This is a genomic window from Yeosuana aromativorans, from assembly GCF_014646655.1.
Taxonomy (GTDB): Bacteria; Bacteroidota; Bacteroidia; order Flavobacteriales; family Flavobacteriaceae; genus Yeosuana; species Yeosuana aromativorans.
Genome location: NZ_BMNR01000004.1, coordinates 403700 through 461370 on the forward strand (window position 1 = coordinate 403700; position 57671 = coordinate 461370).

At 34.6% G+C, this 57671-nt stretch carries 45 protein-coding genes (2 of these 45 running past the window's edge); 15 read left to right on the forward strand and 30 right to left on the reverse strand.

Annotated elements, in window-relative coordinates:
* The 4 genes from IEW94_RS11090 to IEW94_RS11105 all read right to left on the reverse strand — a co-directional run.
* Positions 1–1395, reverse strand: partial view of a CHASE3 domain-containing protein gene (locus IEW94_RS11090; protein WP_188652957.1) — the 5' portion only. The gene continues 390 nt to the left of window position 1, outside the view; the window shows 1395 of its 1785 coding nt (coding positions 1–1395); it begins with the start codon at positions 1393–1395; its stop codon lies off the left edge, out of view.
* On the reverse strand, positions 1395–1841 hold the full coding sequence (locus tag IEW94_RS11095; protein WP_188652959.1) for a response regulator: 447 nt from the start codon (positions 1839–1841) through the stop codon (positions 1395–1397). The genes IEW94_RS11090 and IEW94_RS11095 overlap by 1 nt, the downstream gene beginning before the upstream one ends.
* A 15-nt stretch (positions 1842–1856) precedes the next feature.
* A complete protein-coding gene (locus IEW94_RS11100; RefSeq protein ID WP_188652960.1) occupies positions 1857–2423 on the reverse strand; it encodes a helix-turn-helix domain-containing protein in 567 nt (188 codons plus the stop codon).
* A gap of 235 nt (positions 2424–2658) precedes the next feature.
* Positions 2659–2865, reverse strand: coding sequence for an LPXTG cell wall anchor domain-containing protein (locus IEW94_RS11105; protein WP_188652962.1), 207 nt, complete (start codon positions 2863–2865; stop codon positions 2659–2661).
* A 196-nt stretch (positions 2866–3061) separates the two neighbouring features.
* Between IEW94_RS11105 and ubiE the strand changes: the two genes are divergently transcribed.
* Positions 3062–3790, forward strand: a complete 729-nt coding sequence (gene ubiE, locus IEW94_RS11110) for a bifunctional demethylmenaquinone methyltransferase/2-methoxy-6-polyprenyl-1,4-benzoquinol methylase UbiE (RefSeq protein WP_188652964.1) — start codon at positions 3062–3064, stop codon at positions 3788–3790.
* Between the two features lies 1 nt (position 3791).
* On the forward strand, positions 3792–4520 hold the full coding sequence (gene porT, locus IEW94_RS11115; protein ID WP_188652966.1) for a type IX secretion/gliding motility protein PorT/SprT: 729 nt from the start codon (positions 3792–3794) through the stop codon (positions 4518–4520).
* A 2-nt stretch (positions 4521–4522) separates the two neighbouring features.
* Here porT and IEW94_RS11120 read toward each other — a convergent pair whose 3' ends face one another.
* On the reverse strand, positions 4523–5242 hold the full coding sequence (locus IEW94_RS11120) for a TrmH family RNA methyltransferase (protein WP_188652968.1): 720 nt from the start codon (positions 5240–5242) through the stop codon (positions 4523–4525).
* A 284-nt stretch (positions 5243–5526) separates the two neighbouring features.
* On the opposite strand from IEW94_RS11120, the gene tamL reads away from it, so the two are divergent.
* From tamL to IEW94_RS11145, 5 genes are all read left to right on the forward strand, one after another.
* Positions 5527–8052 (forward strand): translocation and assembly module lipoprotein TamL, encoded by a 2526-nt coding sequence (gene tamL, locus IEW94_RS11125; RefSeq protein WP_308423694.1) that lies wholly within the window; start codon positions 5527–5529, stop codon positions 8050–8052.
* 132 nt (positions 8053–8184) lie between these two features.
* The gene (gene fbaA, locus IEW94_RS11130; protein WP_188652970.1) at positions 8185–9252 is read left to right on the forward strand and encodes a class II fructose-bisphosphate aldolase; all 1068 of its coding nucleotides are present in this window, start codon (positions 8185–8187) and stop codon (positions 9250–9252) included.
* Between the two features lie 177 nt (positions 9253–9429).
* Positions 9430–10287, forward strand: a complete 858-nt coding sequence (gene accD / locus IEW94_RS11135; protein WP_188652972.1) for an acetyl-CoA carboxylase, carboxyltransferase subunit beta — start codon at positions 9430–9432, stop codon at positions 10285–10287.
* A 127-nt stretch (positions 10288–10414) separates the two neighbouring features.
* Positions 10415–10684: a 30S ribosomal protein S15 gene (rpsO, locus tag IEW94_RS11140; protein ID WP_188652974.1), complete on the forward strand. Its 270-nt coding sequence runs from the start codon at positions 10415–10417 to the stop codon at positions 10682–10684.
* A 157-nt stretch (positions 10685–10841) separates the two neighbouring features.
* Positions 10842–13106, forward strand: a complete 2265-nt coding sequence (locus tag IEW94_RS11145; protein ID WP_188652976.1) for a polyribonucleotide nucleotidyltransferase — start codon at positions 10842–10844, stop codon at positions 13104–13106.
* 84 nt (positions 13107–13190) lie between these two features.
* On the opposite strand, the gene IEW94_RS11150 is transcribed toward IEW94_RS11145, so the two are convergent.
* Positions 13191–15455, reverse strand: coding sequence for a CBM35 domain-containing protein (locus tag IEW94_RS11150; protein ID WP_188652978.1), 2265 nt, complete (start codon positions 15453–15455; stop codon positions 13191–13193).
* A gap of 236 nt (positions 15456–15691) precedes the next feature.
* Between IEW94_RS11150 and IEW94_RS11155 the strand changes: the two genes are divergently transcribed.
* The 5 genes from IEW94_RS11155 to IEW94_RS11175 all read left to right on the forward strand — a co-directional run bounded on the left by IEW94_RS11155 (position 15692) and on the right by IEW94_RS11175 (position 18954).
* Entirely contained in the window at positions 15692–16066 is a 375-nt protein-coding gene (locus tag IEW94_RS11155) for a hypothetical protein (RefSeq protein ID WP_188652981.1), read from the forward strand.
* An 81-nt stretch (positions 16067–16147) separates the two neighbouring features.
* On the forward strand, positions 16148–17011 hold the full coding sequence (locus IEW94_RS11160; protein ID WP_027137161.1) for a sigma-70 family RNA polymerase sigma factor: 864 nt from the start codon (positions 16148–16150) through the stop codon (positions 17009–17011).
* Between the two features lie 322 nt (positions 17012–17333).
* Positions 17334–17738 carry a BLUF domain-containing protein gene (locus IEW94_RS11165; RefSeq protein WP_188652983.1) on the forward strand — a complete coding sequence of 135 codons (405 nt, stop codon included), beginning with the start codon at positions 17334–17336 and terminating at the stop codon, positions 17736–17738.
* Positions 17739–17791: 53 nt separating this feature from the next.
* Positions 17792–18454, forward strand: a complete 663-nt coding sequence (gene rpe, locus IEW94_RS11170; protein WP_188652985.1) for a ribulose-phosphate 3-epimerase — start codon at positions 17792–17794, stop codon at positions 18452–18454.
* 290 nt (positions 18455–18744) lie between these two features.
* Positions 18745–18954, forward strand: coding sequence for a hypothetical protein (locus tag IEW94_RS11175; RefSeq protein ID WP_188652987.1), 210 nt, complete (start codon positions 18745–18747; stop codon positions 18952–18954).
* Positions 18955–18972: 18 nt separating this feature from the next.
* Here IEW94_RS11175 and IEW94_RS11180 read toward each other — a convergent pair whose 3' ends face one another.
* The 15 genes from IEW94_RS11180 to IEW94_RS11250 all read right to left on the reverse strand — a co-directional run bounded on the left by IEW94_RS11180 (position 18973) and on the right by IEW94_RS11250 (position 44481).
* Complete coding sequence (locus IEW94_RS11180; protein ID WP_229669507.1) at positions 18973–19824, reverse strand: zinc-dependent peptidase; 852 nt, start codon at positions 19822–19824, stop codon at positions 18973–18975.
* Positions 19825–20273: 449 nt separating this feature from the next.
* Positions 20274–21770, reverse strand: a complete 1497-nt coding sequence (locus tag IEW94_RS11185) for a T9SS type A sorting domain-containing protein (RefSeq protein WP_188652989.1) — start codon at positions 21768–21770, stop codon at positions 20274–20276.
* A 16-nt stretch (positions 21771–21786) separates the two neighbouring features.
* Positions 21787–22110: a DUF4890 domain-containing protein gene (locus IEW94_RS11190; protein ID WP_188652990.1), complete on the reverse strand. Its 324-nt coding sequence runs from the start codon at positions 22108–22110 to the stop codon at positions 21787–21789.
* A 194-nt stretch (positions 22111–22304) separates the two neighbouring features.
* Entirely contained in the window at positions 22305–23153 is an 849-nt protein-coding gene (locus IEW94_RS11195) for an alpha/beta hydrolase (RefSeq protein ID WP_188652992.1), read from the reverse strand.
* 34 nt (positions 23154–23187) lie between these two features.
* The gene (locus IEW94_RS11200; RefSeq protein WP_188652994.1) at positions 23188–24522 is read right to left on the reverse strand and encodes a sulfatase family protein; all 1335 of its coding nucleotides are present in this window, start codon (positions 24520–24522) and stop codon (positions 23188–23190) included.
* A 31-nt stretch (positions 24523–24553) separates the two neighbouring features.
* Complete coding sequence (locus tag IEW94_RS11205; RefSeq protein WP_188652996.1) at positions 24554–26383, reverse strand: sulfatase family protein; 1830 nt, start codon at positions 26381–26383, stop codon at positions 24554–24556.
* A 17-nt stretch (positions 26384–26400) separates the two neighbouring features.
* Positions 26401–27993 (reverse strand): RagB/SusD family nutrient uptake outer membrane protein, encoded by a 1593-nt coding sequence (locus IEW94_RS11210; RefSeq protein WP_188652998.1) that lies wholly within the window; start codon positions 27991–27993, stop codon positions 26401–26403.
* 11 nt (positions 27994–28004) lie between these two features.
* Complete coding sequence (locus IEW94_RS11215) at positions 28005–31220, reverse strand: SusC/RagA family TonB-linked outer membrane protein (protein ID WP_188653000.1); 3216 nt, start codon at positions 31218–31220, stop codon at positions 28005–28007.
* A 13-nt stretch (positions 31221–31233) separates the two neighbouring features.
* Entirely contained in the window at positions 31234–33699 is a 2466-nt protein-coding gene (locus IEW94_RS11220) for a T9SS type A sorting domain-containing protein (protein ID WP_188653002.1), read from the reverse strand.
* Complete coding sequence (locus IEW94_RS11225) at positions 33696–34940, reverse strand: hypothetical protein (protein WP_188653004.1); 1245 nt, start codon at positions 34938–34940, stop codon at positions 33696–33698. The genes IEW94_RS11220 and IEW94_RS11225 overlap by 4 nt, the downstream gene beginning before the upstream one ends.
* Positions 34941–34944: 4 nt before the next feature.
* Entirely contained in the window at positions 34945–36240 is a 1296-nt protein-coding gene (locus IEW94_RS11230; protein WP_188653006.1) for a hypothetical protein, read from the reverse strand.
* Positions 36241–36413: 173 nt separating this feature from the next.
* Positions 36414–40238: an ATP-binding protein gene (locus IEW94_RS11235; RefSeq protein ID WP_188653008.1), complete on the reverse strand. Its 3825-nt coding sequence runs from the start codon at positions 40236–40238 to the stop codon at positions 36414–36416.
* A gap of 74 nt (positions 40239–40312) precedes the next feature.
* Positions 40313–41800 (reverse strand): sulfatase family protein, encoded by a 1488-nt coding sequence (locus IEW94_RS11240; RefSeq protein ID WP_188653010.1) that lies wholly within the window; start codon positions 41798–41800, stop codon positions 40313–40315.
* A 13-nt stretch (positions 41801–41813) separates the two neighbouring features.
* On the reverse strand, positions 41814–43445 hold the full coding sequence (locus IEW94_RS11245) for a sodium:solute symporter (RefSeq protein WP_188653012.1): 1632 nt from the start codon (positions 43443–43445) through the stop codon (positions 41814–41816).
* Positions 43446–43467: 22 nt separating this feature from the next.
* Positions 43468–44481 carry a glycoside hydrolase family 130 protein gene (locus IEW94_RS11250; protein WP_188653014.1) on the reverse strand — a complete coding sequence of 338 codons (1014 nt, stop codon included), beginning with the start codon at positions 44479–44481 and terminating at the stop codon, positions 43468–43470.
* A gap of 270 nt (positions 44482–44751) precedes the next feature.
* Between IEW94_RS11250 and IEW94_RS11255 the strand changes: the two genes are divergently transcribed.
* Together IEW94_RS11255 and IEW94_RS11260 are read left to right on the forward strand one after the other, a co-directional pair.
* A complete protein-coding gene (locus IEW94_RS11255) occupies positions 44752–46326 on the forward strand; it encodes a sulfatase family protein (RefSeq protein ID WP_188653016.1) in 1575 nt (524 codons plus the stop codon).
* A gap of 381 nt (positions 46327–46707) precedes the next feature.
* On the forward strand, positions 46708–48051 hold the full coding sequence (locus tag IEW94_RS11260; RefSeq protein ID WP_188653018.1) for an OmpP1/FadL family transporter: 1344 nt from the start codon (positions 46708–46710) through the stop codon (positions 48049–48051).
* An 83-nt stretch (positions 48052–48134) separates the two neighbouring features.
* On the opposite strand, the gene IEW94_RS11265 is transcribed toward IEW94_RS11260, so the two are convergent.
* The 8 genes from IEW94_RS11265 to IEW94_RS11300 form a co-directional block, all read right to left on the reverse strand.
* Positions 48135–48785, reverse strand: a complete 651-nt coding sequence (locus tag IEW94_RS11265; protein WP_188653020.1) for a Crp/Fnr family transcriptional regulator — start codon at positions 48783–48785, stop codon at positions 48135–48137.
* Positions 48786–48861: 76 nt separating this feature from the next.
* On the reverse strand, positions 48862–49473 hold the full coding sequence (locus IEW94_RS11270) for a rhodanese-like domain-containing protein (RefSeq protein WP_188653022.1): 612 nt from the start codon (positions 49471–49473) through the stop codon (positions 48862–48864).
* Between the two features lie 116 nt (positions 49474–49589).
* Positions 49590–50201 carry a rhodanese-like domain-containing protein gene (locus IEW94_RS11275; RefSeq protein WP_188653024.1) on the reverse strand — a complete coding sequence of 204 codons (612 nt, stop codon included), beginning with the start codon at positions 50199–50201 and terminating at the stop codon, positions 49590–49592.
* A gap of 63 nt (positions 50202–50264) precedes the next feature.
* On the reverse strand, positions 50265–50855 hold the full coding sequence (locus IEW94_RS11280; RefSeq protein ID WP_188653026.1) for a YeeE/YedE thiosulfate transporter family protein: 591 nt from the start codon (positions 50853–50855) through the stop codon (positions 50265–50267).
* Positions 50856–50876: 21 nt separating this feature from the next.
* Positions 50877–51407 (reverse strand): YeeE/YedE thiosulfate transporter family protein, encoded by a 531-nt coding sequence (locus IEW94_RS11285; RefSeq protein ID WP_188653028.1) that lies wholly within the window; start codon positions 51405–51407, stop codon positions 50877–50879.
* A gap of 11 nt (positions 51408–51418) precedes the next feature.
* Positions 51419–52378 carry an NrfD/PsrC family molybdoenzyme membrane anchor subunit gene (nrfD, locus tag IEW94_RS11290; protein ID WP_188653030.1) on the reverse strand — a complete coding sequence of 320 codons (960 nt, stop codon included), beginning with the start codon at positions 52376–52378 and terminating at the stop codon, positions 51419–51421.
* A 13-nt stretch (positions 52379–52391) separates the two neighbouring features.
* Positions 52392–52925, reverse strand: coding sequence for a 4Fe-4S dicluster domain-containing protein (locus tag IEW94_RS11295; RefSeq protein WP_188653032.1), 534 nt, complete (start codon positions 52923–52925; stop codon positions 52392–52394).
* On the reverse strand, positions 52922–55165 hold the full coding sequence (locus IEW94_RS11300; RefSeq protein ID WP_188653034.1) for a molybdopterin-containing oxidoreductase family protein: 2244 nt from the start codon (positions 55163–55165) through the stop codon (positions 52922–52924). The genes IEW94_RS11295 and IEW94_RS11300 overlap by 4 nt, the downstream gene beginning before the upstream one ends.
* 183 nt (positions 55166–55348) lie before the next feature.
* On the opposite strand from IEW94_RS11300, the gene IEW94_RS11305 reads away from it, so the two are divergent.
* The gene (locus IEW94_RS11305) at positions 55349–57238 is read left to right on the forward strand and encodes a hypothetical protein (protein ID WP_188653036.1); all 1890 of its coding nucleotides are present in this window, start codon (positions 55349–55351) and stop codon (positions 57236–57238) included.
* Between the two features lies 1 nt (position 57239).
* Here IEW94_RS11305 and moaA read toward each other — a convergent pair whose 3' ends face one another.
* Positions 57240–57671, reverse strand: the 3' end of a protein-coding gene (moaA, locus tag IEW94_RS11310) for a GTP 3',8-cyclase MoaA (protein ID WP_188653038.1). It continues 576 nt past the right edge of the window; 432 of the gene's 1008 nt are visible here — the last part of the coding sequence; the start codon falls outside the window, past its right edge; its stop codon occupies positions 57240–57242.

Below are 57671 nucleotides of genomic sequence, written 5' to 3' on the forward strand. Positions count from 1 at the left end.
TGTATCACTTGTGATTTGTGCTTTTTTTTCTAAAATAATTTCAACGATATCCTGTTTGGCATTTTCAAAAAGCTCATTTAAATCTGCGCTCACAAATTCCTTGTCAGGCTTATTGGTTCTTGAAAACTGAAGCAGATCATCTATCAATAAACGCATTCTTGCAGAGGCTGACTTAATCCGGTCTAAATATTGGTGACCAGGATCAGAAAATTTATCAGACTCCTTTTCCTCAAGCCTAGAGATAAAGGTCTGTATTTTCCGCAACGGTTCCTGCAAATCATGGCTGGCTGCATAATTAAAAGCCGAAAGTTCTTTGTTATTGCGCTCTAGTTCTAAATTTCGCTCTTCAAGCTCTAAAAAACTTTCAATCTCATCTGTTATGTCACTGGTGTTACCTAACAGTCGTTTTTGCCCATCTGCACTGTAAAATGATTTTGCATAGGCCTTCAAATGTTTAATTGAGCCGTTTTTTTGAACAATTCTATAGTTTACAAATGGCAACTCTTCGGCATCTATCATGTTATCTAAATCTTCAGCCAATTTATCAACATCTTCGGGATGAACAAATTTTAAAAAATTATCAAAGTTGGCCTCAAAAGATTGAGGCTCTTCTCCCAAAAGTCGATACAGATTATCAGAATAGATAAATTTATTAGAGTCTATATGCCAAACCCAATTACCGTGTTTTCCAATAATTTCGGACTGGTTTGTGGATTCTTCAAAGATTAATAACTGGTCGTTTTTCGCTTTTATTTTTTTTAAATCATTACTGATCTTATTGTATGCCATAATTATTAAAACAAGCGTAGCCAGCAAAACCAAATAAAAAAATAATGGTGTAAACCGCAAATCACTTTGATACTCATTTTGCTTCTCGTTAAGCAGTTTGTTTTCTAAATCAAACATAGCATTAGATTGTCTCCTAATGCTATCCATTATTATTTTCTCTTCAAAAAACAGTGTTTTAAATGTTTCTGTATTGGTTGTATTATCTGTAACAAAGGCATTTGTTTTAGAGAAGTTATTATAAAGACTATCTGTTAATTTATTTAAAACCGTTAAATTTTTCTGTTGATTAGAATTTAATCCTACAAGATCTTCTAGTTTTAGAAACGCCCTATTAACTTTTTCCTTAGCATTTAAATAGGTATTGACATAAAATCTGTCTTTTGTTACAATATAATTTCTGTGGGCACTTTCCGCATCCCGTAAATAGGAAACGATGTGTTCTAATTCAAGATTGACATTATAGGTTTTAACAACTATTTCCTCAGAATTGGTTAAGTTAGAAATATGCCTGTATGTAAAACCCCCTATTAAAAGAATAACAAACAAACTCAATAAAAGAACAACTCTTAAAAAGGATGTTGATTTAAACAAATTGTTCCTTTTCATTAGAGGCTCAATAAAAAGTTATCTTTATTTAAACCGTTGGTATGGTATTGCCAATTTATGGACACAACTTCTGAAAGCAGTTTTTTAAGTTTTTTAAAGTCTCCTGGTTTTTTTATGTAGATATTAGCCCCCAGCACAAAGGTTTTTTCTATATCTTCTTCGGAAGCAGAGGTAGAATAAATGGCAATGGCTATTTCAGACATTTTATGGCTGGCTTTAATTTCTTTTAAACATTCTATTCCTGTCTTTTTTGGCATATTTAAATCCAGAAAAAGCACATTGGGCATGCGTGACTGATCATCATTCAAATAATCCATAAGCTCTTCTCCATCTTTAAATGTGTTGACTTTTGTATTGATTTTTAATTCATCAAAGGCATCCGTAAAAAAAAGGATGTCGTCTTCATCATCATCAGCAAGGATTATATGGATGTAGTCGGTTTGCATAAACTATTTATATAACTAGTTGGCTTTTTGTTGGGCAATGTCTCTTCTTTTAAGGATAATCCGTTGAAAAGCAGAAGGCGTGATACCCGTTGTATTTTTAAACTGTGTGCTTAAATGTGCAACACTGGAATAATTAAGTTTAAAGGCAATTTCGGTTAAATTTAATTCTGAATTTAAAAGTAGTTGTTTTGAGTATTCTATTTTTTGGATAATCATAAAGTTTTCTATTGACGAATACGTGATTTCTGAAAACAAATTGGAAAGATACCCGTAACTGTGACCCAGTTTTTCAGATAAATACACTGAACTTTTTACGTTCACAATGATGTCTTCATTAAAAACCATGTCTATAATGGTGTCTTTAATTTTTTGGACCAAAATGCCTTTTTGGCTTTCCACTATCTCAATACCATAGTCGTTTAAAGAATCATTTAGTGCAAGGTATTCCTCTGGTTTTATTTTTTTTAAAAGCTCAACCTCACCAAAGCCTATAATTTTATATTCCAGGTTCAGCCCATTAAACTTAGACTCCAATATTTTTTTACTGACAGTATTAAAATCAAATTTCAGGAATAGTTTCATGTACAATGGGGCTGCTTTTGTAAATAAGCTAACAAGTAAAGGTAGTGAAGGGTTTTGTATAAATGGTTCTTGAGTTGATATATTTTAAAATTAAAAAACTGCCTAAAGATGAATAACTAAACATAAACTTTTAACTAACCAACCAAAGTTTGTTATAAGCCTTGAAATTATCTAAGGCAGTATCCAAATTATTTAAAAAAATATGAAAGGAAAGTATTTAACTAAAATCTGAATTTTAAGATTTTCTACTACCCAATAAACCAATAAGTAGCGCCAGCAAACCCAATCCAATAGTAATGTAAGAGTTATTGTTGCTATCTTTTGCTTTAACATCCAACGAACCAATACTTAATATGGTTTCTGGTACAACTAAGGTGTAAATACCATAGCCTAATAAAGCCACACCTACAATTAGCAAAATTGATTTAATTGTCTTGTTCATGTTTTCTAAATTTAATAGTTAGCCATTAATATACAAAGAAAGAAAATCATTTTAGGGTAATTATTATACAATTCCCAATGATTGTTATAGGATTCTAATAAAACACAAACATTAAACACAGTGAGAGGTCAAATAAAAGAAAAGACAATATACAGTGTTTAAAAAAAATATGTAGGTTTGTCAAAAAAATAGAAATTTGTCAAAGATAACACCTTATAAAAACAGCGATTTAGGCAAAAAAGAACAGGTTACCAAAATGTTCGATACCATTTCAGGAGACTATGACGGACTGAACCGAGTCATCTCCTTTGGAATAGATGTGAAATGGCGAAAAAAGGTAGTCAACCTTGTTGAAAAAACAAATCCTGAAACCATTTTGGATATTGCCACCGGCACAGGTGACTTGGCCATTGCCTTGGCAAAAACAAATGCCAAAAAGATTGTTGGCTTTGACATTAGCCCTGGCATGCTAGAGGTTGGAAAACAAAAAGTTCTTAAAAAAAATCTTCAAAATACGGTTGATATGGTCTTGGGCGATTCTGAAGACATGCCTTTTGAAGATAACACCTTTGATGCCATTACCGTTGCTTTTGGGGTACGCAATTTTGAGACATTGGAAAAAGGGCTTTCAGAAATTTTAAGGGTTTTAAAACCCAATGGAATTTTTGTTATTTTAGAAACCTCAGTCCCAACTAAAACACCTTACAAACAAGGCTATAAAGTGTACACAAAATATCTATTGCCGCTCATTGGAAAGCTATTTTCAAAAGACAGAAGTGCTTACAGGTATTTAAGTGAATCGGCCTCTGTTTTTCCTTATGGTGAAACCCTAAACAATATTTTACGTGAAATCGGGTTTATTAGTGTTAAAGATTTTCCGCAAACATTTGGAGTTGCCACAATCTACACATCAACTAAAAAATAATATGAGGCAGGCGTTTTTTTTACTATCCTTTTTAATAGTGTTCCAAACTAGCCAAGCGCAACTTTTTACCAAAGAAAAAGTAACGTATGATGCCAATCAAGGCCGGGGTTCAACAGACCACAACTTATTGCGCTGGGGCTACTTTCTTGGTTTTGGTAATTACGATTTTAATTTTGATTACAATCAAGACAAAAAGGACATTTTAGTAAAACGCAGTGTTGGTTTTAATGTGGGTTTAATTGGGAATTTACGCATCAATGACTATATTGATTTACGTTTTGAACCCGGATTACATATAACATCACGCGAATTACATTACAGCCCCGATTATTTTGTTGGTGGCTCGTATAATGACAATGATTTAATCCGCGAAGTAAAATCGACCTATGTGCACTTTCCGTTATTGGTTAAATTCTCCACTAAAAGAATCAATAATTTCAAACCCTTTGTTGTTGGTGGTTTTTCTACGGCCATAAACCTATCCAGCAATGAACATAATCCTGATGACAATAGCAACGGCCAATTTAGAACCAAAAGCCATCCATTGTTCTATGAACTTGGTTTTGGTATTGATTTCTATTTATATAACTTTAAATTCACGCCGACTATCCGTGGGGTTTTTGGAATGAATGATGAGCTTGTCAGGGATAAAAATCCCAACAGTCCTTGGACAAGCAATATCAATAGCATGAAAACAAGAGCGGTGTTTATTAATTTTACCTTTCAGTAAACTTAACGCCGCTTAAACTCACTCAATACAATGGCAGCAGCAGTAGCCACGTTCAAGCTTTCTGTTGTCTGTAAATCACCAAATCTGGGAATTGAAAGTTTTTCAGTTACAATACTTTCAATATTTTTAGAAATGCCATTGGCTTCATTTCCTAAAACAACAACTCCTGTTTCTGATAACTCCTTATTGAAGATATTGGTTCCGTCCATAAAAGTGCCATAAATAGGCTGTTTTACTTGTTTCAAAAAATCCTCCAAATCTAAATAGGTTACATTAACCCGTGTAATAGAGCCCATGGTAGCCTGAATCACTTTTGGATTGAAACAATCAACTGTTTCTTGGCTACAAACCAAATCGTTCACACCAAACCAATCGCATAACCTGATAATGGTTCCTAAATTTCCCGGATCTCTCACATCATCTAGCGCTACAATTAATTTAGAGTGGTCAATAGGTTTTGGCCTTGGCACTTTAAAAATTGCCAAGGCTTTGTTAGGAGTCTTTAAAAAACTGATGCGCTTTAATTCGGCTTCAGAAATTAATGCTTCTTTTTTGGCATCAATATTGAACGGTTCTATGGCATACAGCGTGTCAAGCTTAAAGTCAGATTGCAAAAACTCATGAATGGTTTTAGTACCTTCAACCACAAAAAGACCGTGTTGCAATCTGTATTTTTTTTGCTTTAAACTGGTAATTAATTTGATTTGATTTTTAGATAGCATCTAAGCGGTGTTGCATAATATTTTTTACGTTATAAAGAAAATGAAAAAATATTGTTTTGTTTCGTTCTGCGTTATTTATTTAAAAAATACGGAAAATATCCTTAAACAAATATTAATCAATATGAAATTTATAAACATATCAGGTTATTTGTATCCTTTAAAAAAAATTAAAATAAACACTTGAAATAATGTATTTTTGAACAAAGAATTACAGGGCAAACACAATTTAATTCATATTTTAACTTTAAATAAAAATAGACCAAAAACAACAATCTTTACCTTACTTGAAACTGACGCTTAACAACATATTAATTTTCACGCTGGCAACAGCTTTAATGTCTTCCTGTGATGCCGTAAAGCGTGTTCCAGAAGACAAATACCTGTTAACCAAAAACACGGTTTATGTTAACGACAAAAAAGACAAGAGCGAGACTATAAACAATCTATTATACCAAAAGCCTAACAGTAGAATATTAAATTTTCCGCTACGGCTAAACATCTACAATTTGGCACGTCCCAATATTGATTCCATAGTCAATGCCAATCTTGATAAAAACCCCCACAAAAGAGAGCATCTAGAATCATTTCTATCAAAAAAGCAATTGGATAAATATATAGACTCTCGCATAAGCTTTAATAACTGGCTAAAAAAAACTGGGGAAGCTCCCGTTATTGTTGATGAAGAACGAACCAAAAAATCCATAAAGCGTCTCAATGATTATTACATCAATAATGGCTGGTTTGATGTAGAATCCAATTATTCTATAGACAAAAAAGACAACCAGAGAGCAACCATTGATTATCATGTAAAAACAGGTGTCCCTTTTATTATAGATTCCATTTCAAAACAGTACAGACCAACCGTGGTTGATTCGCTGTACAGATTGGGTCAAAAAAATTCATTTATAAAACGAAACGAACAATACAAAACCGTTAATTTTCAATTAGAACGCGAGCGCATTACAAGTGACTTGCGCAATAAAGGCATCTATCATTTCAATCAAGATTATGTCGCGTTTGAAATTGACACGGTAAACACCAATAAAAAAGTAAATGTTGATGTTCAAATTCAAGACAGGGCCATCAGGACTCAAGACTCCATTAGAAGAGAACCCTTCAAGATTTACAACATCAAGGATGTCAACATTTATACCAATGGCACTTTTGAAAAAAGAGATGTTACCAGAACGGATTCCATAAATTATGATGGCTACACCATTTATAGCATAGGAAAAATGAGATTTAGACCAAAAGCTTTGACCGATGCCATTTTTATAACTCCAAAAAAGATTTTTAGGGATATTGACAGAACCCGTTCTTATAGATATTTAAGTGAGCTGCGAACTTTTAAATACCCAGATATAAACTATATAGAAAACCCTGACTCAACCCTCACGACCAATATTTTTTTAACACCTCTCAAAAAATTCAGTTTAGGCTTCAGTACTGAAGTATCACAAAGCAACATTCAAACTATTGGTTTGTCCATCAACCCAAGTTTACTGATCAGGAATATTTTTAGGGGTGCTGAAACACTGGAAATTTCGGGGTTTGGTTCAATTGGCGCTTCAAAAGACGCCTCCAATAAATCCAATAATCAATTTTTTGACATCAATGAAATTGGTGTTAATTTTAAATTAACCATTCCAAGGTTGTTTTCACCATTTAACACCGATAAGATTGTACCAAAGTACATGTCTCCCAGTACGCACATAAACTTGTCAACAACCAGTCAAACTAACATTGGTTTGGACAAGCAAACCTTTAGCGGAACGTTTAATTACAAATGGAGTCCTTCAAGAAATATTACTAACAGATTGGATTTATTCAATGTTCAATATGTAAGGAACCTAAACGTGGGAAACTATTTTGGCGTGTACCAAAACTCTTTTAAAACTCTCAATGACATAGCGCTTTCATTAAATTACAATAATGGAGAGGATTTAAAATATCCTGAACAGACGGATGCCTTTATTAGCGATGTTCTAAACAACAATACCTCACTAAACCCCAATGATGCAAACTATAAAACTGTCTCTGGTATTGATGAGCGCAAACGCCGCTTAACTGAAAACAATTTAATTTTCTCCTCTAGTTTTGGTTTGGTTGAAGATACCAGACAAAATCTATATGATGAAGACTTTTCCATATTCAGGGTTAAATTAGAGTTGGCGGGAAACCTACTTGCCAATACATCCAAACTTTTGGGATTGACAAAAGATGAAAGTAATCGCTACCAATTATTTAACGTGGCCTTTTCGCAATATGCCAAAACTGAAATTGATTTTATCAAACATTGGGATTTAGGCAAAAAAAATGTGTTGGCCGTAAGAAGTTATGCAGGTATTGCCATTCCGTATGGCAACTCAACCAGTATTCCGTTTTCAAAAAGTTTCTTTGCTGGTGGTGCTAATGACAATCGCGCTTGGACAGCTTATAGCTTGGGCCCAGGAAGTTCAAAGACATCCAATGAATTTAACGAAGCCAACTTTAAATTGGCTTTTAGTGTTGAACAGCGTTTCAATCTGTTTGAAGACTTAAACGGTGCCATTTTTGTTGATGCCGGTAATATTTGGAATGTGCTTGATGAAGTAAAAGACAAAAATGCAGTATTCTCTGGTTTTAACTCGCTTAAAGACATCGCTGTTGGCTCTGGTTTTGGTCTGCGTTATGACTTTAGTTTTTTTGTGTTCCGCTTTGATATCGGTTTTAAAACATATAATCCGTTTTACCAAAATCAAAACCGTTGGTTTACTGATTATAATTTTGGAAACGCCGTTTACAATATCGGTATAAACTATCCTTTCTAAATAGCCGTTTATTCAATTAACACTATAACGTTTTAGTACTATTTTCCATGTTTCAAACTCCAAAAACACAGCTATATAATTAAAATTTCATTACTTTTGGAGTGTTAAAAAATATAAACTAAATCAAATAAAATGGGACACAACATAAAACCTGGAGTTGCAACAGGCAGAGAAGTTCAAGCTATTTTTAAACTAGCCAAAGAAAAAGGATTTGCTTTACCAGCAGTAAACGTTATTGGTTCTGATACCATTAATGGCGTATTGGAAACAGCAGCCGCTTTAAATGCGCCTGTAATCATTCAATTCTCTAATGGAGGCGCACAGTTCAACGCTGGAAAAGGGTTAAATAATGATAACCAAAAAGCAGCCGTTGCAGGTGCTATTGCAGGTGCTAAACATGTGCATACACTATCTGAAGCGTATGGTGTTCCCGTAATTTTACATACAGACCATTGTGCAAAAAAATTATTGCCATGGATTGACGGATTGCTTGATGCCAGCGAAAAGCATTTTGCTGAAACCGGAAAGCCACTGTACAGTTCACATATGATTGACCTGTCTGAAGAACCCATTGAAGAAAACATTGCACTTTGCAAAACATACCTAGAGCGTATGAGCAAAATGGGCATGACCCTAGAAATAGAATTAGGTATTACCGGTGGTGAAGAGGATGGTGTAGACAACAGCGATGTTGATGATTCAAAACTATACACGCAACCAGAAGAAGTGGCTTATGCTTATGAAGAATTAAGCAAAGTAAGTGACCAATTCACTATTGCTGCCGCTTTTGGAAATGTTCATGGTGTTTACAAACCAGGTAATGTTAAATTAACACCCAAGATCTTAAAAAACTCCCAAGACTATATTTCAAAAAAATACGGTGTTGGCCATAATCATATTGATTTCGTATTCCACGGCGGATCTGGTTCTACTGTAGAAGAAATCCGTGAAGGCATCAGTTATGGTGTGGTAAAAATGAATATTGATACCGATATGCAATATGCCTTTATGAGCGGTATTCGTGACTACATGAAGAAAAACGAAGCTTATTTACAATCCCAAATAGGCAACCCAGAAGGAGACGACTCACCCAACAAAAAATATTATGATCCTCGCGTATGGTTGCGTGCTGGTGAGGTTACTTTTGTAGAGCGCTTAAAAAAGGCCTTTGAAGACCTTAATAATATCAATACCCTATAATAATTTCCTTGGCGTTACCACAAAATTAAAAAAAGGTTTAATTTTGTGGTCAGGCTTTACACTTTATCTTTATAAATGGAGCTAACAACTAGCTCCATTTATAAAGGATATCGTTACAATCCTTAACGCAAATCGATTGATAATAGCTACAGTCGATAATCTAAAATCTAGAATACTATGTCTTGGTTTAAAAGAAAAACAAAAGGAATTACTACTACCACACAGGATAAAAAAGACACTCCCAGAGGATTATGGTACAAATCCCCAACTGGAAAAATTGTTGATGCTGAAGAACTTGAGAAAAACTTTTACGTAAGTCCAGAAGACGGTTATCATGTTCGTATTGGCAGTAAGGAATATTTTGAAATCCTTTTTGATGACAATAAATTTAAGGAGTTGGATGCCAATTTGGAATCAAAAGACCCTCTAAAATTTGAGGATACCAAAAAATATCCTGAGCGTTTAAAAGCGGCACAAGAAAAAACAAAGTTAAAGGATGCTGTTAGATGTGCCGTTGGCAAATCTAAAGGAAAAGATTTGGTTGTTGCCTGTATGGATTTTGCTTTTATAGGCGGTTCCATGGGTAGTGTTGTAGGTGAAAAAATTGTACGTGCAGCAGATTATGCCCTAAAAAAGAAAATCCCTTTCATGATTATTTCAAAATCTGGAGGAGCCCGAATGATGGAAGCGGCCCTGTCACTTATGCAATTGGCAAAAACCTCAGTAAAACTGGCGCAATTAGCCGATGCCGGTATCCCATACATATCATTATGCACTGATCCAACAACTGGAGGAACAACGGCATCATTTGCCATGTTAGGCGATATTAATATTGCTGAACCAGGCGCTTTGATTGGTTTTGCAGGACCACGTGTGGTAAAAGACACAACTGGTCAAGATTTGCCAGAAGGATTCCAAACATCTGAGTTTTTGTTGGAGCATGGCTTTTTAGACTTTATTGTTTTAAGAAAAGAACTTAAAAAGAGAGTCAATCAATATATCGATTTAATAACTAATCAGCCTTTAAGAGCATAAAAATGTAGTTATTTTTCAATTTATATTTATTTTTATCAAAACAACTGTAAATCATTAATTATTACTATATTTGCCGCTCGAAAGAAAACCTTTCGAATACATAAAAATCATTTACAATAATATTAGCATGTATTTAACAAAAGAAATTAAAGAAGAAATCTTCGCAAAACACGGTAAAGGAAAGAACGATACTGGTACTGCTGAAGCTCAAATTGCGTTATTTACGCACAGAATCAATCACTTAACGGAGCACTTAAAAAACAATCGTAAAGATTTTAATACAGAGCGTTCATTGGTAAAATTAGTAGGTAAACGAAGAGCCTTACTTGACTATCTAACCAAAAAAGATATCTTAAGATATCGTGCCATAGTGAAAGAATTAGGATTAAGAAAATAATAAAAAGAGGCTTTATGCCTCTTTTTTGTTTGAAATACAACTCTGTGCAAGAGTATAAACTACACGAAATAAGAAGCTTATTATAGTTTTTCATTGGTCACACACTACTACTACTACTACAACACAACGACCATTGTTTAATTAGAATTAAAAAATTATGATTCCAAAAGTTTTTAGAGAGGTAATTACTCTCAATGATGGAAGAGAAATCTCCATTGAAACCGGAAAGTTAGCCAAACAAGCTCATGGTTCGGTTGTAGTACAAATGGGCAACGCCATGTTGTTATGTACCGTTGTATCAAATTATGAAGCAAGTCCAGGTATAGACTTTTTACCACTTACTGTAGATTACAGAGAAAAATTTGCAGCTGCCGGACGTTACCCAGGCGGTTTCTTTAAAAGAGAAGCCAGACCTAGTGATGATGAAGTATTGACCATGCGTTTAGTAGACCGTGTGTTGCGCCCATTATTCCCAAAAGATTATCATGCAGAAACTCAAGTGATGATTCAGTTAATGTCTCATGACGAAAATGTAATGCCTGATGCCTTAGCAGGTTTAGCCGCTTCAGCAGCTATTCAATTGAGTGACGTTCCATTTGAAACGCCTATTTCAGAAGTACGTGTTGCACGTATCAATGGAGAATTTGTTATCAACCCTAGTAGAGAAGCGCTTTTGCAAGCTGACATTGACATGATGGTTGGTGCATCTGCTGACTCTGTGATGATGGTTGAAGGGGAAATGCATGAGTGCAGTGAAGAAGAAATGGCCGATGCCATTAAATTCGCTCATGAAGCCATTAAAGTACAATGTGAAGCGCAAGTAAAATTAGCTGAAGCATTTGGTAAAAAGGAAACCCGTGAATATGAGCCAGAAGCAGAAGATGAAGCATTAGCTCAAAAAATACATGATGCTGCATACCAAAAATGTTATGATATTGCCAAGCAAGCCTCTTCAAAACACGAGCGCGGTCTAGCATTTAGCGAAGTTAAAGAAGACGTAAAAGCACTATTCTCTGAAGAAGAACAAGAAGAACTTGGTAGTTTAATTTCAAAATATTTCAGCAAAGCACAAAAAAGTGCGGTTAGGGATTTAACCTTAAACGAAGGCTTACGATTGGACGGACGTAAAACCACTGACATCAGACCAATTTGGTGCGAAGTGGATTATTTACCATCTACTCATGGTTCTGCCATCTTTACACGAGGAGAAACCCAAGCGTTGGCAACAGTAACGTTAGGAACCTCTCGTGAGGCCAATGTTATTGATTTACCAACATACCAAGGCGAAGAAACGTTTTATTTACATTACAACTTCCCTCCTTTTTCAACTGGTGAAGCCAGACCATTAAGAGGAACATCTCGTAGAGAGGTCGGTCATGGAAATTTAGCTCAGCGTGCTTTAAAGAATATGGTGCCTGCCGATTTTCCTTACACCGTTAGAGTTGTTTCAGAAGTTTTGGAAAGTAACGGTTCATCATCTATGGCAACAGTTTGCGCTGGAACCATGGCCTTGATGGATGCCGGTGTACAAATCAAAAAACCGGTTTCTGGTATTGCTATGGGATTGATTTCTGATGGCGATCGTTATGCCGTTTTAAGTGACATCCTTGGTGATGAAGATCATTTAGGTGACATGGACTTTAAAGTAACCGGAACCGAAGATGGTATCACCGCTTGTCAAATGGATATTAAAATCAAAGGATTATCTTATGAGATTTTAGTAAAAGCCTTAAAACAAGCTCGCGAAGGACGTTTATTTATCTTAAAGAAATTAACCGATACCATTGCAAAACCAAATGCTGACGTAAAACCACATGCTCCTAAAATGATAACCCGTGTTATTCCTAACGAGTATATTGGTGCATTGATTGGTCCTGGTGGTAAAGTCATTCAAGAATTGCAAAAAGCTACCAAAACCACTATTGTCATCAACGAAGATCCTATTACCGAAGAAGGTATTGTGGAAATTTTAGGAACTGACCAAGCAGGTATTGATGCTGTTTTAGCCAAGATAGATTCATTGATGTTCAAACCAGTTGTTGGAGAAGTTTATGAAGTGAAAGTGATAAAAATGCTTGATTTTGGTGCTGTTGTTGAATATACACAAGCTCCAGGAAATGAGGTATTGTTACATGTAAGTGAACTGGCTTGGGAACGCACCGAAAACGTGTCTGATGTTGTAAACATGGGTGACGTTTTTGAAGTGAAGTATTTTGGTGTGGATCCAAAAACCCGCAAGGAAAAAGTGTCCAGAAAAGCCATTTTACCAAAACCTGAAGGTTATGTTGCCAGACCACCAAGAGATCACAATGATAGAGGTGGACGCGATAACCGCGGAAGAGATAACAGAGGTCGTGACAATCGCGGACGCGATAACCGTCGTGACGATAGAAGACCTAGAGAAGACAAGAAAGAGGATTAATTAAAATCTTTCAAATTTAACCATAATAAAACCCTGGGAATTTAAGTTCTCAGGGTTTTATATTTTAAAAAAGATTTGTTTTGTTTACCTGACAATAATTTTGTCAACAAATAAATGGTTGTCAATTTTTGCGACAACAATTTTAATCCCTGACCCAAAATCATAAACCGGTAAATTAATATTTCTGTCGTTAAAATCCTTTCTAACAATCAAGGCTCCGGTAATCTCATAAATTGAAACTTGGGCTGTTTTAAATTGCGTTTCTTTGTTCATGATTAACTTCAGAGTTTCATCTGAATATAGGATGGTTTTCTCTAAATGGGCATCTGAACTGTTTAGAAACACTTCTGAATTGGTGCTTAAAGCAGCATCATTAACCGACTCAACTTCTATTTTATCAATTGCACCATTTTCTAACATAATGCTATTACTGCCAGCATTTAAAGAAATGATAACAGGAAAAAATGTTGGGTTCCCCGATTGATAACAATATCCATCAGAAAATGGCAAAAGAACACTTTCAGTTGCACCACCATTTACTGTAATTTGTAAACTTGATAACGTAGGGTTTGCATAAAAAACATTTAACAAATACAGTCCTGAGGTTGCCACATTAACATTGTTGAATGTCAGCGTTTTTCCAGCTCCTAAAATATTTACCGCTTTTCCTCCTGATGCATTAACACAAGTAATTTCTGAACCACCAACAATAGTTGCAGATTCTGCTTCGTATGAATTGACTGTTGGAACATTGGGTTCTCCCGTTCCGTTATCAGCTCCAATATTGGTAGCCGTGGATAAATCAACTGGATTTCCAAAAATATCTTGGGTGACTTTTGACGTAACACCTTGAAAGATGCCAACTCCTGCTAACGGGAAATTAGGTTCTGTAAAACTTAAAGCCGTTCCTAATGCTGGACTAAATGTTTTTAGTTTATATCCTGAAAAATGTCTTCGGCCCGGATCAAAAAGTCTAGGGTCCAACTCTTTTCTGGTGGCATCTTTATTTAAAAAATTTGTGTTAATGGTTCCGCCATACATAACATTTTTAGCAAAATTAGGCGTATCAACATCAAACAGATAGCCAGCTTGCCCAAGTTTAGCAGATGGCTCTAAATAAATAATGTTATTTATAAAGTTTAGTGAAGCTGCCTTTAAACTTATTTCACTATCACCAATAACATTTTTATAATCGGTGCCTTGATAAATGGAATTGTTATAAATATACACATTGGTACTTTTTTGAGGGTTATAGGCATAATCACTTACCCATAGCAACTTATTCTGACCAGCTGGATTGCCATCATTTACGCTGATATTATAACGCCAGATTATATTGTCATTGGCTCCCAATGTCTCACAAAAGCCACCTGCAGAATCCTCAGAATAATTATATTGATACAAAATATTGGAATTTCCATAATCTACGTGCATCCCTGATGAGTCTCCACCACCTCTGGCATGTTGGGATGTGTTGTATTGCGCAACCACATCATCTGAACCAAAAACCCACATGCCACTGCCTCTGGCAGTCATTCTGGGATCTGAACTTGAACCCGTAAATCGCATCAGGTTTTTTTCATAAAGCACCCGTTTTGAATTAGAAATAATAGTACCAGAACCACCAAGGTCAATAAATGTATTATTTCTTATAATGGCGTCAGAAACATACTTTCGCAACCACACGCCACATCGTTCAATATTGGTAAAATAACAATCCTCTATAATCACATCATTCACAAAGGCATTGAAAAAATAAATTCCAGACGAATAAATATTATTAAACGCAGTTCCTGAACTATCCAATGAATAAATATTTTGAAAGACCAAATTGGAGAATCTAAAATGGTTGAAAAGAACCGCATCCTCAAAATTACCAGAACCCGGAAGCGATTTAAAACTCTGTATAAAAATACCATACGCTTGATCATCGGGAGAACCAGCTTCTGAATCAAACCGTTCATTTTCTATTTGCAGATTATGAAACTCCAAATACTCTTTGCCTGTAATTTTTATAGTACTTAGTGGGTCCGTTAAACCATTATTGCCATCGCTAGCGGTTAAAATTGGCAAATTGCCTGTGCCGTAACTATCATAAATAATTGGAGATCCGTTAGAACCAGAATAGGAAACAACAATTTGTCCTGTAAACGTATCACCTCTTTTAAATAATATCTTATCGCCTGCACTGAGCACCAAACTGTTCAATTTTGAAATGGTTTGAAATGGACTTGCTTGACTGCCCGCATTTGAATCATTCCCTGAAGAGCTACTGAAATAATAGGTGTTTTGAGCGTAAGCATGCACTAAACAAAACACAAATAACATACATGTAATTTTCTTAATCATATTTGATTTTTTTAATGATTACAAATTATGACAAGTAAAAAACATACTGGGATACGTTTCGGTCAATTAAAGGGTCTATCAAAGCAATTTTTCAAAATCTAAATATACTATCATTCAGTTAGCAATAAGATGTTCTATGTGCAATCTGCTTTTTATATGTTGTAGTGAAACCATAAGAAAACGTTAAACACCCACTTAAATTTGCTTTTGTCCTATTTTTTGTTATATTGATAGTTATGATTTACACAGACAAAAAAAAATATTCAGACATTTTAAACGAATCCGTATCCTATCTTGAGCAACGGGGTTATGAAAACATTAAAGCCGATACAGACGGCTATGAAACACCAAAATCATTCAACAAAAAAGGAAGTGATATTACCATCACTCCGGATATTGTTGCAGAAAAGGAAGGTAGAAAACATTATTTTGAACTGAGCTTAAAATCTGATAAGCCCAGATTACTCAAGTCAAAGTGGTTGTTTTTAAACACCTTAAGCGCTTTAAAGTCAAGCAAGTTCAGATTGATTACCACTAAGGGGCATTATAAATTTACCAATGAAATGCTTAGTGACATCAACCTAAATGATAAAAAATTAATAAAAATTTAATTTCTTGTAACAAAAACAGTCTTTCTTACGTATAACCACTTAGTAAAGAAAATTCACTTAAAAATTACAGGAGAACTTTAAATGAGACAACTTAAAATTACGAAGCAGGTAACCAACAGAGAGACCGCTTCGTTAGACAAATATCTTCAAGAAATTGGAAAAGTTGACTTAATTACCGCAGACGAAGAAGTAGAATTAGCACAACGCATCAAAGCAGGAGACCAAGTTGCTTTAGAAAAGTTGACCAAGGCTAATTTACGTTTTGTTGTTTCGGTAGCTAAGCAATATCAAAACCAAGGATTAACATTGCCCGATTTAATTAATGAAGGTAATCTAGGTTTAATCAAGGCGGCACAACGTTTTGATGAAACCCGTGGTTTTAAATTTATTTCTTATGCGGTTTGGTGGATTCGTCAATCCATTTTACAAGCATTGGCTGAGCAATCTCGTATTGTTCGTTTGCCTTTGAACAAGATTGGTTCTATCAACAAAATCAATAAAACATTCGCCTTTTTAGAGCAATCACATGAGCGCCCACCAAGTGCCGAAGAAATTGCAAAAGAGTTGGACATGACCATTAACGATGTTAAGGAATCCATGAAAAACTCTGGCCGTCACGTAAGTATGGACGCGCCTTTGGTAGAAGGAGAAGACTCCAATCTTTACGATGTACTTAACAGTGGTGAATCGCCCAATCCGGACAAAGAATTATTACACGAATCATTGCGCACGGAGATTGAACGCGCTTTGGAAACATTAACACCTCGTGAAGCAGATGTTATTCGTTTGTACTTTGGGTTAGGTAACCAACATCCAATGACCTTGGAGGAAATAGGAGAAACATTTGATTTGACTCGCGAACGTGTTCGTCAAATCAAGGAAAAAGCTATTAGAAGACTAAAACATACTTCTAGAAGTAAAATTTTAAAAACCTATTTGGGTTAAAATTAATTTGGCGAATTGGCTATATATTGGATATTTTTATTATCTTAAATTTTATAGTAAATTGCACAAAATTGATAATACATAATTAAATTATAATTAGTTAGTAATCATTGAAAATTACGACTAAATAACAGTAACAAACAGTTCAACATAACTGTTCGTTTTTTGATTGATGAAAGAACCCTCGGCTGATTACCGAGGGTTTGTTTTTATTAAATATACTCCTTTGGTTTTTTTTATAAATATTCAAACACATATTGATTTCGCATTAAAAAATTAATTAAATTTATTTTTGAGGGGTGATACAAAACCAAATAACTTTATGCTGAAAACGATATGCTACATTAGCGATTCCAATATCAACAATTCAACAAACGAACTGAAAGAATTATTACGCGTTGCAAAAATAAACAACAGTAAAAACCAAATAACAGGCGTACTAATACACAAAAGCAGCAATTTTCTGCAAGTACTTGAAGGAGATCAAAAACATGTTGATGCCCTTTTTAGGAGAATCAGTCTTGATGATAGACACCAAAATATTTTTAAACTTCTTGAGACTACCATTGACGAACGTTATTTTGAAGGTTACAAATTTGGTTTCACGGTAATTAATACTCGAAATGCCCTTAAAAACCTTGAAGACTATTTAAATTGGTTAAGAGATGCCGAAAACTTAATTGCCAATGAAATTGTGGCAATGGTTAAAAATTTTATTACCAGATGATAATAAAACTAAATTAAAACCTTTAATTTTGGCAAAACCAATTGATTAAATAAATGGCTTCAAAATTAATAGCACCTTCCTTACTGGCAGCTGATTTCGCAAACCTTCAACGTGACATAGAAATGGTAAACCAAAGTGAGGCCGATTGGTTTCATATTGACATCATGGACGGTGTTTTTGTTCCAAATATTTCTTACGGAATGCCCGTGCTTAAAGCCATAACAAAACATACCAAAAAATTGGTTGACGTTCATTTAATGATTGTTGACCCCGATAGATATATCAAAACATTTGCAGATTTAGGCAGCAATATTTTAACCGTACATTATGAAGCTTGCAATCATTTACACAGAACACTCCAAGCTATAAAAGCAGCTGGTATGAAAGCCGGTGTTGCACTAAATCCACATACCAATGTTAGTCTTTTGGAAGACACTATTAATGATATTGATTTGGTACTTATTATGAGTGTTAATCCTGGTTTTGGCGGACAAAGTTTTATAGAAAACACATATAATAAAATTACACAACTTAGAGATTTAATCACTAGAAAAGGCGCTTCAACCCTAATAGAGATTGATGGTGGTGTCTCCACCGAAAACGCCAAACAATTAGCAGTGGCTGGTGCCGATGTGTTGGTTGCCGGAAGCTTTGTTTTTAAAAGTGCCGCACCAAAAGAGACCATCAAGCTTTTAAAAACCGTGGCTAATTCTTAAAGACAGCTAAATACATAAAAAAGCTTCATATCTTTTTGCTTATCCAATAAATGAATTATTTTTTCGTTTGCATTGCAATATATGGTAAGGATTTTTTTATTGAAAACACTTATTACGGAATAGCTAAATAATATACCATAATGCATTTTAAAGCATTAATTTTAAGGTGTTTTTCTTACCTTGCATAACTTGATTTGCTTACTCAAATTAGCTAAAATCAAAAGATTAATATTTAATAATGGGATTAAAAAACACGTTCGTTTTTTTTAATCTTTTAAAAATTTTTAATTATGGGAAGACCTGCAACTAAACCAGCAGAACTGAGAGATGGATATTATATTGAAATTAGAAATAGAAATTCAAATTCTGGCGTAAAAATCAGAAGAGATAACAGTGATCAAATGTACCGTGCTGCTAAGGAATATGAAAGAAGTAAAGAAGTTATTATCTTGGGAAAATATAAAAATGGGAAGTTGGTTGAAAGTCTGGAAAAAGTATAATCCTTCATTTTTGCGTTCCTAATACCCAGCAAAATCAAAATTCAGCATTTGCCGTATCTTAAAATATATATTAGGGAAATGCTGTTTAAACTCTTTCGGTGATTCAATAAAGCTTTCTACAACCACTGCCAAAAACTCAAATTGATTGGTAAAAGCATACTTTCTAATGTATTTAGATTGAATCAATTCTTCTCGCAGTGATTCATCTTTTGAAAGCATTTCAGTCAATTCAGTAAACGAATCACTAAAAATAGTAGAGCTTATATCGCGCTCATTCAAACTATTCAGGTGAATGGCGTGAACAAACTCATGAATCCCCAAGTTGATGTTATCTTTGGTTGTTTTGTAACCTAATTTAAAATCCTTCCAAGAAATCACAAGTGCTTTTAATTTGGGGTTAAACTCTCCTTTATGGTATTCATTGTTTATTTTTGAAAAAAACTTGTCAGGGTATACTACAATTTTATTTATCAGGCCTATATAGAAATCCCTAAAACCAAACGTGAGCATGACGGCGGTTGATGCTATTAAAACCTTAACCTCATCTGTTATTTTCATCCCGTCTCTACCAATAAAATCTTTATCCTTTATGAAGGATGCAACTCGGTGTTCAAAATACTTTTTATGTTTGCTATCCAACTTGCCATAAAAAAGAAACTGGTTTTTTAAGATGAATATTTGATTTTGGCTTAAGGTTCTTAAAAAAGGATAAAAATGAACAAAAAAGGGCTTTTTCCTTCTCAACACATATCCCATTTCTATCATTTTCATAGCAAATTGTAAAAGTATATACAACAGCAGCGCAAAGAATATCCCTAAGATAATTTTGCTGCCAATGGTATACATTTCTATAGCATTGATAAATAGCATAACCCTTTAAACGTTATTGATGGAAATAAATTTTAATATATCCTAACGGAAAATATATCTTAAAGATAAATGATTGCCACTAATCGGGCACAAGATGAAAATGAAAAATCCTAACATATTAATAAATTAATATGTTAGGATTTTGCTATGTGAACCACATAGACCTTACTTCAAACCAAATATTAGAACTTTTCAAAAATTTAAATAGAAATTTTAGACAAAAGGTAGAAATCGAAAACAAATAATGACTCAATTATTGATTTTATTTAATTACTATTTTTATTTATGCCCCGATAGCAAGATTAAAAAAATGATTCATTGGTTTAACTTCATTAACCTACAGAAAACACTAAGTTCATTCTCTGATAAAGCAAGTTATTGTAAGTGTTCAAAAAAAGCCAAATGCAACAATGCATTTGGCCTTTAGATAATGAAAAAGATTTTAAGACTTATTTTTTAATAATACGTTTAACAGTTTTTAGACCGTTAGTTTCAATGACCATCATATGTATTCCACTTGAAAGATCAGCAACATTAAATTCAATTTGATTATCGATCACTTTCTCCAAAGTTCCAAGTATGGAGTAAACTCTAACTGAATTTACAGAATTTACTCCACTAATTTTTACAAAATCTTGAGCAGGATTTGGGAAGATTCTAACAAAATTGTTTTTGTACATTTCATCACTTAATCCTAAAGTGCCCCCAAACTCAAAAGCTCCAGCATCATTAAAGCCTTCTCTAGCATAACCTCTTTGATCTACAGTTGGAATTGTTATTCCGGTAGCAGCAGAGCAAAAATCATCTGCGGCACTACTTTCTGCTATAGCTAAAACTTGAGTACTTCCCCCTTCACTAGTTAAAACACCTGTCAAACCGGCAAAAGTGGCTGTTTTACCTTTTAGATTGTTCTTAGCTACATCGTCTAAAAGAGCAGGTGCAGCGTTTAAGCCTCCGAGTATACAGTTTACAACATTGGTTGTATTAGTATTTGCAAAATTTAATGCTTTTGTATTTACATCATCAGCACTAACAACTATGGAATTATAGGCACTGAAATTTGTTAATGCAGTACCAGCAAATTGTAATCCAGCTTTAGCTAATGCTGCATGATAATTATTATAAAATGTCGCCTGGACCAAATTTAAAGTAGTATTACCTGTAGATGTATTGCTTGTTAAAGGGAAGGATGTACAAAAAATAGCACCACCTCCATTACCACCTGAAGCACTGAAGGCAGTGTTATTTGAAACAGTACTATTTTCAATATCAACAGCTATGGTAAAATCATTTCCAAAACCGTTATTCCCATTAACGTACAAACCACCGCCATTTCTGCCGGAATTACTATCTATCAAGGACTGTTTAATGTTTACGGCACTATCAACACCTGCTCCATTATTAGGAGCTAGAATAATACCTCCACCATCTAATGTTGAACTGTTATTCTGAATGGTGCATTCTATTATATTGGCATTAGTTCCTGCAAGACTCAAACCTCCACCGTTTTTACCTGTATGATTGTCCTTAATAATCAAATTTTTCAGGGTTAAAAGACCCGTTATTTTATCAGCATCGATACCACCACCATTATCAGTACCAGGAGCATTACCATATCTAATTCCTAAATTTTCAATGGTTATGTTTAAAACCTCAGTAGTTGGTCTGGATAATGAAACAACTCTAGTGCCTGAACCGTCTGATAAGGCAGAGGCTGCTGCCTGAATAATATCAATTGTTGGGTCAGTCCCTCTTAAAGTTATGCTTTTAGAAACAGAAATAGATTCTGTATGAACACCTGTAATTAATATCACATCTCCATCAGTGGAGGCATCTACTGCCTCTTGAATTGTACCATAAGAACTGCCACCTTGAATGGTTGCAGTTTGTGCTGAAAGCACAAGGGTAAAAACAGTAAAGAATAAAAAAGTAATTGTTTGTCTCATAATTTTAGTTTTTAAGTTATTTATTTTTCGACTTATACGCTTTCCATTGTTTTTGACGTTCTACTCCTAAAACCTTTTTAACTTCGTTGTAAACCTTGTTTCCCAACTCTTTAAGCTTTTCCTTTTTCATTTCTGGATCATCACCAAATTCTTTATTTATAGCTTGATTTTCTTTAAAGCGGTCCAACTGAATTTCGTAAATTGATTTAGACTCTTCTTTGTTCAAGGATAATACCTTGGTCATTTCATCAGTAAACTTTTGTGCTTTTTTTTCAAGTTTTTGTTGAGCGCTTACACTAAGCGATAGAAATAGTAGAATTATTGCAAATACATGTTTCATGGTAATTAAAGTTTTTTGTTTGTATAAATGTAAATGGTTCATAACCGATGAAAGTTTTCAAGCTATCCGAAAAGGTTTAAATACTAACCACCCTATGATTTTGGCTATTTTAATAGGATAAATTCAAAAATTTGTTTTGCTTTGACCGTTCTTGATTACATAATTGGTACATACTTATTTTTGCAAGCAGACCCTTATTCAATTTCAATTATTGGCTCCTTTTTTAAAAATCCAAGCGATTGCAAAAATATATCAGCTTTAGAAACCGTGTCTTTATAATTCTCAAACTTATTATAGTTAAAGAAACCATGTTTCCTTCCTTCGTAGAAAAACACGTCACAACGACTACCAACAGTCTGCATGACCTTTTGGAAATATTTAATAGTCTCAACAGGAATAAGGTAGTCATCCGTTCCTTGAAAAATCACCGTTGGCGGTGCTCCCTTTTGGATGTTGTGAAGTGGTGAAAATTCTTTGTAAGCCATATCAATCCTTGAATATCCCACACCTCCCGGGCCATTATCAATTACGGGATTAAACAGCACGAGGGCATTGGGTTTACAACTCACAGATAAATTATCTGAACCTTCATTAAAACCAGATATCATGGCCGTTGCTGCCGCGAGTTGTCCTCCAGCAGACCCGCCAGAAGCAATAATTTTAGATGGATCAATTTGATAGTCATCAGCGCGTTCCCTAATAAATCGAATGGCCGATTTAGCATCTTTAAGCGATTCAAATGGTGTGGTATGTTGTCTGTTTTTCACCCGATAATCGGCAAGAAAACAGACTATGCCTCTTTTTGAAAAATAGGCAGCCTGCGGTTCAAATTGGCTTATTTTTCCCTCGTTCCAACCACCTCCAAAAAAGAAAACCATTGCGGGATATTTTTTTCCTGCTATCATATTTTCAGGTTTGATAACTTCCATAACCAAAGTTGTTGTATCTACCTGTTTATAAACGATGCTCTCATTTTGAGAAAACAAATTCCATGCGGTTAATGATGAAATTATAAGTAGTTTTAAAGAATAGTTTCCATTCATGGTAATTTTTTTTTTTATATTTTCGATAGAAGCATTATTGCCATGGAATCTTCCCTGAAAGCTGAATATGTTTCATCAACTGTTTCGTTAACTCTTTTTTAAGTTTAGGCTTATCCAGTGGATTTTTTTCTTGCGGATCTTTCTGAATGTCAAAAAGTTCATAGACCGTAAATGGTCTATTCTGAACTAATTTATAGTGCCCGTTTGAAATGGCGTAATAAGCTCTTCCTCCAAAAATAAATCCTTCCCTACGCATCCAGATCATTGTTCTTGATGGATTATCTTTAGATACTGCAAGATCATTTATTATTATGGAGGGTAATTGATCGTCCATTTCGCCTCCAGCCATGTGTATAAGCGTTGGATAGAAATCCATTAAAAATAACGGTGCATCACTGATCTTGTTACCTGTTTGATCTGGAAGTTTTACGACACAGGGAACACGGATACCCCCCTCAAACATATCTCCTTTTCCTCCCGAATAAGGTTGATTGCTTGCGCCATAATGAAGTGCTCCGCCATTATCAGAGGTGAAAACAATGATCGTGTTTTTATCTAATCCGGATAATTTGAGCTCCTCTATAATACGTCCCACATTATAATCAAGGTGTTCAATCAGGGCAATAATTTTTTGCCGCTTCAGTGATACCTGGGGTTCTCTTTCCATAACTTTTTTCAACCATGATTCAGGCGGCTGCACGGGATTGTGTGGAGCCGTGTAAGCCAAATAAAGAAAGAATGGTTTATGTGCTTCTTTTTGTTTTTCAAGATACTCTAGTGTCCAATCGGTAAAAAGATCTGTGGCATGCCCTTGCGGATCTATTTCCTGATCATTTTCGCGCATCCAATTAACACCGGCTCTTCTATGTGTATAATAGTCATCCATCATATCTCCTAAAAATCCTTTGAAATAATCAAAACCTCTATCATTGGGGATGTCCGGAGATTTATAACCTAAATGCCACTTCCCAATTATGGCCGTGTTATAGTGCAGTTTCTTTAGTGATTCAGGTAAAGTAACTAGACTGTCTTTAAGGTTTCCCCAGGTATTATCGGGCATATCCCGAATTACACCGGGCACCCCAACCATATCTGGATAATTACCGGTAAGTATAGCTGCACGACTGGGAGAGCAAACCGTACTATTGGCATAAGCCCTAGTAAATTTAATACCATGGTTTGCTAAGTTATCGATGTTGGGTGTTTTAATATTCTCTGCCCCATAACATCCCAAATCTCCATAACCCAGATCATCAGCAAGAATAAAAATAATATTTGGTTTATCTTGAGCCCGTATGATTATAAAAAACAAAGAAAAACCGAGTGTAATAATAATTCTTAATCTACTGGAAGCGATTAGTTTTTTCATTTAAACTCGGTTTTTAAAATAAAGCTATTATTCAATTAAAATTTAAAGCGTCTGATATTGGTAGTTTATAGAAATAATTCTCTACCGCAACAGGAATATCTTCACCGTAAAACTTAGATGTTTTCACAAGTTTAGGTTTTGCTATTAGCCAATAAGATCCTTTTTTAGATATTTTAAAATGATTATTGGTCAAGTTTTTAGCTATTAATTTAGCATCTTGAGGACGTCCTGATTCGGCATAATAAATTTTGTAATCATAAAAATTTTCTGAAGGCCTCCAACTTAAGCTATTGCCTTTTAATATAGTTTCCAATGGCTTATATTTTTGAAATTTCCATCCAACCAAGGTTTGAAAATACATATCTTGGTAAACCTGTTGATACTTTTTATCAAAAATTAAATTGTTCAACTCGTCCGGATCTTCTTTTAGATTATATAATTGGTCAATGATGCCATGCGTATAAATAAATTTATAATCACCTTTTCGCATCATTCTTGATGGCACATTTTTGACTTTGGGAAGGAGATTATAGTCTGTCCCTCTAAATTCAGAATATACAACCCGATCCTTTAATTCGGTTCCGTTTTTCAAAACATCTACCAAAGATATTCCTTGTGCAGTTTCTGGTATTTTTCCATTTATTAATTCTGCTAAAGTGGGCATGATATCTATAAAACTCACCAAAGAATTATTAATGCTATTTTGCTTAAACAGTTTGGGACATGAAATAATGAATGGCACATTTACAGCATCCTCGTACATACAATGCTTGCCTCGCAAACCATGCTCAAACAAATGTTCCCCATGATCTGTTGTATAAATAATAATCGTGTTATCATAAAGTCCCTTGTCCTTTAAATGTTGTACAACACGTCCCACCATATCATCCATTTCAGTAACACAGGCATGGTAAGCAGCCATAACATGCTTGGCTTTTTCTGGGTCTTTAGGCAAACCAGAATGAACCCAATTTGGAACCCAGGGGTATTTTCCTTTGACATACCAGTCGTCATAAGTTTTAGGCAATGTAAAATCCTCTGGATTGTACATGTCCAAATATTTTTGAGTGGTTGTGAATGGTGGATGTGGCTTTTCAAATCCAACATACAGAAAGAAATTATTTCCATCCTGAGCCCGTTTATCAATAAATTCAATTGATTTTCTTGCCACTACCATATCAAAATTATCTTCATCATTTTTCACCAAAGTAGGTCTGTAAAGTTCATTCAAATCTGAAGATCCTCGTTTGTAAACATCGTTGTATTTTTTGAACTGCCTGTAACGCATGTAGGTATCTTCACCAACTTCATCTTCATAATGTCCGCCCGGAAAATAGGTGTAGTATCGTACACTGGTTTCATCAAACCCCATAGCATTACCGTCCTTATGATCTTCATCAACATTTTTTTGAAGTTCGCCATGAACATGCATTTTACCAGGAGATGCCGTGCTGTAACCTTGTTGTTTAAAAATTTCAGCTAACGTTATGATACCCTCATGATATCCTGTTTCCCTTAAATAGCCACTACCTATGTTTTTTATACGGTCATCAGGCATAGTTACCGGAGCTTTATGGTAAATTGCACCATTGGTATAAGGATACATTCCGGTAATCAAAGCTGCTCTTGCCGGGGCACATACAGGTGCTGGTGTATAGCAATTTGTAAAGCGCACTCCTGTTTTAGCCAGAGCATCAATGTTGGGTGTAATGGCTAAATCGCTTCCATAAGCTCCAACAGCTTCCAATTTATGCTGATCGGATATGATAAAAACAACATTGAGTTTTTCTGACTGTGCTATTAATGTTTTTACAAAAAGAAGCCCAATAGATAGTAAAAGCAATTCAAGGTTATATTTCAAAGCATCCTAATTATTTATTAATCAATATTTTCGTTAGCTGAAGTTTCAATAATAGGAATTGGCCAAGTATAATCTTCTGGTTGTCTTGCTCCAACTGCATTACCATAGGTTGATTTACAATATTCATCATATACACCTAGTCTGGTCAAATCGAAAAAACGATGCCCTTCCATGGAAAGTTCAGCTGATCTTTCAGCAAGCAAAGCTTTTCTAAAATCTGACATTGACATGCTTGTTCCGTCAAAATCAGGCATACCAACTCGTGTGCGTAGAATTGACAAGTCTGCATTTGCAGAACTAGGGTCCTGATCTATTTCAGCAAGCGCCTCGGCACGCATAAGATAAACATCTGCAAGCCGGATGATGTGCCAATTTTGCTGACTTGTATATTCTGTAGTAGCATCTCTATCTATGTATTTAGATGTAAAAACCCTAAACAAAACACTTCTTGATTCTCCTGTGGCGGTCACCGTTCTAAGATAGCCGTTACTGTTCGGATTTAATACATAAGTAATTGTTTGATCTTGAAATTCATGTATTATGGAGTTCTGGAATCTAATATCATATCTATCTGTATTCTTCATTACAAAAGAAGACTGAAAAGCATTTGTACCTCCAAAACCTCCTCCACTTAAACCAGCATCTTTAGGGCTAAATAAATTGGATAATGCAGTTCCTTGTTCAACTATGGATGAGCCTTGAACTTCAAATAACATTTCTGGATTATTGCCATTGTTAGCGTCAAAAATCTTTTTCCAATCCTCAAGATTGGAAACCAGTTGGTAGCCGTTTTCGTTTAATGCTAAATCACATTCATTTTTGCATAATTGGTAATAGGATTCTGGCGTACCTGTTATACCGTTATATCTATCATTGCCAAGATTACCTTCTGAGGCAGTTCTTTTAGATGACGCTATTTGCAAATACACCTTCGCTAACATGGCATGAGCTGAAGCTTTGGTTACTCTTCCAATATCATTGGTGTAACCATTTCTCGTTTCGTTGAATCCCCAACAATTTTCTGAAGCAAATTGAAGATCATTTATTATAACATTATAAATATCTTCAATTGGTGATATTGGCAAGCCTCCTTCTCCAGGTTTAACTGGTTCAGTTCTAAGAGGCACCTCTCCAAAACATCTTACAAGGTTAAAGTAATTTAGTGCCCTTAAAAAACGTGCCTCTCCTAAAATACGTGATTTCAATTGCTCATCCATATTTGTAATCCCTGGTACTCTAGCAATAACATTATTGGCATCTTTAATACCAACATAAATTTCTATCCACATATTTGGTAAATTTTGATTTGTTGAGGTTATATTTCCCGTCCTAAAATCAGCATGTTTACCAGCATTTGGAATTCCTTGGTCTGAAGCAGCAAAAAGATTGGATAAAAATTGTTGTCTGTAATATCCATTACCATTTTTTAAATCAGCATAAACAGCAGTAAGTGCCGCTAAAGCATCGCCCTCATTTTGGTAGAAAAACTCGGTACCAATTTGATTAAGCGGTTTTTCAACAAGTAGGCTATCACAACTTACAAAAGCTGTTATAAAGCAAATTGCAATCCAACGCATCCATTTTATATTTTTTATAAGGTTTGTTTTCATGATGTATATTTTTAATAATTAAATTTTAATCCTATTGAGTAAGTTCTTGTGCCAGGATATCCTCCAAAATCAACACCTCTTCTTTGAGGATCCTTGTTGAAAGTTTGAACTTCTGGATCATAACCTGGGTACTTAGTCCAAGTCACTAGATTTTGAGCCGAACCATATAACCGTAAACTTCTACTGTTTTTAAAATTAACTGTATAACCAATATTTAGGTTCTTCAATCTAATGTAAGATCCATCAAACACTTGTCTATCTGAAGCAATGGCTCTTTGACCTGGATCTGTCAGTGCTGCTGGATTTCCAACATTTACCGTGTTCCCTGCAGACGGATCGTATAAGACCTCTCCTGTGCTATAATTAACATTAAGAGGCGCCTTCCATGAATCATTAAAAGCCGATGCCAAACCGTTGGTGCTTTTTTGGTTGCCCGTTAGTTGCCAAGAATCAACCCAAAAAATATCCCCTCCTTTTTGGCCTGTAAAAAGTATACTTAAATCCCAATTGCCCATTCTGAAATTATTGGTAATGGACACATTATAATCTGGGTTTGGGTCACCTATCTGTACATAATCTTCAAAGTTAATTTGTTGGGTCGCTAGAGGTTGCCCATTGGAATCTAAATCAATATGGTTATTAATATATTTAATTTCACCAGGAGCAGCACTTTCAATACCACTGTTTACTGCTTCATCCCAATCTTGGTAAATACCATTTGTTTGTGCTCCCCAAAATATTCCAAGAGGTTTTCCTTCCATAAACATAATAGGATTGGTTTGTGAAAAACCTACAGAAGGCCCCAGTTGGTATTCTAGGTTAGAATTTAATTTTACTAATTTATTCCTGTTTAATGAGAAATTACCGGATACATCCCAGCCGAACTTCTTGGTATCAAAAATGGCTGCATTTATACCAATTTCAATACCTTTATTTTCAACTTTTCCAAAATTGTCCACTCTTGACGCAAAACCATTTGATGCGGGCAGTAGCACATTTTGCAACAAATCATAGGTTAATTTACGATACGCATCAAAAGTAATGTTGATTTTAGATTGCAGCAATCCAATATCTAAACCAGCGTTAAATTGATCAGTGGTTTCCCAGGTTAAATCGTCATTAGCTAAATTGGATTCATAATAACCTGTTACTAATTGATTATTAAAATTATATCGAATTGGAGTTAAAAGTGCGAGTGATTGGTACGGAGCAATTGGATTACTACCTGTTTTACCATAAGACAATCTTAACTTAAGATTTGAAACGGTTTCAGATTTCTTTAAAAATTTCTCTTTGGAAATGGCCCAAGCTAGTGCAACAGATGGAAAAATGGCACTTTTATTATTTTGAGCAAACTTAGAAGATGCATCTATTCGGGTATTTACATCAACATAATATTTCCCTTTATAATTATAACCAACTCTAAAAAGACCTGAAAGCAAACCAAATTCCCTGAATTGTGAAATAGGCACTAAAATATCTGTAGCCGACTCAAATGTGTAAAACGATGTTGCATCATTGCCAAAACCATAGGCTTTATTAAACATGCTGCGGATGTTGTTTTTTTCATAGGTCCCTACAAGTATAGCATCAATATGGTGTCCATTAAAATTATTTCGGTAACGTAAACTGGTTTCAGCATAAATCTTCTTGTTCTCAATAAAAGCCTGTGAGGCTTCCCCATTATTTCGTCTGCCTCTGGTTGTATTTGTTGGATAATAACTATCTCTACTACTTTTTTGATAATTAAACGCACCTTTAACAAGACCCGTAAGTTTTGGGGTCAATTTGGCTGTTAAAGACATGTTTTGAATGAAATTAAATGATTCCTTTCTGTCTTGAACATACTTGGCCAAAGTATATGGATTGGAAAGCACATTTCCTTCATTTAAATCGGCATAAATTTCATCATCTTCACCCAAAGACAATAAACTGAAAATAGGTTGAAATTGAAGAGCTTGGGATGTGACACTTTTTTGTAAAAACACCTCACCATTACCAATTGATGATGCATTGCCTTTGTTATAAGCAAGATTGGTATTAGAATACAAATCTACTTTTTTATTAAAGGCTTTTTTCATGCTTTTGGTATTAAATGTGACTCTTTTATTTCCAGTATTAATAATAACACCTTCAACATCTTGTAATCCTAAGCTGATTAATAAATTTTTGTCTTTATCGCCACCACGATATGAAAGATTGTAAGCATTGGAAAAGGCCAGCCTATAAGTCAAATCTTGCCAATTATTGTTCACACCTGTGGTTGTTGGATAAGGTAAATTGAATGTGGCCAATTCTGGATAATTTGCCTCTGTTATCTGCTGTGTACCATCAAATGGCCCACCTAATCGTGCTGGATTTGTGATGCTTAAATATAACTGATTGATAGCTCTTTGGTTCATATAATTTTCAAATAGCGGACCATCCATCACATCAAGATTTTTCACAACATCTGTAACGTAACTATCAACGGTCAAGGTCAAACTATCAGTACCGCCATCTTTACCTCCACTTTTAGTGGTAATCAATATAACACCGTTTGCTCCTCTAGCACCATAAACAGCCGTTGCGGCAGCATCCTTAAGCACTTCCATTTTTTCAATATCATTAGGGTTCAAAAAACTCAGTGAGCTTTGTGATTGGCCTGCTCCGCCATTGCCTGCCGCATCAGTTAAGGGATCTATTGGAATACCATCAATTACGTATAATGGTTGGGTTCCGCCCAACATTGAATTTGTGCCTCGAACAGAAACAGCAACACCGCCACCGGGTTCAGAACTTTCGCTAACAACTACACCAGCAACTTGTCCTTGCAACATTTGTTCAATAGAATTGGTTCTGCTTTTTTCAAGTTCTTCTGAATTTACCTGAGAAATGGATCCGGAAAGATCTTTTTTACTGACGTCAAAATAGCCCACACTCACTACCACTTCATCAAGCTGTGAAATATCTGTTTGAAGATATATCTCCATTGAGGCTTTTGTTACAGTTACAACCTGAGATTTCATTCCCACATAAGAAAATATTAATTGATCACCTTTTTTTGCCTCTATTTCAAACTTACCATCAAAATCAGTAACCGCTCCTTTGTTAGTGCCTTGTAATACTACAGAGACACCAGGTAAGGGCTGTTTGGACTCTTCATCTAAAACGCTACCCTTTACTGTAAGTTGTTGGCCAAAAAAAGTTAAAGGCCATAATAATACAAATAAGAAAATTGTCTTCATTAGTTGTTTTTTTTTAGTTTATAATTAGTTTTTTAGTTTCTGTTGAATTATTTAATCTTTTAATTTTTACTATATATGTTCCCTTACTTAAATGCGACATATTAATAGGCGTTCCATACTTGAAAATAAAAGATGCTATTTTTCTGCCATTCATGTCAAGCACAGTAACATCTGCATTTTCGTTCAAATTACCCAGATACACTAGGCTTTGTGTCGGATTCGGAAATAATCTGATGCCATTTGTAGGCGTCTTTGGATAGTTTGTTGCGAGTGTACTTTGCCATTGTTCCATTAAAAACGTAGCTGCATAACCCCAAGTACCATCAGGTTCTAATAGCCATTTCCCGTCCAACCAATCATATAGAAAGGCTGAGTCATATTGAACGCCTTTTTCCCAAGTAAAACCATCTGGCCCTCCTTGCTGTCCTGAGCAATAAAAATTCCATAAATAAAAATTAGGGATTCCCAGTCCAAGAGCCACTCCTATATAACGGCCATATTTGCTTCGTATACCAGATTCTGTGACAGCACTATTGTATTTCGGATTTTCATTGATTCCAAACTCCCCAATCTGAACAGGACAATTTGAAGATAAATCACCTGTTTGAGTCGTAAAATAACGGGCTATTTCCAAGCCTTTCCACATGGCATGCCCTACCGGATTATTGCTATCTGTCCAAGCACTGTCATATGCCGACCAAGAGGCAAAATCGACCCTTGTATGAGATATGACATCTTCAAGAACACTTGGAGTGCCGTTATCCATCATGGTGATATAACTTCCACTTTTATTGTACCATAATTTATTAAACTCTATACCATAAAATACTTTTGCTGTTTGACCAGAAAACTCATTTCTAGCGCGTTCAGTTCCTCTCTGTCTGGCCCTAAACAAACGTGCCATTCCTTCGGTTCTCCAATCAACATCATCTGGAATAAGTGATGGGTCACTTTCCCATGCCACACCTTCTCCTCTCAACATCCAATCACCTTCCCAATTTTGATAAACAAACTTTTTATCCATTGTACCATAGGTTTCTAACAAGTATTTCGTTAAATCATAAAACTGTTGTTCTTCATTTAAATAAGTAGCATGATTAAAGTCTGGTCCTTTCTTAAAGTCTCCTTGCTTTTTGGTAGTTGTCCAAAATGTATGGGTTTTAATGTGCTGTCTTTTAAATAATGAATCAATATATTCATGCTGCGCCACTTCTTTAAGTGTTTGAAAAGTAGGCCAGGTGTGATTAAAAGGATATGCATTGTACATGTTACCATTTATAGTTGTTAAGGTGGTTTTGATTGATGTGGCTCCAAAAGTTTTGTAATAGTCCAAACCTTCCAATAAATACGGTCTGTCTGTAAAATTATACCAACCCCCTATGTGGCTAGAACCAAAAATATCCTTTATCTGGCTCACATCTACCCCTTTATTGGGATCAAACTGATCAATAGAAGCTGTAATTTGGGCTTTTGTTGGTAAAGTTTCAGAGTAATGTTTTCTTAACTCTCCGTTGTTATTGAAAACAAAATTAGGATTGGCACTCGTTAAATTATCAAAATTAACACCTTGCCCTAAACGCAACAATCCATCTACATCAATTGTTAGAGTAAAACCACCGGCTTCGGTTTTCTTATCTAAAATACCTTTATTGATTTTTTGGGTATAGAGACTACCTTGGTTTGCTATAGTAAGCGATGTTGATTCTCCAGGTGTTGCATTTTTTGTAAATAGACTCACATCATTGGTAACAACAATGCCTTGTATTGTTAAGTCAGATTTAGCTGTAGGTGAACTATATTGATAATCACTGCCTGTGAGACCTAAAATACCTTTGATTCTGATGTAAGCAAAATGGGTTATTGTAACGTTTACGCGATTATCAGATTTTATAGCAAAATTTTCGTCAATATTTGTATTATATAAATCAATAATAAGATTTTTGTTTAAAGCAGCACTTGAAATACTCAAAGCTCTTGGGTTAAAATAGCCAGAACCTGAAACATAGGTGTTATCATCTATTAGATTTAAATAAATGCGACTATTATATAAATAAATTGAACCGTCACCCGATCCCGTTGGTTGATTTCGGCCTGATGAAAACGTACCATTACATAGAATACTGCCGTTGATTCTTAAATCTTTAGCGAAGCTTGGAGTGTTATGTCCCATTTGTAGGACAGCAGTAGGTCTTATCTGTAAATTACGGCAAAGATCCACAATTTCACCAGACACAGTTCCTTGAACATCAATATAAACAGTATGATTGTCGTTGATTATAACATCGGTATTCGCATCAGGAACCACGCCACTACTCCAAATACTTGGGTTACTCCAATTACCACTTGATACAGTGTTTACAGCAGTTGAAAAATCAATATTTTGATTGCTTACTAATGAGAGCTGAGCAAATGTATTGTAAAAAGCCAAAAACAAGACCAGTGAAACCATATTTGACCTTTTTGTAAATGCCTGTTTCATTTTTTTAAATTTAATGATGTTAAAACTTGTAATCTTATTTCATTGTAAACGTCTTCCAAAACTTTTAATGCTTGAATCTTAAAATCTTCATGACTTGGGTATACTTCATGTTGGAGCTTATATTTTTTCAGGTACTCATTGACTTGTTTGTAGTAGTTTTGATGAAGGTAGTAAAGTGGCCTTTTTTCTCCTTTTTCATTAATTAATGACATGTTTTTAGACTTGCCGTCTTTTGTGTACTCATTATTGTACATCTGCCAATACAAGGCAAAGGGCAAATCCTCCTCTAATGAAATTTGCATGATGTCTTTTGCGTTGTCAAACTGCCTGAGGTATGTTTCGGGTTTGTCATCAAAGGCTTGACCCCCATATTCCCCAATGAAGACTCTTCTTTTAAATGGCAACCCTTCTTTTGGTTTTAATTGACCTTCTATATAATTTAAAACTGTTGTTAAAGATTCTTTATTAGCTTGATAATCTTTTTTCTTACTAGACTCATAGCTTGAATAAGATACCAGATCAACATCTACATTTGGCAAAATATCCTTAGTAATACATGTTTCACCTTCCATTCCCTTTGCCGCTAGGTTTACTTCTATATAGTAATACACGTAGACATTTTTTGAATTGGATTTATCTTTAGCATCAGCTATGGCGCGTTGTCTTATTTGGAACCACTTGGTCATATTTTCCACCGCCTCTTTTGAGGGGGTCATGTTTCTATCCTTATTTGTATGAAGAAGCCAGTCTCCTTCCCAATTACCTATTAGGAACGTTTTGCCTGTATTATCATATTTTTTTAGAAGGTAAGAAGCAAAATTGAACATCTCATTATAAAGTCTTTTTTCTTGATTTTTGCTGATTCCTTTTCTCCATTTTATTCCAGTGGCAGTGTGCAGCCAGAAAAAATAATATTTAAAGTCCATTTCAAATACCTTATCGTAATCGGGTATTAGATCAATAACATCCATTATGTTATTTGCATCATCTGCTTTAAAACCATAATCTTTTAAACTTCTTTCTGTAATAGAAGTCTTAAAAATATTGGATCCCAATGCCCTGGTTTGTCGGGCCTGTTCTATTAATTTTGAGTCATTGCTGAACTGGTACTTAGTAGGAAAACTGTTTGTACCCAAAACAAAATTGTAATCCTCTAGTGGAATATTTGCCCCATAATCATAATTTTGAGCGATTGATGAACTAATTGCCAAAACAGTAATAAAAAACAATAGACTTCTCATAATGCTAGATTTTGGGGTTTAAGCTTTTAAAATGAATTGCTTCTTTTCTAAAAACATCAAAACTTGGCAATTCTCCGGTTTTTTGAAAATAGTTTTCCAGAAAATCTTTTGATTCATTGTAGAATGAATTATGTGTATACCAAATGGGTTGTTTTTTACCTTTATCATCAATTAACCAATACCCTACTTGTTCACCTGTCTTTTGTTCAATCTCATTATTGTACATTTCCCAATAAAGGACAAAAGGCGTACCCCATTCCAATGATGCCTTGATGGTCCAAATTGATCGGAGGTTTTGAACTTTATCACTATAATTAATGCTTGGATTCCCATATTCTCCTATCCAGACTCGTTTACCTTTTGGCAACCCTTCCTTTGGTGACAACTGCGCCTCCAGATAATCCAGAGACTTTTGTAGGTTTTTCTTAAGGGATTCTTCGGTTTTATAAGGATTGGTAGCATCATATGAAGAGTACGAAACATAGTCTGGGTTAACCTTTTTAACAATGGTATTTGCAACTACCTTTGCCGTTGGGTCCTTTAATGCTTTATTAACTAAATTAACCTCTATGTAATTATACACCTCAACATTATTGTGGGCAATTTCTTTTTTGGCATCATCAATGGCTTTTTGTCTTATTTTAGCCCATTGCAACATGCCCTCAAGTGTTTTGGGATTAACTGGTTTTGTTCTGTCATAATCTGGCCTTAAGTGCCAGTCGCCTTCCCAATTGCCTAAATAAAAGACTTTACCTGTGCCACTGTAGGTTTTTAGTAAGTAAGAGGTGAATTCAAACAATTCCTTGTAAAGGGCATCCTGGTAAGACTTTGGATATCCGTTGATGAATTTAATTTGAGCCGTGTCATCTTTCTCTCCTGGCAGCTCAGGTGTATATTGCGAAAAACCATAAGTCCAAATATGATAAAATTTAAAATCCATGTCCAATACGGTTTTTACTGATGGCTCTAAACTTGCCAGCTGAGTCAAGGATTTAATTTTATCATTTTTTGGTAATCCATAATTTTCTGTACAATATCTTGGGTGCATAGAAAACTTTAATAAGTTTGACCCCATTTTCTTTATCTCTAAAGCGGTTTCCACTAACATGGATTTGTCAGTAAACTTATATTTTGAACCTACAGTTTGTGTGCCAATGGCATAGTTATATGATTTAATCTCAGAACTCCAATCGTTTTTTTGATTCCTGTCTTTAAAAAAGACCATACTTTTTATTACAATAAGAAATAGCAAAACACCAACTCCTTTCAATAGTGTTTTAAACGATACTAATTTTATCATATGGATAGTTAAAAATTAATGACAACGCAAAGTCATATAATTTTTATAAATAAAAGTAGAGCAGCAAATCAAAAAAGTTTAAATAGTAATCAAAAAATATCTTAAGTCCTTTTATACATTGCATTTAGAGTAAATAGCAACAATTAAAACTTAAAAAACAACTTGATTGAAATCTATTGCTCCGCCATAAATTCTTTTGGTGTTTTGCCATAGTACTTTTTAAAAAGTGTACTAAAATATTTGGGGTCTTGAAAACCTGAAGCATAGGCTATGTCTGAAATTCTGGTATATCTTTTTGTTTTCATCAAGTCTTCCGCTTCATTTAATTTTATTTTTATAATTAAATCTGAAGGTGCCATTTGTATTAAACCTTTCAACTTACGGAATAAGTTAGATCGACTCAATCCAACAATATCGCAAAGCTTTTCAATAGAAAAATCATGTTCTGTTATGTTATCTTTTATTGTTTCAATAACTTCAGACAGGAAAACCTCATCGGGCGATAGAGCTTTTTCTCTTGCAATAGTATCACCTCCTAAAAGACGTTTGATGTTTTCACGAGACTTAATCAAATTATTTATGGTCAGCTTTAATACTTCTACATTAAAAGGCTTTTCCACATAAGCATCTGCTCCCGTTTCTAAACCTCGTAACCGATCATCAATATCGGCAAGTGCCGTAAGCATAATCACTGGAATATGACTGGTTTTAAAATTTGTTTTAAGCAAGTTACATAATTCCTTGCCATCCATTTTTGGCATCATAACATCTGTTATAACCAAATCAGGACTTTTTGAGAGGGCTATAAGCAATCCTTCTTTACCATCTTCAGCCTCTATAATTGTATAGAATTTATCCAATTCGTTTTTTATGGCTTTTCTGAGCTCTTCATTATCCTCAACCAAAAGAATCAGTTTGTTCTCATGTATTAAATTGTCAACATTATTAAATTTTTCATCCTTTTGATTCTCATACCGCAAATCTTCATTTTTAAAATGTTTAGTTCCGTAAGGCAATACAATGGTGAATTTCGAACCTACATTTTCTTTGCTTTCCAAAAGAATTTTACCACCGTGCAATTCAATGATTTTTTTTGAAAGCATCAAACCAATTCCTGTTCCGGGAATACCTTTATTGGACACATTGGTGCCTCTTGTAAACCGCTTAAAAATTAAATCTTGTTGCTTTTCTGGAATACCCATACCGTTATCTTCAAAATTAATTTTAAGGGTATCTTTTTCCAGTGAGGCACTTATGAGTATTTCTCCTCCTTCATTACTGTACTTTATGGCGTTTGAAATTAAGTTGTAAAATATTCTACTCATCTTAGCTTTATCAAACCATGCGTAAATGTTTTTAATATTAAGTTCTATATCAATCGATTTTTCTTGAAGAATTGGTGTAAAATCTTCAATGATCTTTTCTAAACACTCATGAAGATCCACTTTACTCACTGACAGTTTAAGCTGATTTCTATCTATTTTTTGAAAATCCAATAGTTGGGTCACGTATTCATTTAGGTTTTCCGTATTCCTTTGGATAAGCTCAATAGATTTTTTAGTGTCCTCTTGATTGGATAATTGTTTTACTAAAATTTGAATTAAGCTCACTGGTGTCCTAATATCATGGGCCACATCAATAAAAAACTTTATCCGGTTATCATCAACCTTTTTTCTAATATTGGCCTTGGTAATCCTGAAGATTAAATAAAAGAATAGACTCGCCCCTAAAAAGTAAAGAATTAAAGCGATGTTAGATTTCCAAAATGGTCTTTTTACATAAATGGTTAGATTATAATCATGCTGTCCTTTAACCCCATCTGCATTATAACCTTGCACATTTAAATGGTAAGTACCTGAGCTTAAATTAGAATATATGATTTTTTCGTTACCAAAATTTTCGCGATAATCAGCATCATAACCTTCTAATTTCCATTTAAAAATATTACGGTTTGACCCGTGAAACTTAATAGTTCCAAAATTAAAAGAGATGGTATTTTGATCATAATTTAGCTTAAGTGATTTTACATAATTAATGTTTTTAGAAAGTGTCAGACTATCAGGACTCTTACCGTTTATCTGAAAATCAGTAATAAAAATATCTGAAATAGGCGAATCTTCTATTAAATCAATGGGATTAAAAATTACAGCCCCTTTTGGCCCTCCAAAAGCCAGACGTCCATCATTGAACTTGGCCGAAGCCCCTATACCAAATTCATTTACCAGCAGACCGTCTTGCTGACCATATTTTCTGAATATTTGTTTTTTAATGGCAAATTTCCATAATCCAGTATTCGATGCTAAAAACAGATTATGCATATTATCCTTTTTAATGGAATAAATCGTACCTATTTCTCTGTTGTTTTTATTACTGAGCAATTCAAGGCTTTCAGTACTTAAATTATATTTGTAAAACCCATTTTTACTGCCTATCCATATGCAATTATTAAGCTGGTCTAGGTTTAAGCTATAAATCTCATTAAACGTATTAAATGTTTTTTCATGAATTGTACGCGTGCTACCATTACGTGTGTTTATCTCAAAAAACCCTCTGTAAGACCCAACATAAATTATTTTATCAAAACCTTGTATTAATGAACGAACCAAACCCATTTTGTAATTGCTTACAATCTTTTTGTCGTGATAGTGCGACAACGGTCCGTCATTACCGCCAATCCACAAATCCTGGCCAAAACTGGATATATTAAAAATTAACTTCAAAGGTAACTCAGGTTTTAGGTGGAATTCTGACACTTTACCTGTTTGAGGTTCAATCTGCAAAAGTCCCTCTCCGTAAGTACCCAAAAGGATCTCATCATCAAAGGCATTTACAGCTAAAACCGCCGTATTGAAGAGTTTTGGGTCATCATTATAATTGTACCACTTTTCATCAGTGGTTAAGCGACTTACACCATTTTCGGTTCCAAACCAAATATCACCATTAGGGGACTCAAAAATAGCCCTTATATAATTGTTTTGGATACTATTAACCTCATTCTGTACATGACTGATATTGGTGAAAATTTTATCTTTTTCCTCTATAATATTTAACCCGCCTTCCCTGGCCCCAAGCCAATAGGCATCAGAATCATCTACATAAATGCCATAAATACTATTTTGTGTAATGGAATTTTTATTGTCTGGATTATAACTGTAGCGTTTAACAATTTGAAATGAATCATTTAAAACAAATAAACCCAAACGGTCTATAGCTATTAAGGCATTATTGTTTTTATCGAATTCGATTTTTCGAATTGCATAGGTTTTATCAGAGATTTGACTTATAGGAATGTGTTGTATGCTTTTGTTTTCAATAACGAACAACCCTCCTATTTCAGTACCAGCCCAAAGCCGGTTTTTTTGGTCAAAAGAAATAGTGATGACATCTTTTCCATTTAGAAATGTTTCTTTGAAAATAAGTGTTTCATCCTTTTGATTGAAATCAAAAACATAAACACCACGAGAAGTTGCAGAATATACCTTGCCTTTTGAAACATAAACCACTCTATTGTTTAACACATCAGGCTGCAACAGATCAGAATAGCTGTTTGAATTGATATTATAGATTAAAAATCCAGATTGAAGACCAATTAATAGTTGATTGTCACTAAGGACCGCTGCTGAGAAAAAGAGTTTGTCTGATAATGCCTTTAAAGGTTTTAGGGTATCATAGTCGTACAAATATTTAAAGATGGTACCATTGCTTCCAATCAAATAAAGCTCTCCTTTGAGGTTAATAATATCAACGATGCCTTCACTTAAAAAGCCATTGAACTTTTCAAGATTGTAACTTTTGAACGTGTTTCCTGAGTACTTACAAACTCCTTGATCCGTACCAATCCAGATATAACCTAAACTGTCTTTGGCAAAAGCACTAATAGCTCCATTGACTAAACCGTCATTACTGTCTAGTTGTTTTATCTGTTGTGCCTTTGCTTCACCTAAAAAAATGACGCTAAAACCAACAATCAGGCAAACCATTTTCAAAATCTTACCCATGAGCCTAATGTATAAAAAACTTTTATTCTAAAACCAAAGATTTAGCTCTTGTTTATTGCGTATGATCTAAAATCTTATTTTTGCTTTTTTTCAGGTATTTGTGTCCTAAGCCACCAGTCTCTATCTGGATTGTATTTGTATTTGATTTTAAGATCCTCTAGTTTTTCACGAAGGTCTTTTTCTATACTATCATATTCGGGATCGTTGATTAGATTATGCATTTCACCTGGATCATTTTCTAAATCATACAGTTCGTCAATATCATCACTTAAAAAATCATCAACCAATTTATATTTTTCTGTTCTTATGGCGAGCATGTTAGGCCCCGCATAAGGATAGGCATCATCTACATAATATTCAAACATAAAGGCCTTTCGCCAATCCTTATCGTCTTTTTGAGTGTCAAATAATGGCACCATGGATGCCCCTTGCATATAATCTGGAGCTTTGATTCCAGCTAAGTCTAAAATGGTGGGTGCCAAATCAATATTTAGTGCTAGTTTATCTGTAGAAGTTCCTGGCTTAATTTTTTTCGGATAGCGAATAATCATAGGGATTCGCATAGAGTTTTCATAAGCTATACGTTTATCCCAATAACCGTGTTCTCCCATAAAATAGCCGTTATCACTAGAGAAAATAATTACTGTGTTGTCCAGTTCGCCTAATCTATCCAATTCCGCTAGAACGCGTCCTACAGATTCGTCTACAGCACCAAGGCATTCTAATAATTTCTTGAACTTATAGCCTTTGATTGGCCAAGGTTTGGGTGCAATGGTATCAGAATGAACATATTCTTTCCATTTTGAATCCCAGGCTTTAATGCGTTGCCATTCCGGTTTTCCTTTGAAATTTTCCAAATGGGTATCATAAGGAGGTGTTGGCAAAGAATCATTTTTATACATCCATTCGTGGCGAGGTGCCGGGGAATGCGGTTCATGAACCCCTTTATGCCATAAATTTAACATAAACGGTTTGCTGGGATCTCTATGATCCAGCCAATCTACAGCCTTTTCTGTTAAAATATCAGTGATATAGCCTTTCTGCACATATTCTTTACCGTTGTCGTTCACCATCGGATCAAAATACTCTCCTTGTCCTATAAAACTATACCAATAATCAAAACCTGGTCTGATATGCTTTTTGCCATGAAAATGGGCCATATGGATTTTTCCTATATGAGCTGTTTCATAGCCCGCTTTTTGCAAATAAACGCTATAAGGTTCAAAATCATTCCAATCTGGGTCTACATACTTATTATTTTGATTAACACCATGAATGTGCGGATAAACGCCTGTTAAAAAACTAGCTCTAGATGGTGAACAGATAGATTGCGTTACAAAATAATTTTTAAATGTAACCCCTTCATCTTGCAAGCGTTGCATGTTAGGTGTCTTTAAAAATGGATATCGTTTGCTGGATTCCAGCGCATCATAAGGCTGATCATCAACTAAAATGAATAAAAAATTAGGCTTTTTTTTAACTTCTTTTTCTTTACAAGAACTTAATAAACTTAAAAAAACCAGGCTAAATAATAATCCTTTGTACATCTTTATTTTTATCATTTTTTCTAAGTATTTACCAGAAGATAATTAATATTAAAACACTAAAACCAACCAAAAGATACGACCAAAATCGATAACTTTTTAATTTAGGCACACTCTTTAATCGCAAAGTTTCTTGTTTAAATTCTTCCATATTAAACGTTAATTGTTCTGTTTTTTCAAGTGGGGGCTTTTTGGTTGCTAAACTTACTACTACCATAACTAAACCGCTCCAAACAAAATAAAAGGGCACAGTGAGCAGAAAGTGCATAGATCCAAAAAGTGATTGTCCTCTATAAATGACGCTTACAATATTAGCAGCACCCAGTAAAATCCCAGCTATCAAACCTGTAAATGCGCCAGTAGCATTAGTTCTTTTCCAAAAAATACCCAACATAAATGCCGCTACAATGGGCGGGGCCATCATAGACAACATTTCCTGATAATATTTTAATAAAGTTCCAAATTGTTTTCCTATTTGTGGTGCCCACATTACGGCTATAATTAATACGATTATAGATGCTAGTTTGCCTACACGCACTTTACTTTTTGATGAACTATTCGGTTTCATTTTAGTATAGAAATCCATTGTGAAAAGCGTTGCAACAGAATTTAGCAAACCACTAAGTGACGAAGTTAAAGCCGCTACCATAGCCGCAATCATAAATCCTATAAGTATATTGGGCAATAAATTCATAATCAAGTGTGGATATACCATGTCTGGTTTTGGTAGCCCTGGAAACAATTTAATAGCCATAACCCCTGGAATAATAATTAAAAACAAGGTTAGCATGGTCAAAAACCCAACTAAAAGAACTCCTTTTCTTCCTTCATCAATGGATTTAGCTGTAAGAACCCGTTGCACCAATTGCTGATTGTTTCCCCAGAAAAACATACCTAAAATGGGAATACCAACAATCATTCCTAGCCATGGTACAGAACTGTCGGTATTGGATCTTACTAATTTCATGAGCACATCGCCATCGGTCATTAAATGCCTTACATATTCTGCTCCTCCATTGTAGGTGGCATAAAAGGTTAAAACTATAGAACCTACCAAAAGAAAAATACCTTGCATTAAATCTACACGAATAGCTGCTGAAAGACCTCCAGGAATTGTGTAGGCCGCAACAACTACTGCAAAAACAATAGATAGGGTTAAAATAGATGTTTCAGGAAATACCAACTTCATAACCATAGCAGCTGCATATAACGATCCAGCTGCATCTAAAAAGATATTTACAACAATGGTAATGGCTGAAAAATAATAACGTGACGCAGCATTAAATCGCTTTTCCAAAAACTCTGGAATGGTGAAAATTTTGGATTTTATATAAAATGGCAAAATAAACCAAGCAAAAAACACCATCACCAAAACTGAAATTAAATTATAGTTAAAAACAGCTATCCCGGTACTATAAGCATCTCCGGCCTGTCCTATAAGTGTAGAACTTGAAATACTGGCCGCAAAAAGAGAAAATCCAATAACTGGCCAAGTAATACCACGTCCAGCTAAAAAATATGATTTTTCATCTTTACTTTTACTGTACTTTACACCTAGGTAAACAATAAAAACAAAGTACAAGACGATAATTAAAATATCTGCCCACGACAATCCGTTTACCCAACTAGGACCATCTGTGATGAAGTTTGTTGATTGGTTCATAATTTTTTAATTAAGAATTTGATTATTGATTTAATGTAAAATCTATTAACTCATTAACATCGCAGGTAGCAACTCCAATATATTTATCAGCACCTCCGTAATATACATACAGCGTATCATCTATAATCATATTCCCCGTTGGAAATACACAACCTTTATAATACCCTTCTATTTCATAATCAAATTCAGGTTCCATTATAAAGTCTTTAGTTCTTCCGAGTACTTTAGTTGGATCTTCAAGATCTAGCATTACTGCGCCAACCCTGTAATATCCTAAACCACCTTGTTCCACTCCATGATATAGTACCAACCAACCTTTATCGGTTTTTAAAGGTGGTGTACTGCCACCCACTTTTTCTTCCCAGCCACCATCAATACCGCCGATGATCATGGTACTTGGCTCATTCCATACTAACAAATCATCACTGAAACGAATCCAAACAGCTGGTTTTGTAACACCATAAGATTCTCCTATCCATTCTTTAGGTCTGTGCAACATTGCATATTTACCATTGATTTTTTCTGGAAATAAAATGACGTCTCTATCATCCAAATTTGAATCTGTAATCCGACCAAGTTTAATCCATTGCTTGAAATCTTTGGTCATTGCCAAAGCTGAATTTGCCATATTGTTTTTTATAAAATGTGGCGCATGCAATCCATGGTCTGAAGTGAGCACCTCATCATGGGCAAACTTCCAGTACTGTCCTGGAGGAAATGGCCTAAATGCATAAGTCACATAATAATAATCATCTAATTTTATAATTCGTGCATCTTCAATACATCCCATGTCAGGACCTTGTTCACTTGGACCTAAAACGGGTCTGTCTGAATCTCGCTCAAAATGAAATCCATCCTTACTAACCGCCAAACCGAATCTTATAACATGGCCTTCGTCATCACCTGCAGCTCGGTAAAGCATATAAAATTTACCATTATCATAATAAACCCCTGGATTACATACTACTAAATTTTCCCAATCGTTCTTTAGGTTAGGCTTCAAAATAGGATTCCCTTCAAATTTTTTTAGTTTCATTATTTATCAATGTTTGTTTGGATAATTGTTTATAGAATTACAATATTAGTTTTAAGAACACATTGAAAGGTTTTGTAATTGGTCATTTACTTTAAATAAATGGTCAGAACCAATTCTAGGCGTTTTAAAACAATTCTACTAATAACAGATTCATGACCTGTAATGTTTATTAAAAAATGAACTACAGAAAAACTACTTTGAACTAATATTAAACTTAGCAAGCAGGCATAGATGGTATCTTTGTAGAATAATATTCCTAAAAAAAATCTAATGGCTAGAATTGTTTTCATAGTATGTCTTGTATTTTCATTAAGTGTCAAGTCCCAAAATATAAATAAGACACCAAAGAGGCCTAACATTATATTTATCCTGTCTGATGACCATGCTACCAATGCCATTTCAGCATATAGCAAAAGATTTGAAAAAATTGCTCCTACACCAAATATTGACAAACTAGCTAATGAAGGAGCCCTATTAACCAATGTCTTTAGTACCAATGCTATCTGCGGCCCCAGTAGGGCATCAATCCTTACTGGAAAATACAGTCATGTAAATGGTTATTTCAAAAACTATAAGGGTGGATATTTTAATGGTTCTCAATGGACCTACCCTAAAGCTCTAAAAAACTCCGGCTATCAAACAGCAATGATTGGTAAGTGGCATTTGGCTTCTGAACCTCAAGGATTTGATTATTTTAAATATCATATTGATCATGGAGAGCAAGGTGTGTATTGGAATCCTACCTATAGTGAAAATGGAACTCCTGTAAAAGAAAAAGGCTACGCTACAAATATAACCACCGATTTTGCTTTGAATTGGTTAAACCAAAGAGATCAGAAAAAACCTTTTTGTTTACTTCTTCAATACAAAGCACCACATAGAGAATGGTCTCCAGACAAAAAATATGAAAACTTATGGGACAATCAAGATTTGCCTTTTCCAGACACTTTTGATGATTCCTATAAAGGAAGAGAACAAACAGCGGGCAACACACATATGACCATGGATTACTTTAACAGAAGAGACATGAAATTGTCTCCTCCAGATTCGCTTTCAAAAAAAGTGCTTGGAAAATGGCTGGATTATGGAAACGAACCTGATGAAATTGTTTCTCCAAGTGATACGCTGCATGGAGAAGCCCTTAGAAAATGGAAATATCAAACGTTCATTAAAGACTATTTAGCCACCATTAAATCGGTTGACGATAACATTGGTCGTGTTCTTGATTATTTAAAGGAACATGGACTTGAAGAAAACACGATTGTCATATACTCTTCAGATCAAGGCTTCTTTCTTGGAGACCATGGTTGGTTTGACAAACGTTTTATGTACGAAGAATCTATGCGTATGCCTTTTATAATCCGTTATCCAAACAAAATCAAACCAGGAACTGTTGTTAATGATATAATAACAAACATAGACATGGCTCCAACTGTTCTGGATATGGCAGGAGTAACAATACCTAGTGATGTTCAAGGAAGAAGCTTCTTTAACAACCTTAAAGGACATACCCCAAAAAATTGGCGTCAATCCATGTACTATCATTATTATGAATACCCCCAATGGCATCATGTTCAACCACATTATGGCATAAGAACAAACAGATACAAGCTGATACATTTTTATTATGATGTAGATCTTTGGGAATTGTACGATTTAAAAAATGACCCTGAAGAATTAAACAATTTAATAGATTCAAAAAAGTATGCTTCAATTGTTGAAAAATTGAAAAAAGATCTTAATGAGTTAAAAACTGGCTATGGAAATACCATGACATTGGAAGAACTGAGAGCCATTACAGATAAGGATTTTGGTGGTCTAGAGTCTCATAAAAAAAGGGAATAAATATTGAGCTGTAACACCATAAAAGAAAAAAATTCCCATGTAACTCATTGAACAGCCTACCAGATTTACAAAAAAACAGTAACCAATAAGCGATTCAAAACGATTGTCTTGATTTCTGAAACGTTTTGTTACTTTTTTCCAATTTTCTTATAGGATTGTTTCACAGCAACGACTAAACAAACTTATGAAAAAAATAAAGCATTAGAGATGACAAAAGAGTGAATTAAAAAATTACTAGTTTTATCATAAACGATGACAAAAGTCATGCTTATTTTTGATTTCAAAGGATAACTTTGTTTTTAAACTAAAAACAAATTAAAATCAATTTTTTTTATAAAATTCTCTGATATTTTAATACGTTTTTTCAAATTTTTAAAAACTATGAAATCATTTATCCTTAAAGTATTTTTTTTAAGTTTCACTGCAATGGCTTTTTCCCAAGCAGGTCACATTATGCAAGGTGTTGGAGCCGTAAATATGTCTATGGGGGGAGCTGCAACCGCTCAACCTTTAGATATTTCTGGTGCCATGCAATGGAATCCGGCAACACTTTCTACATTCAATGACAAAATTTTAAAACTTGATGTAGGTTTATTTTTTTCATCACCTGAATTGTCAGCTTCATTGCCAGCTGGAATGTTAGGCCCTGGAGCTCCTGGAGTAAGTGGCTCAACCAAAGATGATAGAGGTATGTCTCCCATGCCCGCCTTAGCCATGGTTTGGGGTAAAGAAGGCAGCAAGCACACCTTTGGATTTTCTGTATTTGGTATTAGTGGCTTTGGTGTAACTTTTCCAGAAGAAGCCAATAACCCGTTTAGTGCGACCTTCAACCCAATGGAAAATTCAAATCCAATAAATTATCCACAAACAGCAGGAGGTTTTGGCCATATAGAGTCAGACTATATGCTGTTACAAGTTGGAGCTACTTGGGCTTATGAATTAACTGATAAATTTTCTATTGGTATACAACCTAATATAAATTATTCCTCCTTAGAACTTGCGCCAAACCCAACTGCAAGTCCAACTATGGCAGGGTATCCAACCACAAATAAGGCTTCTGCCATTGGCTTTGGAGCACAATTTGGATTATTTTACGATTCTGGTTTTGGCCTAAAATTAGGAGCATCTTATAAAATGCCTCAAACATTTTTCAAATTCAAATTCACTAATACTTATTTAGATAATACCACTTCTAAAAACGAGTTTCAAATGGACTATCCAGGAATATTTTCCATTGGGTTAGGCTATTCAGAAGGCGATGTTGATTTAGCTTTAGACTTTAGAAGAGTAGATTATGAAAACACGGCAGGGTTTACAAACTCCGGATGGACTTCAACAGCCTCTGTAGCTGGATTTGGGTGGAAAGATATTTCTATTTTATCTGCAGGTCTTCAATACAAAGGCATTAATAAATTACCCTTACGTATTGGATATACTTATAGCTCAAACCCAATTCCTGATGAATTGACATTTTTTAACATTCCTGCCACAGCAGTTATCAAAAATGCTTACCAATTTGGATTCAGCTATGTGATGAATGATAGTTGGAAACTAGATGCTGTTTATCATTATGGAGACAGTAATGGATCAACCGTAGGTAATATACTTTCTCCTCAAATGGTTTCACCAAACAATCCATTAGGAGCTATCCCTGGCTCATCAGTGTCTTACAAAATGACAACTTCTATGGTGCAATTTGGCATTAGCTACACATTTAATAAATAGTAAACAATAACATCCCAAAACAAAAAAGCCCGGCAATATTGCCGGGCTTTTTTGTTAGAATATGTTTCAGTAAAACGGGAACGTTATAAAACCCTGATTTTATTTCTTGATGAATCTATTTTCCTTTCTTTCTGCAATTGTTTAATTATCCTAGAAATAACAACTCTTGATGTATTCATATCATTGGCTATTTCTTGATGGGTAATCTGCAACTCTTTTACATTATATCTTTTGGCCTTATCTTTTAAATACTTTAGCAAGCGTTCATTCATATTCATAAATGCTAAGCTATCTATAGATTCTAACATTTCCATCAATCTAAAATGATAGCTATCTATTATAAAACGTCTCCATGATTTATACTTTGTAAACCATTCATCTATAATATCAATAGGAACAAAAACAGCTTCTAAATCTGTTTCTACAATACCTTCAAAAATACTTTTCTTGCTTTCTATACAGTTAATAAACGAAATAGCACAGGTGTCTCCGGGCTTTAAATAATATAAAGCCAGTTCAGAACTAGTTTCTCCTTTGTGCCTAATAACTTTAACAATCCCTTCAAAAATTAACGGAATATGTGTTAGGTCGTCTCCTATATCCACTAAAAGTTCGCCAGCTTTGATTTTTTCAAAATGACTAAACTTGATTATTTCTTTTATTAGCCCTTCCTCAAAGATATCTGAATAATAGTCTTTAAATTTCTCTATCAATATTAAATAATTATTATTCACGATTAAGATTGTGTAAAATTATTTTGAACAAAAAAGAATCATACATTTATAAACTGTATGCTAAAACCATAATAAATTAACATCCTCCTTCAGCACCTTTTTTCTTTTTCTTTTGAACTATTATAATCTTTTTAGCAGGTTTATTGTTATCTATTTCAATGCCTGTATCTGAATTCTTAATTGATTCATTTATAAAGGCTTTAATGTCTGCTATAGGCTTTTCAATAGCTATTTGATCAGTTACTAATTGATTCTGAAAGTAACTAATCTCAACATTTAACAATTTAATATTATCATACCCTAATTGAGTTAATAAAAGAAATGGAATATTTGATTCTTGGGGATTGTTTCCATACAAAACCACCGTTTTGTTGTCTTCTTTTAGCTCCTTTAAAATAGACTGACTATCATCACTCAAAATTTCTGGAGTAGACATATTTATGGCGCTTTCTAGATGCCCTTTTTCATATTCATATTGGCTTCTTACATCAATCAAAGAAACATTTTCATTGTGAATGTTGTCTATTGATGCCAAGTAATCATTTTTTGTTAATTTTTCGAGCGTGCTTTTTGTATTAATGGTATACATGTTTTTAGGGCGCTCATAAGTAACAACCCCAATTAACACGGCCAAGATAAAAAGTGTTGAAGCAATGGATATACGTTTAACTTTTTCTAATTCTTTCATCTGTATAAATTTATGGTTTTAGAGATCAGATGTAATGCCATTATTAAATATTTAGATTTGTTTGTTAAACTTATTAATTGGCATTTCATAACAAAAGCTCTTATAACATATTAAAATTAACAACCACCTTCAGCGGCTCTTTTCTTTTTCTTTTGGACTGTAATTACTTTCTTTGGAGCAGCTATTTGCATATCAGATTGTTCAGCTACTTGATCTGGATAAACAACTCCAAAAAACATACTTGCCGCTTTTCTTGTGGAATACAATTCAAATTCTTCAGCAGCCACATCGTCGTTAGGTTTTACTGGATTTATAATTGTTGTAAACCATCTATTCATACCGCCTTTTAAAACCCGTAGGTTTTTATATCCCAGTCGGTTACATAACACCCAAGCTTGATCGGCATAAAAATTATCATTAGAATAGAATATAACATCAAATTGATTTTGATTTAAATAAGCCTCAAAGTCTTTATCCAACAGTTTTTTTAATGGAATATTAATGGCATTAGGAAGCGAATAGTTGTTATAACTTATCGAATCCCTTACGTCAATCAATATGAATGAAGGATCTTGATTGATTATTTTATGGGCAATTTGATCAGTAGAAACATATCTTTCTGGACTGATTACGTTACTCAATAATTGCTCTGCCTTAATTCCCTCCTGCTTTTGATGCTTTGGCAACAAAACCAATCCTCCGGCAAGCACTATGAAGATTAATGCCAAAATTTTATACCTAAATGATAAAACCTTAGCTACCTTTTTTTTAACCATCCTGTTGTTCTTTAATTAGTAAAATACTTTTTTAACTCTTTTTCTAACCATGTCTGATACTGCAAATGCAACAACAGCTATAATTGAAAAAACAAATATGATCCAATACGGATTCCAACCAAATGAATCCATTAAGGTTATATTACCCATAAAATATCCTGTGTAAATGGGCTCAAAGAAAGTGTACAATTCTGAAAACAAAAATACACCAATCATGATTCCCAAAACGTAAACCCAAGCATCCAGTTTACCAATTGCAACGGCACACAAACTGGTTCCTGGGCAAAAACCTCCTGCCACAAAACCAACGCCCATAATAACACCCCCTATGATTGCTCCCCATAAATATGTTGGGTGTACATAGAGTTGGCTTACATCCAAATAACCTAGATAGTCCAGATAATAAATGCCAATTACTGAAACTGCTGCTGCAGTAAAAAACACTCTTAATACTGCAAAATCATAACCGTAAAATACGCCTGCCAGCTTTCTTGATGAAGAAAACCCAGATGATTCTAAAACAAATCCGAAACAAATACCAATAAAAATGGCAATGATACTATCCCACTCCATTGAGATTATGCCGTTAGGAATTAAAGGTCCCATAATTATATATTTTTATATTTATTAAATCCAATTTTTTCTAAAGAAATAAGCAACAGCATAAGCTGAACCGAAAATGGCCAACATGGTTATAAACCCACCTGTTGACAATACCGCCATGCCGCTCAAAGCTGCACCACTAGTGCATCCGCGAGCAATTTGTGCACCTAAACCAAATAAAATACCCCCTCCAAGAGCAAAAACAAGTCGGCGCTTACTTGATATTTTAGGAGAGTGTTGTATTCTCCATTTAATTCTGCCTGCTAAACCACCAGAAATAAAAGCACCTATTAAAACACCCAAAGCCTCAAAAACCAACCAGGTATTCATAGGTGAATCATCTTTACTGATAAACTTGCTGTAATAGGCATTGTTTTCAGCATGTGTTGGAGCTACTTGATCCACTATGGTAACAACACTACTTTTCATAGCGCCGCTTGCACCCAAGCCTCTTCCTGTTAGGTAAAAGGTGAAAATGATTATAATTCCCAGCAAAAAACCACCAAAATATGGGTTCCAATACACATGACTATTTGTTTTGTTGTCTGTCTTCATAATTATTTATTTTAATAAAGATATCGTGTTAATTGACCAGCTTCTACCATAACAAATCTAAATATGAGCCCTCCAATAATCACGAGAAGTGCCGGCACTATTACGGGGACCTTATACCCTATCAGTTCTATTAATTCTAGTATTGCAGGCACCAATAGCCCAAGTAATACAACAAAACCAAAGAACATTAAGGTAAAGTCTCCACCTACTAATAATTCCATTGCTTCCAGTTGTACTTGAGAGCCTGCATAATAGCCCATAATCATGTGGACAATTAATGCTAGTTCAACAATGATAAGCCCTAAATCTATTTTCCCAAACAAGTGTCTTTCTGTAACACTTTTTGATAATAAAATGATTGCTGCTGCCCCAGTAGAAAGTCCAGAGGTTAAAAACAGTGGCCCCAGAATGGCATTATTCCAAAGTGGTCTGGCATTAAACGCCGAAAGCAAAATACCTGTGTACACCCCTAATACCAGCGACAAAGGAATCAATGCATAGGCAATATTCTTTCTGTTTTTAATGACAAACGTTTCAAACGTATTCAAGAATTTAAATCGTTTAAACAGTTTTAATTTTGTTTCTATTTTACCAAAAGATTCTCGGTAGTAACTAAACGCCCAAAGAAATGATAACGGTGTCGTAATTAATAAAACCCAAGCACCCCAAGACATTGGTGATTCAATTCTAAAAGTTGTATACAACTGCCAGGTATATAAAGGATGTGTCAAATCATAAACTAATGCTAACAACCCTATAGATAAAGCTATAGGCGCTATGATCGACGTTATTTTAACCGCAGCAGGATACTCTCTATCTTTTCCTAAAACATAAAATAAGGCTGCAAAAAATAAAATCCCTGCTGCTAACCCGCCTAAAAATAAATAGAGTGCAATTGGCCAATGCCATATTTCCAGTGAAGGATCTATGTGAGGAATATGTCTTCCGCTTGTAAATAATTCTTCTTGCATAATATTAATACTTTTAAATTAAGTAAAATACATGTGGATTAGTGCCTGCCTCTGGCGCTAATGTTTTGTATTTTCTATTTTTCAATAATTGTGAAACCTCGCTATTTGGATTGTCTAAATCTCCAAAATACATGCATTTTGTTGGGCAAACTGAAACACAGGCAGGAAGTTGTCCTTTTTCCAATCTGTGGTGACAAAAGGTGCATTTATCCACATAACCATCTGGATGTTGATAGCGTGCATCATAAGGGCATGACTCAATACAAGCACCACAACCAATGCATTCATTTGCTGTTACCAAAACAACACCTCCTTCTACTATATGACTCGCTCCAGTTGGACAGCATCTTACACAAGGCGCATTGTCACAATGATTACATCGCTCTGATTTTAATTCTAACTCAACATTGGGATATGAACCGCTTACAGATTCTGTAATCCAATCCCTACAATATCCATGGGGTACGTTATTTTCTGTTTGACAAGCCACAACGCAATCACTACATCCAACACATTTTAATGTGTCTATTACCATTGCATATCTCATATCTCTGAAGTTTTATGTGGGTTTTCAGTTAATATTGAAACAAAATTGCCTCTGAGCCCTGTGCCTCCCATTAGAGGGTCTATAACTGTTTGTGAAATTAACTCTGTATCACTCACCCCTTTTCCAAAGGCTCTTGTTAGCTTTTTATTATTATGACCAAAACCATGGTACATGTACACCGAATCCCATCTAACTCTTTCAGTGACCCTAACTTTAATTGAGAAAGTTGACACAATATCATCTTGATTTTTTAGCCAAACTTCTTGGTTTTTTTTCAGTCCTAAAATTCTAGCGACTTTAGGGTTAACCCAAAGTGTGTTTTCACTTTTTAAATCGTTTAAATTTGGATTGTTAATCGTTCTACTGAAGGTATGCATAGGTGATCTACCATAATTCAACCTATAAAATCCTTGAGGTGGCTCTGGATGTCTTGTATAAACAGGCATGGGGTCAAACCCTTTATTAGCCAACTGTTGTGAGTAGAATTCAATTTTTCCACTTGGTGTATAAAATTCATACTCCTGTCCTTCCTCTAAAAATAATGGACCAGATGTTCTTTCAAAGTTTTTAACACCTATCTTTTTCATTTCATCTAGAGAGGTTCCTAATTTAGTAAGCTGCCATTCAATAACTTCTTCAAAATCATTGTAATCAAAATAATCACCTAAACCTATACGTTCCCCTATTTGCTTGCTTATCCACCAAGCTGGTTTTGAATCGTATTTGGGTTTAACAGCAGGAACTCTAACCGCTATTGATGGTATTCTGTTGGTTGCAGACCGTATGCCGTCATATCTTTCTAAATACGTACATTCTGGAAGGACCACATCGGCATATCCTGTTATCTCCATTGGCATAGTATCAATAACTACCAAGAATTCAACAGCATTGATAGCTTCTATGGTTTTTTCACGTTCGGGTAATGTGTTTATCAAATTTGTGCCGGCAACCATCCACGCTTTAATTGGATATTCATTATCTTCACTAGGAAGTGTTGCTTTAACTAATTCTGAGGTTATACCCATTTCAGCAAACGGATATTGTTTTCCAATATCTTTCCAACCCCATCTTGGTTCAGGATATTCTGGATGTGGGTATTTAGGCACTTTGAGACTTTCTTTAAAATAAAAACCGCCTCTATTTCCCCATGATCCTAATAATCCATTTAGAATTGCAATGGCACGCTCTCTTTGAGAATCATCACCATACCAAACCACATGCCTACCAGGATGCACAATTACGGAAGGTGCCGCAGCGGCCATAATATGAGCCGTTTTTCTTATTTCTTCTGGTTTTATGGTTGTGATTCCATACGCCCATTCTGGAGTAAATGGTTTTACATGTTCTTTTAATTGGTCAAATCCAAATGTGTATTGTTCAACATAGTCTTTATTGTACAGACCTTCTTCAATCAATACATGCATCCAAGAGAGCAACAAAGCTATGTCTGTGGCTGGTTTAATGGCCAACCAGTGTTTAGATTTACTTGCTGCTGTTGAAAATCTTGGGTCAACTGTAATAATTGTAGCCCCATTATCAATAGCATCCGACATTTCTTGTACTTGTGAATTGTGCATGTTCTCACCAATATGGGACCCAATAAGCACCAAACATTTTGTGTCTCTAATATCTGTTGGTTCTGGAGAACCGATCCAAGAACCAAATGTCAACCCAAATCCTGTTTCCCTGGGACCTCTACATTGTGCATAGGCCGGTTCTGCAATAGTATCTGAACCATAAGCTTTAAACAAATGCTCTAAGTGACTGCCAGGGGAACCATGTTTTAGTAATGCAAACGATTCGGGACCGTATTTTTCTTTAATATCCTTAAATTTTGAAGCAATTAAGTCTAAAGCTTCTTCCCAACTAGCTTCTCTATAGGTTTCTTCTCCATTAATGGTAGTTCTGATTAATGGTGTTTTTAATCGGTCTTCATCACTATACATGCCAACTCCACCTGTTCCTCTAGGACAAAGTCGTCCATTACAATGTGTATCATCTTCATTGCCTATAATTTTTTTAATATCGTCATTTTCATCTGTATATGCCCATGCAGCACATTTCCAAAAGCATACTTCGCAATAGGTAGCAGATCTTACAAATTTTTTAGCAATATTTTCTTTAACAGCAGCATCTAAATATGAGTTTACACCAAACATATTAAATGCGCTGGAAGTTGTTGCTAATCCTCCTAAACCTAAGGCAGAAATTTTAATAAATTTTCGTCTTGAAGTGGTCATAACCTTAACTGTTTTTACAGCTGTAAATATATTTGTAAACTCGTTTTAATTGTATGATAAATGTCATAAAATCAATGTTTTATATGTAACATTTGTTACACAATTTTTAAAAAATTAATCTATATAAAGATTTTAAATACTAAACATTTTAAAATGTTGTAACTTTGAATAACAACTTATTTAATGAAAAAAAAACACTTTATATTTAGCATTTTTTCAGTGGTTATTTTACTGATTTTCATATTGCTATATTTGTTTAAAAGTGATGTTTTTAAATCGGTTATTGGCAGCGAAAATTCCTATACAAATATTGAAGTAGGTAAACATGAATCTTGTTTGCAGTGTCATCAAAATACAACAGGCTATTCTAATTATCATGATCCAGAGCTTATAGGTTGCTCAAGTTGTCATTTAGGAAATATTACGTCATTAAATAAAGAAGAAGCACATAAGGGAATGATTTTAATACCAGGTAATTTATCTGATGCTAAACAAACTTGTGGAACATGTCATCCAAATGAACTTAATAGGATTGAAAACTCACTAATGACAACCAATAGCGGCATTATTGCTGTAGATAAGTATGTTTTTGGTGAGGCAGATGATCCAAACCTACAATATCATATAAAAGCAATAAAAAATTCAGCTTCGGATAAACATATAAGGGATTTATGCGCAAACTGTCATTTAGGGGCAAATAAAACTGAATATGGTGAAATAACTCAATTATCTCGTGGTGGAGGCTGTAATGCTTGTCATTTAAATTATTCTGCTGAAGCCAAGACTGACCTTAAAACCTACCTAGCCTCAAACAAAAAAGAACTACCTAAGTTTCACCCTTCAACTAATATTTTTGTTAACAACACCAGTTGTTTTGGTTGCCATAGCAGATCCAGTAGAATTTCAACAAATTATGAAGGTTTACAAGAAACGTTATTAAATGAAGAAGATATTTTTAATAATAAGGACTATACTGTTTTAGAAGACAAACGGGTTTATAAACATATGAAAGATGATGTTCATCATGCAAAAGGTATGTTATGTATTGATTGTCATTCATCGCATGAAGTCATGGGTACTGGTAAAAGTTATGCTCATGAAGAGGATGCCGTAGCTGTGCAATGCAGCGATTGTCATTTTAAAGAACAGCCAAATACTATTCCATATGACTCCTTAGACAATGAAAGTCTTTTAGTGTTTTTACATCGTGACTATACCCATTCTGACAAAGAGATTATAATTACTGAAAAAGATAGCCATCCCTTAGTGAATACCTACGTAGATTCGACTGGAAATGCCTTTTTAATTAGCAAAAATGATGGAAGCCTACATCCTTTAAAGCCACAACCAGAGGTCTGCTCAAGAGATATGGCGCATCAAAATGTCAGTTGTAGTGCTTGCCATTCCTCATGGACATCACGTTGTATTGGTTGCCACAATCAATTTGATGCAAACGAACCTAGAGCTTTTGACTTATTAGATAAAACTTATGTAAAAGGGCAGTGGAAAGAATATGTAGCCGAATTTTCATCATCACAACCAGCATTAGGAGTTAGAGAGCACGACGGTAAAAATAGTATTGAACCAGCGATTCCTGGAATGATTTTAACGATTGATAAAGGAAGTTTTGTTGGCAAACCAGATACTGATGTTTCGTTTCACAGACTATATGCTCCCAATTCGCCTCACACTACCACAAAAGAGGTTAGAGATTGCAAATCGTGTCACGCTAATTCCGCTGCTTTAGGTTTTGGTATGGGCTCTTTGGTTTATGATATCAAAGAAGGAAACGGAACTTGGATTTTTACTCCTGAATACGCGTTAAACCCTAATGATGATTTACCCGAAGATGCCTGGATTCCTTTTTTGAAAGACATTAACAAAGATGTTGTTAATTCAACCAGAACAGTTTTTAGACCTTTTAATGTTGAAGAACAAAAACAAATGCTTTTGGTTGGTGCATGTTTGCAATGTCACAAAGATGATTCAAAAGTGATGAAACAAACTTTAGCATATGGATTAAAACCTGTTTTGAAAAAAATAACCAAAGCGTGTATTTTGCCTCATAATTAAACTACCCTCCTATAGTTATCATACTTCGGTTATTACTATGACGTTTTGGTTCTTGCAATTTTTTTAAAGTATCCATACCGCCTCTAACTTTCAATTTACTTTGAACGGCTTTCTCAATAATAGGTTCAATAGATTTCCCTTTTCTAAGTGTGGTTAATAAATCTGATTCTGAAGAAGAAAACAAACAATTTTTCAAGTGTCCGTTAGCGGTTAACCGAAGTCTGTTACAAGAATCACAAAACGGATTGGTTACCGAACTAATAATAGCAAAACTGCCTTTATACCCTTTAATTTTATAATTTTTTGCCGTATCATTCAAGGCATCTTGCAAGCGTTCAATAGTTTCTTCTGGAAAAGACGCCTTGACATGTTTCATTACTTCGGCATAAGATACCATGTTGCTTAAATCCCATTTATTACCATCAAAGGGCAT

Bases quoted from the DNA above. Each gene is read 5' to 3' on its own strand.
- IEW94_RS11155 (WP_188652981.1), top strand. From the start codon at position 15,692: ATGATTTACACAGACAAAAAAAAATATTCAGACATTTTAAACGAATCC.
- IEW94_RS11105 (WP_188652962.1), bottom strand. From the start codon at position 2,865: ATGAACAAGACAATTAAATCAATTTTGCTAATTGTAGGTGTGGCTTTA.
- IEW94_RS11175 (WP_188652987.1), top strand. From the start codon at position 18,745: ATGGGAAGACCTGCAACTAAACCAGCAGAACTGAGAGATGGATATTAT.
- IEW94_RS11245 (WP_188653012.1), bottom strand. From the start codon at position 43,445: ATGAACCAATCAACAAACTTCATCACAGATGGTCCTAGTTGGGTAAAC.
- IEW94_RS11300 (WP_188653034.1), bottom strand. From the start codon at position 55,165: ATGACCACTTCAAGACGAAAATTTATTAAAATTTCTGCCTTAGGTTTA.
- IEW94_RS11250 (WP_188653014.1), bottom strand. From the start codon at position 44,481: ATGAAACTAAAAAAATTTGAAGGGAATCCTATTTTGAAGCCTAACCTA.
- IEW94_RS11210 (WP_188652998.1), bottom strand. From the start codon at position 27,993: ATGAAAACAAACCTTATAAAAAATATAAAATGGATGCGTTGGATTGCA.
- IEW94_RS11240 (WP_188653010.1), bottom strand. From the start codon at position 41,800: ATGATAAAAATAAAGATGTACAAAGGATTATTATTTAGCCTGGTTTTT.
- IEW94_RS11260 (WP_188653018.1), top strand. From the start codon at position 46,708: ATGAAATCATTTATCCTTAAAGTATTTTTTTTAAGTTTCACTGCAATG.
- IEW94_RS11120 (WP_188652968.1), bottom strand. From the start codon at position 5,242: ATGCTATCTAAAAATCAAATCAAATTAATTACCAGTTTAAAGCAAAAA.
- IEW94_RS11200 (WP_188652994.1), bottom strand. From the start codon at position 24,522: ATGAAAAAACTAATCGCTTCCAGTAGATTAAGAATTATTATTACACTC.
- IEW94_RS11280 (WP_188653026.1), bottom strand. From the start codon at position 50,855: ATGGGACCTTTAATTCCTAACGGCATAATCTCAATGGAGTGGGATAGT.
- IEW94_RS11190 (WP_188652990.1), bottom strand. From the start codon at position 22,110: ATGAAACATGTATTTGCAATAATTCTACTATTTCTATCGCTTAGTGTA.
- IEW94_RS11285 (WP_188653028.1), bottom strand. From the start codon at position 51,407: ATGAAGACAGACAACAAAACAAATAGTCATGTGTATTGGAACCCATAT.
- nrfD (WP_188653030.1), bottom strand. From the start codon at position 52,378: ATGCAAGAAGAATTATTTACAAGCGGAAGACATATTCCTCACATAGAT.
- IEW94_RS11295 (WP_188653032.1), bottom strand. From the start codon at position 52,925: ATGAGATATGCAATGGTAATAGACACATTAAAATGTGTTGGATGTAGT.
- IEW94_RS11180 (WP_229669507.1), bottom strand. From the start codon at position 19,824: ATGCTATTTATCAATGCTATAGAAATGTATACCATTGGCAGCAAAATT.
- IEW94_RS11220 (WP_188653002.1), bottom strand. From the start codon at position 33,699: ATGAAACAGGCATTTACAAAAAGGTCAAATATGGTTTCACTGGTCTTG.
- IEW94_RS11270 (WP_188653022.1), bottom strand. From the start codon at position 49,473: ATGAAAGAATTAGAAAAAGTTAAACGTATATCCATTGCTTCAACACTT.
- fbaA (WP_188652970.1), top strand. From the start codon at position 8,185: ATGGGACACAACATAAAACCTGGAGTTGCAACAGGCAGAGAAGTTCAA.
- IEW94_RS11255 (WP_188653016.1), top strand. From the start codon at position 44,752: ATGGCTAGAATTGTTTTCATAGTATGTCTTGTATTTTCATTAAGTGTC.
- IEW94_RS11165 (WP_188652983.1), top strand. From the start codon at position 17,334: ATGCTGAAAACGATATGCTACATTAGCGATTCCAATATCAACAATTCA.
- IEW94_RS11145 (WP_188652976.1), top strand. From the start codon at position 10,842: ATGATTCCAAAAGTTTTTAGAGAGGTAATTACTCTCAATGATGGAAGA.
- rpsO (WP_188652974.1), top strand. From the start codon at position 10,415: ATGTATTTAACAAAAGAAATTAAAGAAGAAATCTTCGCAAAACACGGT.
- porT (WP_188652966.1), top strand. From the start codon at position 3,792: ATGAGGCAGGCGTTTTTTTTACTATCCTTTTTAATAGTGTTCCAAACT.
- IEW94_RS11225 (WP_188653004.1), bottom strand. From the start codon at position 34,940: ATGAGAAGTCTATTGTTTTTTATTACTGTTTTGGCAATTAGTTCATCA.
- rpe (WP_188652985.1), top strand. From the start codon at position 17,792: ATGGCTTCAAAATTAATAGCACCTTCCTTACTGGCAGCTGATTTCGCA.
- IEW94_RS11160 (WP_027137161.1), top strand. From the start codon at position 16,148: ATGAGACAACTTAAAATTACGAAGCAGGTAACCAACAGAGAGACCGCT.
- IEW94_RS11150 (WP_188652978.1), bottom strand. From the start codon at position 15,455: ATGATTAAGAAAATTACATGTATGTTATTTGTGTTTTGTTTAGTGCAT.
- IEW94_RS11230 (WP_188653006.1), bottom strand. From the start codon at position 36,240: ATGATAAAATTAGTATCGTTTAAAACACTATTGAAAGGAGTTGGTGTT.
- IEW94_RS11095 (WP_188652959.1), bottom strand. From the start codon at position 1,841: ATGCAAACCGACTACATCCATATAATCCTTGCTGATGATGATGAAGAC.
- IEW94_RS11185 (WP_188652989.1), bottom strand. From the start codon at position 21,770: ATGAGACAAACAATTACTTTTTTATTCTTTACTGTTTTTACCCTTGTG.
- IEW94_RS11195 (WP_188652992.1), bottom strand. From the start codon at position 23,153: ATGAATGGAAACTATTCTTTAAAACTACTTATAATTTCATCATTAACC.
- IEW94_RS11235 (WP_188653008.1), bottom strand. From the start codon at position 40,238: ATGGGTAAGATTTTGAAAATGGTTTGCCTGATTGTTGGTTTTAGCGTC.
- IEW94_RS11215 (WP_188653000.1), bottom strand. From the start codon at position 31,220: ATGAAGACAATTTTCTTATTTGTATTATTATGGCCTTTAACTTTTTTT.
- IEW94_RS11100 (WP_188652960.1), bottom strand. From the start codon at position 2,423: ATGAAACTATTCCTGAAATTTGATTTTAATACTGTCAGTAAAAAAATA.
- accD (WP_188652972.1), top strand. From the start codon at position 9,430: ATGTCTTGGTTTAAAAGAAAAACAAAAGGAATTACTACTACCACACAG.
- IEW94_RS11305 (WP_188653036.1), top strand. From the start codon at position 55,349: ATGAAAAAAAAACACTTTATATTTAGCATTTTTTCAGTGGTTATTTTA.